The sequence below is a fragment of the Terriglobales bacterium genome, assembly GCA_035567895.1.
Taxonomy (GTDB): domain Bacteria; phylum Acidobacteriota; class Terriglobia; order Terriglobales; family Acidobacteriaceae; genus Gp1-AA112.
The window spans coordinates 57672-115030 of sequence record DATMPC010000049.1 but is presented as its reverse complement, the minus strand read 5'-3'; the positions used below and the strand labels follow the sequence as shown (position 1 = coordinate 115030).

At 56.3% G+C, this 57359-nt stretch carries 60 protein-coding genes (2 of these 60 cut by a window edge); 17 read left to right on the top strand and 43 right to left on the bottom strand.

Features of this window, described 5'->3' with window-relative positions:
* Positions 1–2246: the 3' portion of a TonB-dependent receptor gene (locus VNX88_10540; protein HWY69096.1), read on the top strand. It extends 1693 nt beyond the left edge of the window; the window shows 2246 of its 3939 coding nt (coding positions 1694–3939); the start codon falls outside the window, past its left edge; its stop codon occupies positions 2244–2246.
* A 1-nt stretch (position 2247) separates the two neighbouring features.
* On the opposite strand, the gene VNX88_10535 is transcribed toward VNX88_10540, so the two are convergent.
* Positions 2248–3195 (bottom strand): DMT family transporter, encoded by a 948-nt coding sequence (locus VNX88_10535; protein HWY69095.1) that lies wholly within the window; start codon positions 3193–3195, stop codon positions 2248–2250.
* 33 nt (positions 3196–3228) lie between these two features.
* Between VNX88_10535 and VNX88_10530 the strand changes: the two genes are divergently transcribed.
* Positions 3229–3732: a DUF4112 domain-containing protein gene (locus VNX88_10530; GenBank protein HWY69094.1), complete on the top strand. Its 504-nt coding sequence runs from the start codon at positions 3229–3231 to the stop codon at positions 3730–3732.
* A gap of 310 nt (positions 3733–4042) precedes the next feature.
* Here the strand turns inward: VNX88_10530 and VNX88_10525 are convergent, their stop codons facing one another.
* Positions 4043–4816, bottom strand: a complete 774-nt coding sequence (locus VNX88_10525) for a hypothetical protein (protein ID HWY69093.1) — start codon at positions 4814–4816, stop codon at positions 4043–4045.
* Positions 4817–5087: 271 nt separating this feature from the next.
* Positions 5088–5777, bottom strand: coding sequence for a CoA transferase subunit B (locus VNX88_10520; GenBank protein HWY69092.1), 690 nt, complete (start codon positions 5775–5777; stop codon positions 5088–5090).
* On the opposite strand from VNX88_10520, the gene VNX88_10515 reads away from it, so the two are divergent.
* Positions 5776–6087 carry a hypothetical protein gene (locus VNX88_10515; protein ID HWY69091.1) on the top strand — a complete coding sequence of 104 codons (312 nt, stop codon included), beginning with the start codon at positions 5776–5778 and terminating at the stop codon, positions 6085–6087. The two genes, VNX88_10520 and VNX88_10515, sit on opposite strands and share 2 nt — an antisense overlap.
* Before the next feature lie 113 nt (positions 6088–6200).
* Here the strand turns inward: VNX88_10515 and VNX88_10510 are convergent, their stop codons facing one another.
* The 4 genes from VNX88_10510 to VNX88_10495 all read right to left on the bottom strand — a co-directional run bounded on the left by VNX88_10510 (position 6201) and on the right by VNX88_10495 (position 10234).
* Complete coding sequence (locus VNX88_10510) at positions 6201–6896, bottom strand: CoA transferase subunit A (GenBank protein HWY69090.1); 696 nt, start codon at positions 6894–6896, stop codon at positions 6201–6203.
* 170 nt (positions 6897–7066) lie between these two features.
* The gene (locus tag VNX88_10505; GenBank protein ID HWY69089.1) at positions 7067–7927 is read right to left on the bottom strand and encodes a prephenate dehydrogenase/arogenate dehydrogenase family protein; all 861 of its coding nucleotides are present in this window, start codon (positions 7925–7927) and stop codon (positions 7067–7069) included.
* 13 nt (positions 7928–7940) lie between these two features.
* Positions 7941–9719 carry a hypothetical protein gene (locus tag VNX88_10500; protein ID HWY69088.1) on the bottom strand — a complete coding sequence of 593 codons (1779 nt, stop codon included), beginning with the start codon at positions 9717–9719 and terminating at the stop codon, positions 7941–7943.
* 119 nt (positions 9720–9838) lie between these two features.
* Positions 9839–10234, bottom strand: a complete 396-nt coding sequence (locus VNX88_10495; GenBank protein ID HWY69087.1) for a Rid family hydrolase — start codon at positions 10232–10234, stop codon at positions 9839–9841.
* 106 nt (positions 10235–10340) lie between these two features.
* On the opposite strand from VNX88_10495, the gene VNX88_10490 reads away from it, so the two are divergent.
* On the top strand, positions 10341–12041 hold the full coding sequence (locus tag VNX88_10490) for a hypothetical protein (GenBank protein ID HWY69086.1): 1701 nt from the start codon (positions 10341–10343) through the stop codon (positions 12039–12041).
* Positions 12042–12176: 135 nt separating this feature from the next.
* On the opposite strand, the gene aroF is transcribed toward VNX88_10490, so the two are convergent.
* The 9 genes from aroF to VNX88_10445 all read right to left on the bottom strand — a co-directional run bounded on the left by aroF (position 12177) and on the right by VNX88_10445 (position 19657).
* Complete coding sequence (gene aroF / locus VNX88_10485) at positions 12177–13181, bottom strand: 3-deoxy-7-phosphoheptulonate synthase (GenBank protein HWY69085.1); 1005 nt, start codon at positions 13179–13181, stop codon at positions 12177–12179.
* 71 nt (positions 13182–13252) lie between these two features.
* Entirely contained in the window at positions 13253–13573 is a 321-nt protein-coding gene (locus VNX88_10480; protein HWY69084.1) for a chorismate mutase, read from the bottom strand.
* 4 nt (positions 13574–13577) lie between these two features.
* Positions 13578–14360: a tryptophan synthase subunit alpha gene (gene trpA / locus VNX88_10475; protein HWY69083.1), complete on the bottom strand. Its 783-nt coding sequence runs from the start codon at positions 14358–14360 to the stop codon at positions 13578–13580.
* 2 nt (positions 14361–14362) lie between these two features.
* Positions 14363–15538 carry a tryptophan synthase subunit beta gene (gene trpB / locus VNX88_10470; protein HWY69082.1) on the bottom strand — a complete coding sequence of 392 codons (1176 nt, stop codon included), beginning with the start codon at positions 15536–15538 and terminating at the stop codon, positions 14363–14365.
* Between the two features lie 29 nt (positions 15539–15567).
* A complete protein-coding gene (locus VNX88_10465) occupies positions 15568–16233 on the bottom strand; it encodes a phosphoribosylanthranilate isomerase (GenBank protein ID HWY69081.1) in 666 nt (221 codons plus the stop codon).
* Positions 16230–17054: an indole-3-glycerol phosphate synthase TrpC gene (gene trpC, locus VNX88_10460; GenBank protein HWY69080.1), complete on the bottom strand. Its 825-nt coding sequence runs from the start codon at positions 17052–17054 to the stop codon at positions 16230–16232. The genes VNX88_10465 and trpC overlap by 4 nt, the downstream gene beginning before the upstream one ends.
* Positions 17055–17267: 213 nt before the next feature.
* Positions 17268–17693: a PilZ domain-containing protein gene (locus VNX88_10455; GenBank protein ID HWY69079.1), complete on the bottom strand. Its 426-nt coding sequence runs from the start codon at positions 17691–17693 to the stop codon at positions 17268–17270.
* 40 nt (positions 17694–17733) lie between these two features.
* Positions 17734–18657, bottom strand: coding sequence for an EamA family transporter (locus VNX88_10450; GenBank protein HWY69078.1), 924 nt, complete (start codon positions 18655–18657; stop codon positions 17734–17736).
* Between the two features lie 208 nt (positions 18658–18865).
* Positions 18866–19657 carry a dienelactone hydrolase family protein gene (locus tag VNX88_10445; protein HWY69077.1) on the bottom strand — a complete coding sequence of 264 codons (792 nt, stop codon included), beginning with the start codon at positions 19655–19657 and terminating at the stop codon, positions 18866–18868.
* Between the two features lie 112 nt (positions 19658–19769).
* On the opposite strand from VNX88_10445, the gene VNX88_10440 reads away from it, so the two are divergent.
* The 3 genes from VNX88_10440 (at position 19770) to VNX88_10430 (ending at position 23659) form a co-directional block, all read left to right on the top strand.
* On the top strand, positions 19770–20459 hold the full coding sequence (locus VNX88_10440) for a TetR/AcrR family transcriptional regulator (protein HWY69076.1): 690 nt from the start codon (positions 19770–19772) through the stop codon (positions 20457–20459).
* 108 nt (positions 20460–20567) lie between these two features.
* Complete coding sequence (locus tag VNX88_10435) at positions 20568–20957, top strand: BlaI/MecI/CopY family transcriptional regulator (GenBank protein HWY69075.1); 390 nt, start codon at positions 20568–20570, stop codon at positions 20955–20957.
* Positions 20957–23659, top strand: a complete 2703-nt coding sequence (locus VNX88_10430; GenBank protein HWY69074.1) for a M56 family metallopeptidase — start codon at positions 20957–20959, stop codon at positions 23657–23659. Before VNX88_10435 ends, VNX88_10430 begins: the two co-directional genes overlap by 1 nt.
* A 19-nt stretch (positions 23660–23678) precedes the next feature.
* On the opposite strand, the gene VNX88_10425 is transcribed toward VNX88_10430, so the two are convergent.
* Positions 23679–23993: a hypothetical protein gene (locus tag VNX88_10425; protein HWY69073.1), complete on the bottom strand. Its 315-nt coding sequence runs from the start codon at positions 23991–23993 to the stop codon at positions 23679–23681.
* A gap of 143 nt (positions 23994–24136) precedes the next feature.
* Between VNX88_10425 and VNX88_10420 the strand changes: the two genes are divergently transcribed.
* Positions 24137–24769, top strand: coding sequence for a hypothetical protein (locus tag VNX88_10420; GenBank protein HWY69072.1), 633 nt, complete (start codon positions 24137–24139; stop codon positions 24767–24769).
* Positions 24770–24786: 17 nt separating this feature from the next.
* Here the strand turns inward: VNX88_10420 and VNX88_10415 are convergent, their stop codons facing one another.
* The 8 genes from VNX88_10415 to ffh all read right to left on the bottom strand — a co-directional run bounded on the left by VNX88_10415 (position 24787) and on the right by ffh (position 30650).
* On the bottom strand, positions 24787–25542 hold the full coding sequence (locus tag VNX88_10415) for a ribonuclease HII (protein ID HWY69071.1): 756 nt from the start codon (positions 25540–25542) through the stop codon (positions 24787–24789).
* A 135-nt stretch (positions 25543–25677) separates the two neighbouring features.
* Positions 25678–26130, bottom strand: a complete 453-nt coding sequence (gene rplS, locus VNX88_10410; GenBank protein ID HWY69070.1) for a 50S ribosomal protein L19 — start codon at positions 26128–26130, stop codon at positions 25678–25680.
* Positions 26131–26201: 71 nt separating this feature from the next.
* Positions 26202–27011 carry a tRNA (guanosine(37)-N1)-methyltransferase TrmD gene (gene trmD, locus VNX88_10405; protein ID HWY69069.1) on the bottom strand — a complete coding sequence of 270 codons (810 nt, stop codon included), beginning with the start codon at positions 27009–27011 and terminating at the stop codon, positions 26202–26204.
* Positions 27012–27071: 60 nt separating this feature from the next.
* Entirely contained in the window at positions 27072–27638 is a 567-nt protein-coding gene (rimM, locus tag VNX88_10400; protein ID HWY69068.1) for a ribosome maturation factor RimM, read from the bottom strand.
* Between the two features lie 297 nt (positions 27639–27935).
* Entirely contained in the window at positions 27936–28235 is a 300-nt protein-coding gene (locus VNX88_10395; protein HWY69067.1) for a KH domain-containing protein, read from the bottom strand.
* Between the two features lie 159 nt (positions 28236–28394).
* Positions 28395–28643, bottom strand: coding sequence for a 30S ribosomal protein S16 (gene rpsP, locus VNX88_10390; protein ID HWY69066.1), 249 nt, complete (start codon positions 28641–28643; stop codon positions 28395–28397).
* Positions 28644–28788: 145 nt separating this feature from the next.
* Positions 28789–29193: a hypothetical protein gene (locus tag VNX88_10385; protein HWY69065.1), complete on the bottom strand. Its 405-nt coding sequence runs from the start codon at positions 29191–29193 to the stop codon at positions 28789–28791.
* 98 nt (positions 29194–29291) lie between these two features.
* A complete protein-coding gene (gene ffh, locus VNX88_10380) occupies positions 29292–30650 on the bottom strand; it encodes a signal recognition particle protein (protein HWY69064.1) in 1359 nt (452 codons plus the stop codon).
* 108 nt (positions 30651–30758) lie between these two features.
* Here ffh and VNX88_10375 point away from each other — a divergent pair, with 108 nt between their 5' ends.
* The 3 genes from VNX88_10375 to VNX88_10365 all read left to right on the top strand — a co-directional run bounded on the left by VNX88_10375 (position 30759) and on the right by VNX88_10365 (position 31874).
* Complete coding sequence (locus tag VNX88_10375) at positions 30759–30980, top strand: AbrB/MazE/SpoVT family DNA-binding domain-containing protein (protein ID HWY69063.1); 222 nt, start codon at positions 30759–30761, stop codon at positions 30978–30980.
* The gene (locus VNX88_10370) at positions 30971–31423 is read left to right on the top strand and encodes a PIN domain-containing protein (GenBank protein HWY69062.1); all 453 of its coding nucleotides are present in this window, start codon (positions 30971–30973) and stop codon (positions 31421–31423) included. Before VNX88_10375 ends, VNX88_10370 begins: the two co-directional genes overlap by 10 nt.
* 151 nt (positions 31424–31574) lie before the next feature.
* On the top strand, positions 31575–31874 hold the full coding sequence (locus VNX88_10365) for a hypothetical protein (GenBank protein ID HWY69061.1): 300 nt from the start codon (positions 31575–31577) through the stop codon (positions 31872–31874).
* Between the two features lie 45 nt (positions 31875–31919).
* On the opposite strand, the gene VNX88_10360 is transcribed toward VNX88_10365, so the two are convergent.
* Together VNX88_10360 and VNX88_10355 are read right to left on the bottom strand one after the other, a co-directional pair.
* A complete protein-coding gene (locus VNX88_10360; GenBank protein ID HWY69060.1) occupies positions 31920–32084 on the bottom strand; it encodes a hypothetical protein in 165 nt (54 codons plus the stop codon).
* Between the two features lie 47 nt (positions 32085–32131).
* Complete coding sequence (locus VNX88_10355; protein HWY69059.1) at positions 32132–33133, bottom strand: histone deacetylase; 1002 nt, start codon at positions 33131–33133, stop codon at positions 32132–32134.
* Between the two features lie 328 nt (positions 33134–33461).
* Here VNX88_10355 and priA point away from each other — a divergent pair, with 328 nt between their 5' ends.
* Positions 33462–35954, top strand: coding sequence for a primosomal protein N' (gene priA / locus VNX88_10350; GenBank protein ID HWY69058.1), 2493 nt, complete (start codon positions 33462–33464; stop codon positions 35952–35954).
* A 238-nt stretch (positions 35955–36192) separates the two neighbouring features.
* Here priA and VNX88_10345 read toward each other — a convergent pair whose 3' ends face one another.
* The gene (locus VNX88_10345) at positions 36193–37203 is read right to left on the bottom strand and encodes a site-2 protease family protein (GenBank protein ID HWY69057.1); all 1011 of its coding nucleotides are present in this window, start codon (positions 37201–37203) and stop codon (positions 36193–36195) included.
* Positions 37204–37412: 209 nt separating this feature from the next.
* Positions 37413–37682, bottom strand: a complete 270-nt coding sequence (locus VNX88_10340) for an HU family DNA-binding protein (protein HWY69056.1) — start codon at positions 37680–37682, stop codon at positions 37413–37415.
* A 119-nt stretch (positions 37683–37801) separates the two neighbouring features.
* Here VNX88_10340 and VNX88_10335 point away from each other — a divergent pair, with 119 nt between their 5' ends.
* On the top strand, positions 37802–38866 hold the full coding sequence (locus VNX88_10335) for an L-threonylcarbamoyladenylate synthase (protein ID HWY69055.1): 1065 nt from the start codon (positions 37802–37804) through the stop codon (positions 38864–38866).
* On the opposite strand, the gene VNX88_10330 is transcribed toward VNX88_10335, so the two are convergent.
* The 3 genes from VNX88_10330 to tmk form a co-directional block, all read right to left on the bottom strand.
* On the bottom strand, positions 38867–39271 hold the full coding sequence (locus tag VNX88_10330; protein ID HWY69054.1) for a hypothetical protein: 405 nt from the start codon (positions 39269–39271) through the stop codon (positions 38867–38869). It lies immediately after the preceding gene.
* Between the two features lie 406 nt (positions 39272–39677).
* Positions 39678–40772, bottom strand: a complete 1095-nt coding sequence (locus tag VNX88_10325; GenBank protein ID HWY69053.1) for a hypothetical protein — start codon at positions 40770–40772, stop codon at positions 39678–39680.
* Positions 40773–40780: 8 nt separating this feature from the next.
* A complete protein-coding gene (gene tmk / locus VNX88_10320) occupies positions 40781–41452 on the bottom strand; it encodes a dTMP kinase (protein ID HWY69052.1) in 672 nt (223 codons plus the stop codon).
* Between the two features lie 84 nt (positions 41453–41536).
* On the opposite strand from tmk, the gene VNX88_10315 reads away from it, so the two are divergent.
* Positions 41537–41794, top strand: coding sequence for a hypothetical protein (locus tag VNX88_10315; GenBank protein HWY69051.1), 258 nt, complete (start codon positions 41537–41539; stop codon positions 41792–41794).
* Here the strand turns inward: VNX88_10315 and VNX88_10310 are convergent, their stop codons facing one another.
* From VNX88_10310 to VNX88_10285, 6 genes are all read right to left on the bottom strand, one after another.
* Positions 41795–42571 carry a uracil-DNA glycosylase gene (locus VNX88_10310; protein ID HWY69050.1) on the bottom strand — a complete coding sequence of 259 codons (777 nt, stop codon included), beginning with the start codon at positions 42569–42571 and terminating at the stop codon, positions 41795–41797.
* Positions 42572–42577: 6 nt separating this feature from the next.
* Positions 42578–43798, bottom strand: a complete 1221-nt coding sequence (coaBC, locus tag VNX88_10305; GenBank protein ID HWY69049.1) for a bifunctional phosphopantothenoylcysteine decarboxylase/phosphopantothenate--cysteine ligase CoaBC — start codon at positions 43796–43798, stop codon at positions 42578–42580.
* A 50-nt stretch (positions 43799–43848) separates the two neighbouring features.
* The gene (gene rpoZ / locus VNX88_10300) at positions 43849–44070 is read right to left on the bottom strand and encodes a DNA-directed RNA polymerase subunit omega (GenBank protein HWY69048.1); all 222 of its coding nucleotides are present in this window, start codon (positions 44068–44070) and stop codon (positions 43849–43851) included.
* A 12-nt stretch (positions 44071–44082) separates the two neighbouring features.
* Positions 44083–44772, bottom strand: coding sequence for a guanylate kinase (gene gmk, locus VNX88_10295; protein HWY69047.1), 690 nt, complete (start codon positions 44770–44772; stop codon positions 44083–44085).
* Between the two features lie 160 nt (positions 44773–44932).
* A complete protein-coding gene (locus tag VNX88_10290) occupies positions 44933–45820 on the bottom strand; it encodes a YicC/YloC family endoribonuclease (GenBank protein ID HWY69046.1) in 888 nt (295 codons plus the stop codon).
* A gap of 27 nt (positions 45821–45847) precedes the next feature.
* Positions 45848–47686, bottom strand: a complete 1839-nt coding sequence (locus tag VNX88_10285) for an ABC transporter ATP-binding protein (GenBank protein ID HWY69045.1) — start codon at positions 47684–47686, stop codon at positions 45848–45850.
* Between the two features lie 343 nt (positions 47687–48029).
* Between VNX88_10285 and VNX88_10280 the strand changes: the two genes are divergently transcribed.
* Entirely contained in the window at positions 48030–49316 is a 1287-nt protein-coding gene (locus VNX88_10280; protein ID HWY69044.1) for an MFS transporter, read from the top strand.
* 26 nt (positions 49317–49342) lie between these two features.
* On the top strand, positions 49343–50392 hold the full coding sequence (locus tag VNX88_10275; protein HWY69043.1) for a methyltransferase: 1050 nt from the start codon (positions 49343–49345) through the stop codon (positions 50390–50392).
* Between the two features lie 41 nt (positions 50393–50433).
* Here VNX88_10275 and xylA read toward each other — a convergent pair whose 3' ends face one another.
* From xylA to xylF, 5 genes are read right to left on the bottom strand one after another with little or no spacing between them, the layout of a single operon-like run.
* Positions 50434–51597: a xylose isomerase gene (gene xylA / locus VNX88_10270; protein ID HWY69042.1), complete on the bottom strand. Its 1164-nt coding sequence runs from the start codon at positions 51595–51597 to the stop codon at positions 50434–50436.
* Positions 51598–51616: 19 nt separating this feature from the next.
* Positions 51617–53131 carry a xylulokinase gene (xylB, locus tag VNX88_10265; protein HWY69041.1) on the bottom strand — a complete coding sequence of 505 codons (1515 nt, stop codon included), beginning with the start codon at positions 53129–53131 and terminating at the stop codon, positions 51617–51619.
* A 12-nt stretch (positions 53132–53143) separates the two neighbouring features.
* On the bottom strand, positions 53144–54355 hold the full coding sequence (locus tag VNX88_10260) for a sugar ABC transporter permease (protein HWY69040.1): 1212 nt from the start codon (positions 54353–54355) through the stop codon (positions 53144–53146).
* A 19-nt stretch (positions 54356–54374) separates the two neighbouring features.
* Positions 54375–55955, bottom strand: a complete 1581-nt coding sequence (locus VNX88_10255; GenBank protein HWY69039.1) for a sugar ABC transporter ATP-binding protein — start codon at positions 55953–55955, stop codon at positions 54375–54377.
* Positions 55934–56881 (bottom strand): D-xylose ABC transporter substrate-binding protein, encoded by a 948-nt coding sequence (gene xylF, locus VNX88_10250; GenBank protein ID HWY69038.1) that lies wholly within the window; start codon positions 56879–56881, stop codon positions 55934–55936. The genes VNX88_10255 and xylF overlap by 22 nt, the downstream gene beginning before the upstream one ends.
* A gap of 250 nt (positions 56882–57131) precedes the next feature.
* Here xylF and VNX88_10245 point away from each other — a divergent pair, with 250 nt between their 5' ends.
* Positions 57132–57359: the beginning of a glycoside hydrolase family 3 N-terminal domain-containing protein gene (locus tag VNX88_10245; GenBank protein HWY69037.1), read on the top strand. Its footprint extends 2115 nt past the window's final position; only the first 228 of its 2343 coding nucleotides appear in the window; its start codon is at positions 57132–57134; the stop codon falls past the right edge of the window.

Below are 57359 nucleotides of genomic sequence, written 5' to 3'. Positions count from 1 at the left end.
TGAACAATACTTCTTCACTGCACAAGCACGAGCGACAGACCAATACCGACGCCAATGGAAGCCTCACATGGAGTCGTGGACGCTGGACGCATAAGTTTGGCGGAACGTATCGCGTGCTGCTATCCAACTACATTGACGTGGACAATTCAGTCTCGATCGTCACCTCAGACAGCTTGACGCGACAGCAGGTCACTTCGACCGGAGGCAACGCAGGTTCAACTACGGATCCCACAACGCAGGGCTACAGTATCGCCTCCATAGCACTGGGTGCCGGTAATCTCACCGTGAGTCCGGGCTTCACGCTCCGTCTTGCTCTGGCGCAGAAATACTATGCCCTCTTTTCGCAAAACGACTGGCGCGCGACCGACAAGCTAACGCTAAACCTTGGCCTCCGCTGGGACGTCCAACCCGGTCCAACTGATCGATTTAATCGCTTGAGCACAATCGATCTCAATGCAAAGGATCCGCTGTTCGGAACTCAGGGCGCAATCGTCTTCCCCGGACGCACTACCGACGACCGCCATATGTGGGAGACCGATTACAAAAATTTTGGTCCTCGCGTGGGCGCTGCTTACCAGTTAAATCAGTCAATGGTCGTGCGCGGCGGCTTCGGAATAACTTACATTCCTTCCAACACCGGATTCAACGATGGTCCTGGATTCTATGGCGCACAGCCTTTCACTACCGCGGTGAATGGTCAGCCCTATGGCACGAACGCTCAAGGAGTAGTGGTCGGCAAGTTCTATAACGATCCGAGCAATACTTCGAATCCAAATGCTGTGGTGAATACGGTCGTAGCCGGACCGGGAGGGGATCCCAGCAGTCCTGCGATCTATGGCGGACAACGACGCTTCCCAAGAAACTTCAAGAATGGCTACGTGGAGCAGTGGAATGCGTTTTGGGAAGAGAGCTTCGGCGCGAATTGGGTGGTGTCGGCCGGTTACCTTGGCTCCCGCGGGCGCCATCTCGAAGTAACCTTTGTACCTACGAACAGCATCCAGGCAATTGACCCGACGCAGCTCTCAGCGTGGAGAGACGCCTATATTGCAACGGGCATTAACCCGGGAGTTCAGTCAGTCTGCAATCCTTATCAGAACTTGCAGACCTGCACCAACAACGCCAACGGTACTGTGACCGCCAGCGGACCTCTCATCGCGTACGGCGGAGGTAATATTCGCAACCGCTCGCTCACTCGCGTCGAAACCCTGTTCCCGTATCCGCTGCAGGGCGACAACGTTCATCTTTCTAACGGAACTTCCGACTACAAAGCCCTGCAGGTGGGTGTCACCCACCGATTTGCCGCAGGCTTCCAGATGGGCGCGAACTACACATGGTCGAGACTCATGGCTATCAGCCGGTACAACGCCCAGACCAATCAGGGATACGGCGACTACGGCGCCAACAATGGCACGAACAATTACTATCCCTATGTCCGCCCTGAGCAGTTCCACCTCAATAACCAGATTTCCACGAACGATGTGCCTCATCGCCTCGCGGTGAACTGGGTGTATGATCTGCCGGTCGGTCGCGGCAGACTCTTGAACACAGAAGGAGGCGTGCTCAACACGCTTCTCGGCGGCTGGCGTGTAGCAGGAAACTTCCTTGCCCAGAGTGGATTTGTGGAGCCACTCGCGAATGGAGGTCAGAACGGCGGCACGCTCAGCATCAACAACCCGCTCAACAATCTACCCGACCGAGTGCCGGGAGTGCCGCTCGAAGTGCCCAAGGCACTCCAGCATTGGTACGACGGAAAGACCACTGTGACCTTGCCTGATGGGCGTTCCATTACGCCATGCAACGGCTGCTTCCTCAAGTACAACGTAGATGCTTTCGCGGGAAGGACCGTCACCGCTGCAGGCAAGATCGTTGCGGATAACTTCTGGTACGGAAATGCGCAGCCAAGTTACGACGATTTTCGCAGCGCTTCCCGTTGGAACGTGAATCTAACGCTTGAGAAGAACTTCAAGATCGGCGAGCGATATAACCTCAGTCTGGCCGCCCAGGCGACCAACCTCTTCAATCACACGCAGTTCAGACCGAACATCAATACACAGTTCGGACCGATGTTCCTCGCACCAAGTACATCGGGCGCAAAGGTCGGCCAATATCAGGACACCGCGACAAATACTCTGAACACCTGGGGCTCCTATCAACTGCCACTTAATAACGCCAGCGGCAATAACGCTGGTGGGCAGGCGATTTACGATCCGCGCCAGGTGGAACTCGTGGCACACTTCACATTCTGATCTACACTTTTGATTCCGGTAGAGACGCAGCATGCTGCGTCTCTACTGGTTTTTCTGCCGCGCGGATTGGGGAACTCGAGCCCAGCAACTCCGAAATCAGCACTCCCGTAAGGATGAGACCAGCACCCATCCCCGCTCGAAGACCGAGATGCTCCCCTAGAACTAGATAAGAGGTCATCCACGCAAAGACAGGCTCAAGGGAAAGAATGAGCGCGGTTTGTGTAGGCGACACGAACTGCTGTGCCCATGCCTGAATGGTGAACGCCGCAGCCGTCGCCAGCAAGCTCGTAAGCACAATTGCCCAAACTACGCGCGGCGACCAGATGATGTGGGGCTTCTCCAACAATGGTGCCGTGATTCCCATCAGGACAGCGGCGGTTGCAATCTGGAGGAATCCTATCTGCGCGATCGGATGCCGTTCGCTTGCCCTACCTAGAAAGATGATATGAAAGGCAAAACTGACTGCGCATCCCAGGGTAAGTACGTCTCCGCGATTCACACTCGCCCAGTTGCCGAGTGCGCTTTCGCTTGCAGGAACGCTAAGGAGAAAAAGCCCCGCGAATGCTGCCAGCACGCCAAGTGCTGTCCACATACTGGTTTTGCGTCTCCAGAAAAGCATGAGCAAAAGCGGAACCAGTATCACTGAGATGCCCGTGATGAACGCAGACTTGGAGGCCGTCGTCAGGCGAAGGCCTGTGGTCTGGAACTCATAGCCGAGCCAGAGAAAGAGTCCTGTCAGTGAACCGGCGATGAGCGCAGACCGTGAAATATGTCTCAGCTCTCGACGGAAAAGAATTCCCAGCGCTATCGCTGCCAGCGTCATCCGGACAAAATTGAAGAGTAATGGCGTCGCGTCCTGCTCGACGGCGCTCTTGACGATGACAAATGTCGCTCCCCAGATGAGCGTAATCAGCACCAGCAATGCATGCGCTCTTACTACTTTCGGCATCCAAAGAGAATAGCAATTACCATTGGATCAGCCGTGAATACGTTTCGCATCGAGCCTGAAATCCTTCCTCCTCGACGGGTGCCCGCTAAGGGACTCACCGACGAGCAGCTCGATCACCTCGCCGGGGTCTTGGACGATATCTTTCATATCCCCGGAACCAAGATCCGCTTTGGGCTCGATCCCATTGTGGGACTCGTTCCGGGATTGGGCGACATCATCTCCGGCCTGCTCTCTTTCCTGATTGTGTTTGCTGCGTGGCAGCGCGGACTGCCGAGGGTGACGATCATGCGGATGGTGGCGAACATCGGCATTGATACCCTCACCGGAACCATTCCCGTCGTCGGCGATCTATTCGACATGATGTGGAAGTCGAACCGCATGAATTACAACCTGCTGACGCGCTATCGCGGGGGAACGCGCAAAGGCCTGGTAGCGCGCGACTGGCTGTTCTTTCTTCTGCTCCTTGTCTGCGCCGCCGCCCTTATCGTTCTGCCAATCGTTGTGATCGTCGCTGTACTGCACTGGCTGCGCCAGTAGACAGCCTCGCAATCCGTGAACTTGGCGCGTGGAAGAGCAATCAGAGTTCTGCGTGAGGAGAAACCACATGCAGAACAGCGAGAAAAACAGGGCACATTTTCATTTTGATCTCAAAACCATCGAATTCTGCCCAAATTTTGCGAATTTCGCTCAAAACCAGGGAGTTAACAGCGAGTTCTGTGGATTTCTCCCTAAGCGACAATCCACAAACGAGTTACTACCACTTCCGAGAAGATTCAAGAAATTAACAGGGAACGAGCAGGGATCTCTGCCACCTGGATGAAATGTTTTTCCGCGGCTTGCGAGGTTATTAATTCTGTTCGGAGGCGCGGTCGGCGAGTCGGCGCAGTAGCATCCAGCGCGGATTCAGGTGGCGAGCGACGTCCGGTAGGAACTCGGTCATCAAGTTCCAGGCGGCATCTGAGCCGATGCTGATCGCGATGCGGCCGGCGGCTGCGCCAGGGCCCTTCTCCCACTCCGGATGAAAGGTGCCTTCCACGATAGAAGAAGACGTCGTGCCGAGGACCTCGGCGAAGTTGAACATGCGTTTTCCCGAATCGGAGCGTGTGACGAAAACGTACGCCAGAGCTTTGCCGATACGAGTATGCGTCGGAGCTGCGGGATCGCGGTGATAATGCGGGTCCTGATGAAAGATGCTGGAAATCAGGAAGGTCGAAAACATCTCGCTCGTCGCCTGTCCGGCCATGGATGCGCCAAAGCGCTGACCGAATCCTGCCATTCCGGTTCGCAGCTTGGTGTGACCGTCGGTGGCGGCTCCGAATTCAGAATCGAGAGCAGTAGTGACAATCGCAAACGGATCCGACACATTCGCTACTGCTAACCGGAATTTTCCCGATACTCCGAGCGGCGTGTGCTGCTCAGGTCCCTGAATCCGTTGAAAATTGCCCGCGGCAAAACCGTGTTCGAATTGCTCTTCGAGGTCGGCGAGTCGGTTGCAGTTTTCGCTGGTTGCGACAGCCGAGGTCGGAACTACACCCGGGTCGAAGCTTGTATTCGTCGAGGCAGATACGGACTCGTTTGTGGCCGGTTGTGCCGGAGTCTCCGCCAGCAGGATGCTAGGCACAAGAAGAACCGCCAGGGAGACAAGGAGCGATCTGGCGCGACAGCGAATCATGGTCAATCCTGACCCGGCGAGCTTTAGGGGATCCGCAGCCGATTGCTGATCCTGTTATGGGGTTAGATGCGCCTTCTTACAAGGTGACCGAGGTTACGGTAACGTGGGGTAAAGACTCGTTAAGGTGCGTAAACACTTGAGGACACAGCGAGTTGTGGATAAGTTGAGGTACAGGTAATGCCCTGAAGTACATGTACTTAGGAGTGAATCTTAGGGAGCTTCAGCTGGGCATTTCCCTGAGGTTGGGGCAAACGTGCAGCCTCGCTTCGGTCGCCTTCTGAACGTCCTCAGGCGAGAGTCCAGGAGCAATTTCCTCCAGCACGAGCCCAGTCGGGGTCACCTTCATATAGGCCATCTCCGTAACGATGGTATCCACCACCTTCAGTCCCGTTAGTGGCAAAGTGCATTTTCGCAGGATCTTGGGCACTCCTTCGCGCGTGGTGTGCTCCATTGCGACAACAACGCGACGGGCGCTCGCGACCAGATCCATTGCGCCGCCCATGCCCTTCACCATCTTTCCGGGGATCATCCAGTTGGCGATATTCCCTTCCTGGTCGACCTCCATCGCGCCAAGAACGCTCAAGTCAATATGACCGCCGCGGATCATCGCGAAAGAATCTGCACTGGAGAAATAAGCTGTGCCGGGAACTTCGGTTACAGTTTCTTTGCCGGCATTGATTAGATCCGCATCCTCCTCACCCTCGAGCGGATACGGACCAATGCCCAACATGCCGTTCTCGCTTTGCAGCACTACCTGCATGCCTGCAGGAACGTGGTTCGCGACCAGTGTCGGCATACCGATTCCCAGGTTCACGTAGAACCCGTCGCGCAGTTCGCGGGCGATGCGACGCACGATGCGCTCACGTTTTTCGGCGTCTTTGCTCTTGTCCGATTTCGGAGTTGTGCTCATGTCAGGTAATTATGGCCTCAGTACAATCGATGCAATGCGCAACTCACAAGGGACTACCCTGTTGTTTCTTGCCGTTGCTGTGGTCTTGTTCTTTTTCTCTCTAACGCTGTTGCCTGCCGTGGAACTGTATTGCCGCTTTCAGCGTCCCGCAATCTTGCTTTTAGTTCTCCAATTCGTCCTGCTCGCAATTCGCATTCGCGTCCCACGCACGCTGACAGATCGCGCTTTGTGGATTGCAACATTCGTTTTCACTACCCTCGGCGTAGCCTTCAATGTCGTGCTGCTAGTCACCGTGCGCGGCAAGTGTTGATTCTTCGTGTAGAAACGCACCGTGCTGCAACCTGCCCAACTTAACTCCCGCCAAGACAGCGCCGTTGTCCAAGCACAGTGCCAGTTTAGGCAACCCCGCACAATGCTGCGTCTCTACTTCTTCCGAACCGTTCTGCGCTCGATGCGTTTCTCGTAATCCTTTCCCTCGAAAATGCGCTTCACGTAAATGCTCGGCGTCATCACCTGGTCAGGATCGATTTCGCCCACCTCTACCAACTCTTCCACTTCAACAATCGTCACCTTGGCGGCAGTCGCCATCATGGGAGAAAAGTTACGCGAGGTCTTCCGAAAAAGTAGGTTTCCCCACTTGTCACCCTTCCATGCCTTGATCAGTGCGAAGTCTGCGGTGAGTCCCCGCTCCATTACATAAGTCCGGCCATCGAAGTCGCGTGTCTCCTTCCCTTCTGCAACCACTGTTCCGACTCCGGTTGGAGTGAAGAAAGCCGGAATGCCGGCGCCTCCCGCGCGGATGCGCTCGGCAAACGTTCCCTGCGGCACGAGCTCGAGATCGAGTTTCTTTGTCAGAACCAGGTCTTCCAGAAACTTGTTCTCGCCAACATACGTTCCAATATGTCGCTTGATCTGACCAGCCTCGAGCAGCAGCCCTAATCCCCAGTGATCGACGCCAACGTTATTGCTGATGGTAGTGAGGTTCTTCACCCCGCGGCGCACCATCGCCGCAATCAAATTCTCTGGAATACCACACAATCCGAAGCCGCCAAACATCACGGTGGCTCCGTCCTGGATGTCGAAGATCGCCTCGTCAGCGTTTGCGAAAACTTTGTTCATGGATTCCGCAGAATATCAAAAGCCTTTTCACCACGGAGGCACGGAGGCACGGAGAAAACCGGATTCGTTCGGCCAAAGTGACTTCAAGGATCGTTCTGAGCCCTATAGTTAGCACAAGCGCCGCAAACCGACTTCCGCTTGGTTTTCTCCGTGCCTCCGTGTCTCCGTGGTTAGTCCGGCTTCTTAAATCGTGCTGCGCGCTCGAACTCTGCACGCAGCTCGGGCGTGCGTAGATTTTCTCGGATGTGGGTTAGCCGCTGCTCCAGCTTTAGAAGCGCGTCTTCAATATTTCCAGCGTTGGTCAACGCGATATCGCGCCACATGGAATACGGGCTTGCGGCTATGCGGGTCATCTCGCGCAGGGCGCGCCCACCGACCTCTTGCATCTGCTTTCGTGTGACGTGGGCTTTCTGTTCCAACTCCGCCTCGTCCTGAAGTGTGGCAGCGAAGGCCGTTGAGAGCATCTGCGGCAGGTGACTGGTCCATGCCACCAGGCGATCGTGCTGCTCCGCGGAGAGATGAATGATATGCGTGTTGAGCGACGCAATCAGCGTGATGTACTCGTGAGCCAGATCGCCGACGTTTTCTCCGTCCACTGTAAAGATCCACGTTGAGCCTGAGAACAAAGCGCGATCGGCGTTCTCGATCCCGGAATGCTCCTTGCCCGACATGGGATGGCCACCAAGGAATCGCGAATTCGCGCTGGCACCGAAGACAGATCGCGCACGCTTAACAATCTCGACTTTGGTACTACCCACATCTGTGAGCAGCACATTTCGCGGAAGCATGGGCCCAAGGTTCTCAATTGAATCAATGATCCCGCCCACATTCGCCGCAAGAATTACTATGTCGCTGCCAACGCAGGCTCGCGCAGGATTTTCAACGCCCGTGTCGATGGCTCCCATCTGCTCGGCTTTTGCCAGCACACGCTGCTTGTCGGAGCCGATGACTCGGATGCCCTTATGGCGCAAACACAACCCCAGCGATCCGCCGATGAGACCAGTGCCGACGATTGTGACTTGCTTGATCATTTTGGGAATCGGCTCAGTGCCTCAGCGTCGCCGGCTCAGCTCCCGGCTCGTTTGCTTGTGGTGGCGCGATGCGATTCGCGGTCACGAAGATTGGCTCGATGTCCGTGGGAATATGCGTGAGCCGGTCGAGGGCGCGCTGCACCTCGGGACGAATCACCCCAAGCGTGTCCAGCATCTTCTTTGCGCGTACGTAGTCTCCTGTGGCCTCGATGGTGAGGAACTCCCGATCCAGATCGCTTACGGCCTGCTTGATTTTGCTGAAGTCAACCGCAAACGTTCCGTCCGGATTAGCCCTGAAACCACCTTTGTCCAGCAGATAATTCACCTGAATCGCCATGCCGCGCGCGTGAGCCTCCTTCAGCCCGAACCGTAATGTGCGGAATGATGAAGCGAGAAATGTCGTGTAGAGTTTGCGCTCGGCGTCTTCACCGTGGGAAACGCTGGGGCTGTCGTGGTCCATCAGGAATTGCAGAGCGAACAATCCTGTGATGTCGGCCTTGGCTTCTTCGATCGCGCTGTAGAGTTCCTTCAGCTCGAGCCGCGGATTGGTACTGCGACCGTTGATCGTGATCTGGTGCGGTCCAATCCCGTGGGTAAGCTCGTGCGCAAGAATGTGGGTGAAGAACGACTCGAAGTCGAGATACTGACGATCTGCCTCAGGCAGCACCTCTGCAGCAATCGGCTGCAGAACGCTGCGAAACTTCGCCTCCTGCACGTTCTTCAGCATTACGCGCTTGCTTCCCTTCTGCTGAATCACGCGATCGTCGTTGGGAAGATTGTAGGCTGCGGTCTGCACGCCGTGGTTTCCGTCGCCCGCCGAAAAGACCTGGTTCACGACGCGGATCGGTGACGACGCTCCCAGTTTGGGATTCCGGTATTGCGGGTCTTCAGGAAGGTTGTTCTCGATCTCCTGCAGATTTTCAGAAAACGAAGCCAACTTCGCCGACTCCTGCTCGTCGCGGACATTTACGTATGCCTCGTACGCCGCCTTGTAGCCGAAGATTTCGTCGTTATAGGTTTCGTAAGGACCGACCGTGATGTCGAGGGGAGCATCCAAGTCCATCCATGCCAGGTCGCTCTCGTAATAGTCGTTGGAGAGGAATGCTGCTGCACGCGTCTCAAGGAACTTCTTGAGAGTTGCGTTATCGGTGAGCGCAGCGGCTTCCTTCAGCAGCGCTGCCGCACGTTCCAGATCGGCGCGATATTCCTGGCTGTAAGACACGATCGTGAGTTTGCGCGATGCGTTGCGTCGAATCACAGTAAAGAAGCCTTCCGCCTGCTCGCGCTGATCTGCGGGGAGACCCTTTGTCCAGGACTCGAATTCCGCTTTCGTCATGTCCTCGGGATAGAAGTTCGCACCTGGCAGTTTCTTCGGCGGCACTCCGGGAACGAAAGCAGCGTGTCCATCAATCTCTGACCACGGACTTTTGTTGATCCAGAAATAATGAAGACGCTCGCGTCCCAGCTCCGATTTGTCCTTTTCAAGCTTGGCAAGCTCGGCGTGATTGCCCGACCAGAGCTGCGTAAGGAAGATGTCGTTAATCAGGCGGCTCGCTTGTATCAGCTTCACAAGAGCCTTCTGGTCACCATCGCTCAATCCGCTGACATTCACATCGAGCGGCGTCGGGGCAAAGCGCGCGGCCATCTGCTTGAGTTTCGCGGCATCGGGGAATTTGGTTGCGTTCCCGTTTGTACTCCGCGAAGACTTAGCTGTGCTCGCGGACTCTTTCTGTTGTGCCTGCATGGTGACCCCCAACATGATCGTGCAAACGATGAGGAAGATTCTCGGCATCTTCGAATGCTCCGGAAGAAACCGACTATTATTGCAGCTTTGGACGAAAGCGTCCTTTGCGTTCGCAAGAACGGAGAAACGCACTTCGAAACGCTTCTTCTGGCATCACGTCATCAGCTTTACTTCGATTGCCTGACTGCAGTGCCGATGAACTCGAATCTAGCTCCGAACAACAATGGGCCTGAGCCGATGAAGGCGCGAGCCGGAAGATCTCCGGAAAAGTACTGGCGGTAAACCTGATTGAACGTGTCGAAGAGCGAGACGTCCGAACAGAAGATCTGAACGTATACCAGATCCTTCATCTCTGAACCTGACTCTCTGAGCACAGAACGCACGCCATCGAGCATGTGTCGAGCTTCCTCGGCGGGATCGTCCGGGACTTGAATCGTCCCTGGCTTAAATCCGATGCGTCCTGCGATGTAGATAGTGTCACCGCTAATGACAGCATCGCTGAATGGCAGATTTCCTCGCCGGTTTGGCAGATTGACGTAACGTCTCTCGTCCTTCGTGTTCAAGTTTCCTCCGCAAAAAGAAGCGGGCACGCAACATCCACGCGCATGCCCTCACACTGTTAAAATGCCCAGTCTTCGTAAACTGACGCAAAAATGCGAGGTGCACTAGATGCGAAAGCTGGCTTTAGTCCCAGCAGTTTTGATTTCCCTTCTCGCTTTTGGACAACAATCAAGTCCGCCACGTCAACGGACTGAACGAACACCGCCGCCAAACACGCCGGCCACTCAGACTCCAACTGAACAGCCACCACAGAGTCAGGAGCCACGTACAGCACGGACTCCGCAGGCCGAACAGGCGCCTGCAACTACGCAGTCAACTCCAGCGCGGACTGAGCCGTCCGAGGGAGGGGATGGACAACAGCTTCGTCCCATGCACTTCGACGTAAGCGAAGGGTCGCCCGTCGTGACTCGCCATAGCATTCGCGTCGGTGGACGGGAGCTGCGATACACAGCTACGGCAGGCCGTCTGCCGATCAAGGACGCTGAAGGCAAGATCGAAGCCGCGATGTTTTACGTTGCATACACGCTCGACGGCAGCGATCCAACCACGCGGCCGCTAACATTCTCATTCAACGGCGGACCGGGATCGGCGTCGATCTGGCTGCACATGGGTGCGCTCGGACCACGCAAAGTTGTACTGCAGCCACAAGGATGGATGCCAGCAGCCCCGTACCGTCTCGAAGACAACGCCAACACTCCGCTCGACAAAACCGACATCGTGATGGTTGACGCGATTGGAACAGGTTGGAGCCGTCCGGCCGACACGGCTGCTGCGCGCAAATTCTGGAACATGCGCGGCGACATCGAGGCTTTCGGAGAATTCATTCGTCTTTACTTAACTCGCAACGAACGCTGGTCGTCACCGCTGTATTTATTCGGCGAGAGCTACGGAACTACGCGTTCAGCGGGAATCGCCGGATATCTGGCTAACCGAGGCATCTCGTTCAACGGAATCGTCCTGCTTTCTACGGTACTCAGCTTTGAGACGCTGGAGTTTGCCAAGACCAACGATGTTCCCTACCCACTCATACTTCCCAGCTTCACCTGGATCGCTGGCTATCACAAAAGGCTGCCTGCCGATCTGCAGTCTGACGTGAAAAAAGCCGCGCAGGAGGCGCGCGACTGGGCGCAGGGAGAATACTGGGCCGCGCTAAATAAGGGCGATGCACTCACTCTGCAGGAGCACGCGAATGTTGTCGACAAGCTGGCGCGCTACACCGGTCTTAGCAAAGAGATCATCGAGTGGGCGAACTTGCGGATCGATGTACGCACGTTCACCCATTACCTTCTGTCGGATCAGAAGCTGCACGTTGGCCGTCTTGATGGCCGCTACACTGGTCCGGATCCTGACGGATTCATGGACACGCCGTTTTACGATCCAACCAGTTCCCAAACTGGACCTCCATTTACATCTGTATTCAACGATTACGTTCGCCGTGAATTGAACTACAAGACCGACATGCCTTACTGGACCTCGGCGCAACAATCAGGAAACTTCCGTTGGAGTTGGGCCGGCGTGGAAGGCTTTGGCGGCGGATATCCTGATACGGCTTCGGCTCTGCGTCAGGCTATCGTGAAGAATCCGTTCCTGCGGGTGTTAGTGATGGAAGGCTACTACGATCTCGCTACACCATTCGCCGCCGCCGACTACACCATGGACCATCTCGACCTCACGCCGCAGTACCACAAGAACATCTCGTATGCGCAGTACGAGTCGGGACACATGGTCTATCTCGATTCGCAGTCGCACGGGAAGATGAAGCAGGATTTTGTGAGTTTTATCGATGCGACTACGCAGAAGGGAAAATAACGAAAAACCCGCGAGGCGAACACGAAGGTCACGAAGGCAACGGCAAGGGTCACGGAGTAATAACTTCGTGACCTCTCTTTGTTGCCTTCATGACCGGAGCCTGCCCTGAGCGAAGTCGAATGGGAGTTCGCTCTTCTAGATGGTTCTTCCTACGGCCGGAGCAATCATTCGCAATTCTTCCATGAGCTGCGAGAATTGAGCGGGATAGAGAGATTGCGGGCCATCTGAAAGCGCCTTCTCTGGATCGGGATGGACTTCGATCAGGAGGGCGTCGCAGCCGGCAGCGAGCGCTGCGCGGGCCATCGGTGCAACTTTGTCGCGGCGGCCGGTGCCGTGCGACGGATCGGCGGTCATAGGAAGATGTGAGAGTTTTTTCACAATCGGAATCGCTGAGATGTCCATGGTGTTTCGGGTGTAGGTTTCGAAGGTGCGAATGCCGCGCTCGCACAGGATCACATCGTAGTTTCCGCCCGCCAGGATGTACTCGGCTGAGAGCAGGAGTTCCTCGATAGTCGCTGCGATTCCGCGCTTCACCAGCACCGGCTTGCGAATCTTTCCGAGTTCGCGCAGAAGGTTGAAGTTCTGCATGTTGCGCGCGCCGAGTTGAAACATATCGACATAAGGAAGCATGAGCTCGATCTGTCCGATCTCCATCACTTCGGTGACAACGAGAAGCTTGTAACGGTCTCCGGCTTCTCGCAGCAGTTTCAGTCCTTCGACTCCCATCCCTTGAAAAGAGTAAGGCGAGCTGCGAGGTTTGAAGGCGCCGCCGCGCAGAAACTTCGCTCCCGCCTTTGCGACTTGCTCCGCCGCCGCGAAGAGCTGCTCGCGCGACTCGACAGAACAAGGTCCGGCCATCACTACGACTTCGCTTCCACCGATGTTTACGCCATTAGAAAACTTAACAATGGTGCCGTCAGGACGAAAGGTTCGTCCAACCAGCTTGTATGGAGCGCTGATTCGGTGAACCTGCTGTACAGCCTCGAGCAATTCGATCTCGCGGATATCGAAATCTATCTTGGCGCCCACAGCGCCCAGTACAGTTTGCTGCTCGCCCGTCGAGCGGTGTACCTCAAATCCGCGAGTTACGAGGCGCTCAATCACGTTGTCGATTTGCTGCTCACTGGCGCCCGGTTGCATGGCAATGATCATTGTCTTGAAAACCCCTACGAAACTCTTTCGCTCCGGCGACTCGCCGGCAACTTCTGTGACTACTCGTTCACTTCCAAATCAAACTCAGTCTCGCCCGAAGACGGTGTCTGCTTACGGTGGATCTCCTGCTGCTGCAGCTTGCGCATCACGTCGATAATTCGCTCAAACACGTGCTGAACCTCGCTGTCAGGCAATGGACCTTTATTAGCCCTCTTCACTGCCTCGAGGATTTTCTTTTCGCGCTCCGGTTCGTAAATGGGAAGATTTGTGTTGTTCTTCAGCTTACCGATCTCCCGCGCTGCTGCGGCGCGCTGGTTGATCAGCTCAACAAGCTTGAGGTCCATCTCATCGATTTTCTTACGCCAGTCTTCTATGGTCATATCGTTAACGCTCCGCCTGCGCGACCGACTTCTCGACGCGCAGTCCGCGGATAAAGTTTGCCACGGGCTCCGCGGAATTGCGCCCATGCTTCTCCATAATGGTTACGATTGCGCTGCCAATCACCGCGGCATCGGCAAATTCGCCGACGGCCTGAAACTGTGTCGTATTTGAGATCCCGAATCCGACTGCGACGGGCAACGAGCTGAATCGGCGAACACGCATCACTAATTGCGCGGCATCCGCGGCAATCTGCTGTTGTTCGCCGGTGATGCCGGTTCGCGAGACCGCGTAGACGAAGCCGCGAGACAGCTCTGCGATGGCCTTCAGGCGACCGTCCGTGCTAGTCGGAGCTGCCAGAAATATCGTCGCGAGATCGTGAGCGCGCATCGTCGCTATGTACTCGTCCGCCTCCTCAATTGTGAGGTCGGTGATCAGTGCTCCGTCAATCCTGGCCGAGGCGAGTTGTTGCGCAAACGAGCTGACACCAATGCGCAGGATTGGGTTAAGGTAGGAAAAAATGATCAGTCCCGCTTTGGCACGGGCTTTGCGGAGATCGGCTCCGAGAGCGATGCATTGCGTGAGCGACGTCCCAAAGCGCAACGCTCGTTCGCTCGCCCTTTGAATCACTGGTCCATCGGCGACGGGATCGCTGAACGGTACGCCCAACTCGATGACATCTGCGCCAGCGTCGATGGCTGCTAGCGCCACTGCGCGCGTAGTCGCGAGATCGGGATCGCCACACGTGAGATAGGCGACCAGCCCCGGCTTGTGCTCGAAGGCGATCATCGTCAGAGCTTCAACTCTTTCGTCAGGATTCCCATGTCTTTATCGCCACGCCCGGAGATGTTCACTATGACGATTTCATCTTTGTTTATGGCAGGCGCGCGCCGAATGCACTCGGCTACTGCATGTGCGGATTCGAGCGCGGGCACAATTCCTTCTGTCCGGGCAAGGGTCACACACGCCTCGAGGGCTTCAGCGTCCGAGGCCGCGACGTACTCCGCGCGACCGGAATCGTGCAAAGCGGCGTGCTCCGGGCCAATGGACGGATAGTCGAGGCCAGCCGAGACCGAATGCGTTGTGGCGATCTGTCCGGCATCGTCCTGCAGCACGTACGAGTACGTTCCCTGCAGCACTCCAGGCGAGCCGCCGCGGAAACGCGCGGCGTGTTCTCCCAAATCAGAACCGCGCCCGCCGGCTTCAACTCCGATCAACTTCACCTGCTTGTCGGGAAGGAATTCATAGAAGACCCCCATCGCGTTGGAGCCTCCTCCGACACAAGCAATCACAGCATTCGGGAGCCGGCCTGCCTGCTCCAGTATCTGCTGGCGGGTTTCACGGCCGATGCAGCGATGAAAATCGCGCACCATTACGGGATATGGGTGAGCTCCCAGCACCGATCCAAGCAAGTAGTGCGTAGTGCGAACGTTGGTGACCCAATCTCGCATCGCCTCATTAATGGCATCTTTAAGAGTGCAGGAACCCGAATTGACTGGCCGCACCTCAGCTCCCAGCAAACGCATGCGGAATACGTTCAGCTCCTGGCGCCGCATGTCCTCGCTGCCCATGTAGACCACGCATTCAAATCCGAACAACGCGCAGACGGTGGCGCTGGCAACGCCGTGTTGGCCCGCGCCGGTTTCGGCAATGATGCGACGCTTGCCCATGCGCCGCGCCAGAAGTCCCTGGCCAATGCAGTTGTTAATTTTGTGCGCGCCGGTGTGAAGAAGATCCTCGCGCTTGAGGTAAACGGGGGCGCCGCCTAGTTTCTCGGTTAACCTCGCAGCATAGAACAGCGGCGTGGGGCGCCCGGCGTATTGTCGGAGGAGCCGTTCGAATTCATTTTGAAACTCCTGATCCTGTTTGACGCTCTCATATACGGCTTCGAGTTCTTCGAGGGCGGCCATCAAAGTTTCGGGAACATAGCGCCCGCCGTACGGGCCAAATCGCCCGGCTCGAGCCACTGTACTCAGAGGTTGTATGTGCGCTTCCCTCACCTTCTCTGTCCCTTCTGCGCGATCTTGGCGCCGTTAGCAGCGTCAAACTGGCGCACTGAATCGATAAATTGCGTAACCAGACCGGGATGCTTTCGTCCGGGATAAGACTCGACTCCGCTCACCACATCCACGCCCCAAGGCTGTAGGACTTCCAGCGCTTCTTCTACATTCTCGACGTTGAGGCCGCCGGCGACGATGACCGGCTCTCGGAGTTTCTTGATCATCGGCTGGGCTTCGCGCCAGGCGAATGTCTTACCGGTGCCGCCGCGCTGCGGACCAGGACTGCTATCGATGAGCCAGGCATCCGGCTTTGAATCGCTTGCGCCTTCCAGCCTGTCCACCGTAGTGGCTTTCACGATCTTCACGCCTTCCAATTGCGTTCGGACTTGAGCGATGTAATATGCGTCTTCATCTCCGTGCAATTGCACGCCGGAGAATTTGCAAAAGCGCGCCGTTTGCACAAGGGTCTCGACGCTCTCATTTACGAAGACTCCGATTGTCTCTACACCTTTCGGAACGATGGTTCCAATCGAATACGCTGCGGTGTCCGTAACCTGTCGGGGGCTCTCGGCCATGATGAAGCCCAACGCATTGGCGCCTGCGCGGATCGCGATAACAGCGTCTCGCTCGTTCGTGGTCCCGCAGATCTTGATCCAGGTCACTGCCTTGCCACCTCGTGCTTGCCGGCGAGCTGGGCGGCATCAGCGCGCAGCTTGCGCAACGCATCTCCGGGACTTGGCTGGCGCATGAGTGACTCGCCTATGAGAAATGCCTGATAGCCAATCCCGCGCAGCCGGGCGATATCCGCGCCGCTGTGAATGCCGCTCTCCGCCACACGTAGCGCCTTCAAGGGAATTCTCGCGTTCAAGCGGATACTAGTTTCGAGTGAAACCTGGAACGTCCGCAGATCGCGATTGTTTACGCCAATTGTGTCGAAGCCTGCGGCGAGCGCTCGTTCGAGCTCCTCTTCATCGTGAACTTCGCACAGGATGTCGAGTTGCAAGTCTCTGGCTGCTGCGGAGAGGGTTCGGAGTTCGGCATCACTCAGAGCGGCCACGATCAATAAGGCAGCATCGCCGCCATATGCGCGTGCCTCGAGCAACTGAATTTCGTCGACGATGAAATCCTTGCGCAGACATGGAATCGTCACGTGCTGCGAAGCGATTCGCAGGTTTTCGAGTCCACCTTGAAAGTGCTTTTCTTCGGTCAATACTGAAAGGGCTGCGGCGCCTGCTTTGGCCATTTCCGGCCCGAGCTGGACAACAGAGAAATCGTCGCGAATCAAACCACGCGATGGCGACGCCTTCTTCAGTTCAGCGATCACTGCTGGCCCGTTCGCATCGGCTTCCATCAATGCCCGCCGGAAGCCGCGCGGCTTGTGATTGGCAGCCATCTTCTCCAGTTCGCGACGACGAGAAGGACTCACGCCTTCCGACAACTTCACTCGCGTTTCGGAGACGATTTGCTGAAGAATGGACGCCATGATGAATTCACTGAACTAACGTTGTACGGCAGGTTTGGAGCTTATGCCCGGTAAATCAAGAAGGCGACAGGATCAATATCGCCAGTATCGATAATACGAGACGTAGGAACGCCAGCAGCGGGAAGGCGCGAGTCTCGAGGCGACGGGAAACATTGCATGTAATTATCAGGCAAAGCAGGCTCTTGGGGCAACTTCGCGGTGTCTTTTTTAGGATTACTGCGCCGTGAGTGACAGCGTTCGGCAAGCTCGGGAGAGCTCTTCCGCAGCGTCGTGGTGCACGTTTCTAAGCTCCAGGCCATAGCGGTTTCCCGAACGGCTGCGCACAATGGCCAGCAACCGAAGACACTTTCGCGAAAATGGTGGGATGAATTCGAGATGTACCTGCTGGCCTTCCTCAAATTCGGCCGGGGCATACATCGAGAGGCCTCTTTCGCTCAGATCGTGTGCTCTGCCCTGAAACGTAGAAACTCCTGTCGCAGGTCCGGTGATCACACGTATCGCGAAATCAACTTTGAAGCGTGGCGCTTGCCGCTCGGCTGACTTACCAAATCGGGTTTGCACACTGGGGAGGTCGGGCCTCATCGCGTTGAGTATGAAGAACATCCCCTTGGGAATCAATGCACTTTCGTAACTGGTCAACCGTGGCTTCCCAAATTGGGGATAAGCCCTGTAGATGCAACTACTGCTCGATGATCCTGCGCTGTCGCAACACAGCAGTAACGCCGACCAGCACAAGAATCATGCCTAGAATCACTTGGATAGAGAGCTTTTCCCCACCCAGCAGCCACCCTAGTAACACTGCAATCACAGGATTTACGTATGCATAGCTAGCGACCCGTGTGGGCTCATCGTGCCCCAGCAGCCAGACATACGCGGTAAAAGCGATGATGGAGGCGCCGAGTATCAGGTAAACCATTGAGAAGACGACGCGACCATCGACTGTGCTGAAGGAAAACCGCCGCAGGTCCCCCAATGCTAACGAAACCAGCATCAGCGTTACTCCTCCGAGCAGCATCTGGATGCTCGCTGCCATCGGCTTCGAGGCAGGAAGTGACAATCGCTGCGACCAGATAGTGCCCACGGCCCAGGCAACGGTTCCAAAGAGCAGCGCGGCTAATGGCAGAAGTCCAATTTTTCCCGACGCGTGCCCCGGCGTCAGACTCAACGCAGTAACGCCACCCAGGCCGGAAACTGTACCGATGATCAAAGGCACGGGTGTCCGCGACCGAGATTTCATCCACTCAAATGCCGCAATCCAAACCGGAATTAGCGCCGAAACGATAGCGGCGATGCCTGAGGCGACGCGCTGCTCCGCCCAGAAGAGTGGACCGTAATTGCAGGCAAACATGCCTACTCCGAGCAGGAGAGCGCTGCGCCATTCATACAGTTTTGGCAGTGCAGCTCCACGCATTGCAGCCCAAACGAAGAGAATCAAGCCAGCACAGAAAAAGCGTACGCCGGCAGCCAGCAGCGGTGGCACACTGGCGACTATCACGCGGATCGCGAGGAACGACGCTCCCCACAAGAAGTAAATCGCAGCGTACGCGAGAACGCGAATGAACTTCGATGGAGCGGCGACGGAAGTCGCCGGAATTGAAGACATACACCATGTTAGCGGGCCGGGTGTCTAATAGAAGGGCTGGAGCGTTCCATTCGACTGATTGAAATTCCCGCGGTGGTTCACGGGGCCAGACTTGGAGCACAACCGCTAGAGCGATTGCCGCGCGACCTGTTGCCTCTCAAGCGTGTCGGCTGACATCCGAGACGCGGAAACCGTTCTTGAAACCGGATCGCGCAAACCGCTTGTTCAATTACTTCGCAAGCAATGACTTCCATCGCGCCCAGGCATCATCCCGGGCTTTCTTGTTGCCTTCGCTCGCATCGGGAGCTTCGCCGGCGCGCATAAAGCCGTGCCCTGCTCCGTCATAGGTTACCGGGTCATAAGTCTTGCCCGCGGCAGCCATGTTTTCCTTGGTTTGTGGGATCGTGGCATCGATGCGCGCGTCGTTACCAGCATAAAAGCCGTATACCGGGACATTGATGCGCTTCATCGCATCTTTATCAGGGGGCGGCCCATAAAATACGAAAGCCCCCTTTAGGTCGCTGCGGTTGGTAGCGAAGCGAAAACTCTGACCACCTCCCCAGCAGTAACCGGTTACAAAAAGCGTTCCGTTCGCTGCCGGTAACTTCTTCGCATAATCGGCGACAGCGCTCAGATCGGCGGTGACCTGGTCGGGATTGAGGTGACTCACTGCTTCAGTTACTTTGCTCTGATCTGAAAATGAGTTGGTTCGGCCGCCGTTCGGCCCAGCTCCGGAAAGAAGGTCCGGAGCCACGGCGATGTATCCAGCCTCGGCGAGTTCATCGGCGAGGTTCTGCACCCAGTCCGACATGCCGAAGATTTCGTGAATCACCAGAACCACCGGCCGCTTGTCCTTCGACTCCGGATACACAACAAAGGTCTCCACCGAGCGCCCGTCATGCTTGACCGTCACCCACTCACGATGGCGCGGCGACTTCTCAACCTTCGCGCGCGCCCAGTCCTGCGCAGCGGCAGCTTGAACGCATGCAAACAATGCGACCAGCAGCAAAACTCGTCTCATGTCGTTTGTCACCCTCAGAATATGGTCTGCAGCAATCGAAAACTATACTCGCACAGACCCGGGTTGTGCACCCGTAGCCCGCAACTGACTTACAATGGGAATATTACTTCTCATGCCCCGGCTCACATCATCAGACCGCAGAAAGCAGATATTAGAAGTCGCGACCGAACTCTTCGGGCGCCATGGGTTTGATGGCGTGACCACGCGTCAGATCGCGGATGGAGCGGGCATTACTGAGGCGATGGTCTTCCGGCATTTCGCCACCAAGGACGATCTGTACTGGGAAGTGCTTAGCGCGAAGTGTTCTCCCGACGAAGTTAAAAAGCGTCTCGAAGAGAGACTCCAGCAAGACGTCGAACCGCGAGAGATCTTTACCGCCATCGCGCGTTACGTTCTGAATCGAAATCTGCAGGATCCTGCCAAGAGCCGCCTGCTGCTCTTCAGCGCACTGGAGAACCATCGGCTATCGCAGCGCTTTTTCAAGACACATATGAGCGAGTGGTACGAGCTGTTGGCTGCGTACATTCGCCGGCAAATCGAGGATGGCAAATTCCGGAAAGTGGATCCCGTGCTCGCGGCGCGTGGATTTGTAGGCATGGTCTTTCATCATTATCTGGTTCAGGAACTGTTCGGGGGCGGCAAGTACCAGAGTTACGACGTTGAAGAGGTCGCCCAGACCATGGCGGAATTGTGGTTGAACGGCATTTGCTGCGAAACGGAACAGGACAGTTTGCAGACTACGCTAACCGGTTCGCGCTCCAGGAAAGTTCCCCTCACAATTTCCCCTTCTGAAAAAATCTAGCTTTCCTCCCTCGGCCGCTTGGATGCCCACTCCGCCCGTATTTCTCTCTTGACAATAAGTGCTAATAGGCTAGCATGTGCTAGTACACTAGCATAACGCGGAGCCCTAATGACGAAAAATGCACAGTGGCAACTAGGACGGCGGGAGCGGCAGATCATGGACATCGTATTCAAGCTCGGTCGGGCTTCCGTGACTCAGGTGCAGTCAGAGCTGCCCGATCCTCCGAGCTACTCCGCGGTACGCGCGATGCTCGGATTTCTCGAAGATAAAGGCTATCTCCGGCACGAACAGAACGGTCTTAAATACGTCTATACACCGACCACCGATCGCCAGAAGGCGCGGACTTCCGCGCTCGAGCACTTAGTAAGAACATTTTTCGGCGGCTCTGCCACCGAAGCAGCGGCCGCTCTGATAGAGCTGCCCAATACGGGACTAGCGGAAAAGGAACGGCTGCGCTTGCTCTCGGCCATCCAGAAGGCTAAGCAGGAGGGACGCTAATGATCTCGAACATCACCCAGGCGCTGGCGCATTCTGCACCGTGGTTGTTCGCCATCGTTGTGAAAGGCACGATCCTACTTCTCGTCACTACAGCGGTCGCTCAACTTTTGCGGAATCGCTCCGCTGCGCTGCGCCATTTGTTGCACTCCGCTGCCATGACGAGCCTGCTTCTGCTGCCTGGAGCAGCCTTACTGTTGCCCTCGCTGCGACTGGCCGTGCTTCCCACCACTACAGGCCAAGTGCAAAGCAGTCCGGCAGCTACGCTGCAAATGAATGCTCCACGCGCGCGAAGCATGCGGAAGTCGCCTAACGTCGGCGGTGTAATTGCGCCTTCGCCAGAGGTAACGATTCCTCGTTCCGCAGCCACTGAAGAACCTGTCACATCCGCGCAACGTGCGCCTGAATCTTCTTCCCCATTGGGGCAAGGGATGACACGCCTATCGACGCTGAACTGGAGCGGAGCTCTGGTTGCTGCCTGGATCTTCGGCTCGACACTCTTTCTGCTTCGAATGATTTGGCTCTCTCTGCGCTTACACGCGTTAGTCAGGCGCTCTATGCCTGTAGAGGCGATCACCTTGGGCTCTCGTCTTCGCTGGCTGTGTCGAGATCTGGGCATCCATCGTGAAGTCGTACTCCTCGCCAGCCACGAGCTCGATGTGCCTATCGCCGCCGGCATCTTCAACCCAAAGATCATCCTCTCTCCGCAGAGCGGTGAGTGGAGCGAAACCAGACGCCGGGCGGTGCTTTGTCACGAACTGGCACACGTGAAGCGGCTGGACGCGTTCACGCAACTGATCGCCGGAGTCGCGTCAGCTTTGTATTGGTTTCACCCATTGGTCTGGATCGCCGCTCGCGCGATGCGTGCGGAGCGCGAGCGTGCGTGCGACGACTACGTGCTTGCGTTTGGCACACCTGCCTCTGATTATGCGCACGAGTTAGTAGAGATTGTCTCTACATTACGGCGTCCGCAACCGGCTGCCGCGCTTGCTATGGCACGCCGCTCGCAACTGGAAGGACGAGTATTGGCGCTGCTGAATCCCAGCGTCAGGCACGGTACTCTGACACGGGGCATGGCTGCTGTCGTGAGTCTTGCGCTGTTTGCGTTTGCGCTTCCATTAGCTGCGGCAAGACTGCAAGAGCGTCCTGCCCCTACCGCTCCTGTAAGCCGCACGTCCTCTCCGGCGCCCGCTCCAGAGGCCACGAAGCCCGCAATTGTGGGCAGCAGCCGGCAGGAGCCGGCACCCCCATCTGAACCTTCTTCGCCACCAGAGCCCGCGCTTGCGCCAGCTGAGCCGAACGAACCCATCTCGGCCGCTGGGTCTTCCGTAAGTTTCGAGTACCACAACAATAGCGACCATCAGGACTCAACTTCGAATCCTGCGCCCTTTGTTTGCTTTGGTGGCAAGAATGCACAGCATACCAACATCAGCAGTCACACTGAAGACGATGGTCGTCGTAATTGGTCTGCTTCCTGGTCGGGAGGTCCGTGCACGGTCGACGCGCGCTCTAGTGGCATAGTTCGCTTCAACGCCGAAGCCACGGGAATCGAGAGCATCTCCCCGGGAGGATACTTCGAAGTCAACGAACGGATCGGCGACACTTGGCGGCGTCTGCGCATTGATCCCTCGGCGAATGGACAGCTCGCGTTTGTTTACAAGGTCAATGGCACGCAGCAGGAATTTGATTCTGCCGCTCGCACCTGGTTCGGAAACTTTCTCCGGGAGCTGGAGAGAGTCACGGGCTTCGCTGCAAGCACGCGTGTCCCTGCCCTGCTTGCAGAGGGCGGTCCGCAAGCTGTCTTGACCGAAATCTCGAATCTGAAAGCCGATTATGTTCGCCAGGTGTATTTCAAAACATTGTTCGAGAACGCCACGTTGCCGGCGCCTTTGCTGGTGAAGGCGCTTGATCAGGCTCGAAATGAAATCTCGACTGATTACAGTCTGGCTCAGGTTCTGCTGACGATCGCCGAAAAGTACGATTTGAATGAGGAAGCCCAGCGTGTTGCTTTCCTCAATGGCGCGAGCAAGCTGCGCACAGACTACGAGCACTCTCGCGTACTCATCCAGTTGCTAAAGCGGCCAAAGCTGTCGCCCCAACTTGTGCGCGCTACGCTGGAATCGGCAAAGACGATTCACACTGATTATGAGAAGTCACGCATTCTCACAACTCTCGCGAGCCTGAGTTCGTTCGACGAAAGCGAAATCTCTACTTACCTCGATCTCGCCAGTTCCATAAGCACAGATTACGAACATTCGCGCAGCCTGATGGCCCTGATGGAACATAACAAACTGACTGCGGCAGCAGTAACTCAGATTCTGAAGTCAGCCTCTTCGATCGGGACTGACTACGAGAAGTCTCGCGTCCTTCTGGCCCTAAGTGCGTCGAACAGCTTCGATGAGAAGCAAATCGGGACGTATCTCACTCTTGTAGACTCGATCGGCACAGACTACGAGCGCTCGCGAGACATGCTTGCACTGATGCAGCAACACAAGCTCGGTGCGGAGTCAGTAGCACGGATTATCGCTGAAACGCAGAAGATGGGGACTGATTACGAAAAGGCTCGAGTCCTCACCGAAGCTGCAAAGCGATACGAGTTGAAAGGATCCGTAAGAGAGGCGTACATCAAAGCCGCTAATTCGATCGGGACGGAGTATGAACGCAACCGCACGCTGGCGGCGGCCACGAAACGAGAAATTATCTAACGAAAATTTAGGTGGAAGATCAGGCAGCGCTCTTGTGATCGAGTTCATGCTCATCCACGTCCTTGCCGTGGACGGAAATGATGGGCTTCCGGTGGTGGTCCATATGCCCGTCTTCCTCGATGGCCGAGTATTCGACCGGAAGGCTGGCTGCTACTGCATGATCATCCTGTATGGCTTCGCCGTGCATGTCTGGCTCACTTTCCTCAGGAACTTTACCACTTTCCACCATCATTGCCAGAATATTCCGGCGGGTGGGTACGTATAGATCGAGTGGAGTCGATTCCTCCGCCTCGAACGGTAACAACGGATCCTCAGCTTTGAGCTTACGTGTCATGCGCCCTTCACTGCTTAGATGGGAAACGCATGTAACTGGAAACTGCTGCCCAGAGCTGCGGCTGCATACCTGTCGCTGCATCTTCCCACGCTCAAAGTGACATCTAAGAGTGGGCAGAAGCTGAGACGCTTCTGGTTCACAGCATGCAACCCCACTGGTTCAAAGCCTCGTCGCCCCTTGGCGTCGGAACTGTTCTGATTTTCTTCTCGCTGGCGATCATTCCGCTAGGTGCGCAATCGAACCGTGGCTCCACGCTGCTAGCTGGCGGAGCGTGGCATTTGCACTCTCGCATTCCCTTGGGCTACGACGCCCTCCTGCTGCACCCGGCTCGGCTCGGGGTCCAGATATTGGCATCGGCGGAAGTACCAGAGTTTGAAGGCTGGACTTTGACAGAACGAGGGAACAAAGTCGTACTCCTGGATTCTTCAGCTAGGCCGGTACGGTTACTGCCGAAGTCCATCACATTTCGCGTGACTGTGGGAACGCGCGACAAGTTCGGTGACTCCAATCCGATGCCCACTGATTGCACGAAGACCCTGAACGACTTCTTGCTGGACATGCATTTCCAGCTGCAAGTCTTTCGCGGAATGGAAATGCGACAGCTGGAGCCTGTGAAAACCTGGATGATAGGCGTTCCGGCGGACGAGCCTTCCGATGAACGCGTTTATCGTTCAACCTTCAAGGTTGAAGATGTCCGACCAGATGATCGCATCGTACTGCTGGTGACAGACAGCAGTGGCGCACGACTGACTAAGTTTCATCTGGAATTTCTGTAAGACGATCCTCTACGTATTCAGGACGGTAGCAACACCGAAGCGGAGTCCATCAAGGCCGGGTCTTCAAGCATCGATTCATCCAGAGCTGGCTCTTCCACTTCTTCCTGAATTTCCGCGAACAGATCGGGCGTTTGTTCTGCCTGAGCCATCCACACCGGTGCGAACGATTGTCGATGCAGTGGCGATGGTCCATGCTCGCGCAGGATCGCCTTGTGCTTGGGAGTGCTGTAGCCCTTGTTGGAAGCGAGGCCGTACAGCGGATATTGCCCGTCGAAGTCCCGCATCCAGCGATCACGTTCCACTTTGGCAATGATCGACGCTGCCGCAATCGAACAACTCAGTGCATCGCCATGAATGATTTTCGTCTGCTTTTGCTCTATGTTGATTTTGAGAGCGTCGACGAGGACGTGGTCTGGTACGGGCTGGAGACTCTTCACTGCTAACGCGAGGGCTTCGAGCGAAGCCCAGTAGATGTTGATTTCGTCAATGCGTGCGGCGTCGACCGACGCGATGGAATAACCGATGCAATGCTCGCGAATCCGCTCCGCCAGAACCTCACGCACTTCCGGAAGCAACAACTTGGAATCGCGCAGGCCGCGAATACGGTAATCCGGTTTCAGAATTACTGCGGCCGCAACAACGGGCCCAAAAAGCGCTCCGCGCCCGACCTCGTCTACTCCGGCGACGAGCTGTGCACCATCCGCCCAAGCAAGCTTTTCATACTTCGAAGTGCACTTCAGTTTCTTGAGCAGACGCAGCTTTAACGTGGACATCGAGCGCTGCTCTTCTCCCGGCTTGAGCAGCTTCAGATACTTCCTCGCCCGCTTGGATGGTTTCTTGACCGCCACTGCGGCGATAGTAGCAGTGTTTGATGTGGAGGGAGCGGTGGAAAAGAGGGAAAGAAGCTTCTAGCTCTCAACCTCGCGCAGTCGAGCCGACTTGCCCTTAAGCCCGCGAAGATAAAACAGCTTCGCGCGACGAACGCGGCTGCTGCGAACGTGCTCAATCTTGTCGATGACTTTGGAGTTTAGCGGGAAGATGCGTTCCACACCCTGACCAAAGCTGATCTTGCGAACCGTGAGGCTGGCCTGAGGACCGCCCTTCTTCGCAATGACGACGCCCTCGAAGGCCTGCAGACGCTCTTTGTCGCCTTCCTTAATCCTTACTTGAACGCGAACAGTGTCGCCTGGAGAGACCTGCGGGATGTCCTTACGCTGCAGCTTCTCCGCAACCTTAGCCATGATCGGTGAAATCGACATAATGAGTTCCTTTCGCACATACGTCGCACCGACCGCTGCCGGGCTACGCTCGGAATTTCTACGATTCGCTACGCCTGGCAGGTGAATCTTGGGGCGTTGCATGAGGTCTAAGGGCGCTTAGCACCCTGTAGACAAACATCGATTGTACCGCATCGGGAGCTCTTGAGTCAGCTCTATGGCCGTGCCCGTTGCAAATCCGCGACGATTCGACGATCTTCCTCGGTAAGCAATTCCGATTTCAAAAGCTCAGGGCGGTTTCGCAGCGTTTTCTCCAAGGCCTTGCGTCGACGCCAACGGCGAATCTCGTCGTGATTTCCCGAGGAAAGTACATCGGGAACTAGCCATCCGCTAAAGTCGGCGGGACGTGTGTAATGTGGATAGTCGAGGAGTCCGCCAGAGGCACACGTAGAGTCCGGCAGGCCATCCTGAGACGCGTGCACACTCGAACTAAAGCTCTCCTGGTGCGCCGATGCCTCATTGCCGAGAACCCCGGGAATCAGCCGCGTTATGGTGTCGACGATAATCGCTGCACCCAGTTCGCCCCCACTTAGCACAAAATCACCGACCGAAATCTCCCGGTCGGCAAGGTGCTCGTTCACGCGCTCATCGACTCCTTCATATCGCCCACAGATGAGAACTATGCGATCTAATTTGGCCAGTTCCTCTGCCTCGCGTTGATGAAAGAGTTGTCCCTGGGCCGATAGCAGAATTACCGATTCCCTTACTTCCGCTTGTAACCTCTTCTCCCGCGAATCCACGCGCAATGACTCAACGCACTCGAAAATCGGCTGCGGCTTCAGCACCATGCCCTCGCCCCCTCCGAAAGGACGATCATCGACCGTCTGATGGCGATCGTGAGTGAAGGCGCGGAGATCGTGGATATTCACTTCCACCAGCTTCTGTTCACGCGCCCGCCGCAGCACCCCGTAATCAAGCGGGCCGCGAAAGAAGTCAGGAAAGATGGTGATGATGTCGAAGCGCATCGCAGGAGTGAGTGCCGTTTGATGATTTTCGCAGAAACTCAGGCGACAAAGGCGAATCGCCTACTTCCGCTTCCTCACTTTCTCTGACAAAGGCGCATTCACGTCGAGCAGACCGGCGGGAAGGTTCATCTCGAGAACTTTTCGGGAAGCATCCAAGCGGACGACATACTCCTCGGCAAAGGGAATTTCGTATTCATCGCCCCGCCTGCGCACCACCAGCAACGGTGCAGCCCCGACACCTTGCCGAACATCCTCAATCTGACCGATTTCGCTCTGGCGACCGTCCGAGACGTCTAGCAAAACACTGCCGACCAAATCCCTAACGTAAACCATCCCAGCGTTCAGTTCAGCGCGCTTCTCAATCGGGAGCTGAACCAAGTATCCGGCCAGCAGCTCGGCGTCGGAGATGGAGTCTACGCCAGCAAATTTTAGGACCACGCGGCCCTTGTGAAACCAGTGATTCGCGAGACGGTATTCGCGGCGCTTAGCGTCATTCTCCGGGCCAAGCCAAAGCTCTTTGCGCTCGGCGAACTTCTCCGGAAAATCGGTCAAAATTTCGGCCAGCACCTCACCATGGCGGCCTTGCGGCCTGACGATGCGGGCAATGATGATGAACTCTTCGGACACGGACAGACGGTTTGACTCGAAGGGGTTTCGCCGGCTCCTCAAAGATTAGGAAAGATCCAGCCGAAGGCAACAATAGGGAAAATAACAGGGGATCGCTCGAATTCGATCTTAAAATCCACGAATTCTGCCCAAAAAATGCAAATTTCGTTCAAAACCAGCGAATTAACAGGGAATTCTGTGGATTTCTCCGTAGGCCTTTATCAACAAACCATTTAGCCGCATAAAGCGGAGGATTCAAAAGAACAACAGGAAACGATCACGGAATTTTCGCCCGGCAATGAACCCTTCCCTATCGGCTTAAGCTCCGCTGGCCAGTCCCGGCTGCGCGCTACCCGGGAGACCGTCCTCGATAATCTCGAGGCTATGGCGCTTGTGCAGTTTCATACTCGCCGCACCGATAATGGTTCGCAGGGAGCGTGCCGTGCGCCCCTGCTTGCCAATTACTTTGCCGAGATCACGTTGGGCTACCCGAAGCTCCAGCACAGTGCTTTCCGGGCCCTCGATAGCCTCAACGGTAACCAATTCGGGCTCATCGACCAGAGCCTTCGCAATATCCAACACAAGCGCTCGCACGTCTCCGCCCTGCTCAGTCGGCATAATCGACTCCCATATGGGCGGCCTCGGGCCACCCGACTTTCACCTGGAAGTACAACCCCCCGCACCCGCTAAACTTAGCGAGTCGCAGCATGATTAGGAGTCGGGGGACTAGCCCAGCTTTCTGTTCAACCGAATGACTGCGCGTTACGATTGCGTACCTTAGGCCGCGGTTACCGCCGGAGCGGTGGCCTTCGACATCAGTTTCCCCACTCTTTCAGACACCTGAGCGCCCTTTGAAACCCAGTGATCGATGCGTTCGCGCTTCAAATCCACCGTCGCGGGGCTGGTTCGCGGATTGTACAGACCGACTACTTCCAGCGCGCGTCCGTTGCGAGCGCGTTCTTTGTCGATCACGACTACACGGTAATAGGGCTGCTTGCGCGCACCAACGCGCGCTAGACGAATCATTAACACTGACGTTTATTTCCTTTCCTGCTTAGGCTGCGGGAATGCCTGTCCGTAATTCGGACAGTGGTGCAGCCGGACTATTGATTATGGCGTATCTTCAGGAAAAGTTACAAGTTTAGAGTAACCTGCGGAGCGGTACGTTAAGTCAGGCAGCTTTTGAGCCCGGTGGATTGAGAACTGGGTCCAAAAGCAAGCTTCGGGCCTCGGACGGCGTTACTGGTTCGTCCGCCGAGAAGAACTCCACCCCGTCTCGCCCTGCACGCATAGACAGGATGCCGCCTTCAGGGGCTCCAGCACTGTTGTCGTTCATCCGAACAAATTCATAGCGGATGATGTGGTTCTCGGTGTCGGCTGCGATTCGGACCTCGAGACCTGAATCGGGGCTGCTGACCGCGTATTCGGTCGAGCCCGCCTGGTTAAAAGCGGCCGAGCCTCCCTGGTCACGGTTGAACTTGTCAACGTCCTGCCGAAGCTCGATCCCGAGTAGCTCCCAATGCTTGAGGGCTGCATCGTCGAAGGTTCGCTCGTCGTTGATTGGATCCGCACTCACGATGCTGTTGATGAACTAAAACGCCGACGCAGATGTATCTTGGACGCCTTTGGTTTGGGCCGTTCTCCGTGACTCCGTGTCTCCGTGGTGAAAAGTTCTCATCGGAAGCGCATTCCCGCGAGCCTCCGCGAGAATCCGCCACCTTTGCTCAGACTCTTGAACTGCTTCTTCATCATGGCGTACTGCTTCAGCAATTGATTCACTTCCTGGACCGTGGTGCCAGAGCCGCGGGCAATACGTTTGCGGCGACTGCCGTTGATCGCTTCGTGATGGTCGCGTTCATACGGCGTCATCGAGTTGATGATGGCTTCCACGCGATTCAACTCTTTGTCGTCGACCTTATCGGCCATTCCCTGAATTCCGGCGAAGGGACCAACACTGGGCAGCATCTTGACGATGCTCTGCAGCGAGCCTAGCTTCTTGATCTGCCGCAGCTGCTCGCGAAAATCCTCAAGAGAGAAGCCATCGCCGCTGAGCGCCTTCTTAGCGAACTCTTCGGATTTCTTCGTGTCCAGCTTCTCCTGTGCTTTCTCGACCAGCGACAGAATGTCGCCCATGCCAAGAATGCGGCCAGCAATGCGATCCGGATGGAAGGGCTCGAGCGCGTCGTACTTTTCACCAACACCCAGGAACTTGATCGGCTGTCCGGTGACGTTACGGATCGAGAGCGCCGCGCCACCACGGGCATCGCCATCCATCTTTGTGAGGATTACGCCCGTCAAGCTGAGCTTCTTGTGAAACTCGTTTGCGGAGTTCACCGCGTCTTGTCCGGTCATCGCGTCGGCGACGAACAGGATCTCCTGCGGAGTCAGAAGCTTCTTCAGAAGCTGCATTTCGTTCATCAGTTCATCGTCGATGTGTAGACGACCGGCGGTATCGACAATGAGTACATCGCAGCCTGAGTTCTGCGCCTCGCGACGAGCTTCCTTCGCCAGGCGCTCGACCACAGCGGTGGACGCCTCGCCGTCAACCTTGCCTTCATAGATATTCGCGCCGATCGCGTTAGCGACAACCCTCAACTGCTCACGGGCGGCCGGACGGTACACGTCTACCGACACCAGCATGGGGCGGTGTCCACCCTTTTTGAACCACTGCGCCAGCTTTCCCGAAGAAGTGGTTTTGCCCGAGCCCTGCAAGCCGGCCATGAGGACAACGGTGGGCGGCTGCGATGCAAACTTGATCTTGGCCGTGTCCTTGCCCAGGATCGCGACCAGCTCGTCGTGAACGATCTTGACTACTTGCTCGGTCGGCGAAATCTGCAGCATTACCTCCGACCCGACGGCCTTCTCGCGAATGTGGTCAATCAACTCCTTGACGACTTTGAAGTTAACGTCGGCCTCAAGCAGCGCCAGGCGAATCTCGCGCAGCGCCTCCTCCATGTTCTCATCAGTAAGGCGCCCCTGCCCGCGCAGGTTCTTAAAGGTTCGTTGAAGTTTTTCGGAGAGATTCTCAAACATAGGACAAGACCTAATTCTAAACGCTCTCGAATTTGTCGAACATTTCGCTTGCTAACCGTTTGGCTGCACCGGAGGAGGGCCGCTTTACTTCTTGTTATAATGTAAAGCATGGCGGAAGCGACACTTTCAGCAAAAAATCAGATTGTGATTCCTCGCGAGGCTCGTGAAGCTTTGGGGCTCAAGCCAGGAGACAAAATTCTGGTCGTTGTGCGCAGTGACCGAGTTTTGGTGTTGCGCAAACCTAAGTCGTACCGCAAGGCGATTCGCGGTCTCGGTCGAGGAGTCTACCCGAGCGACTATCTTGAGAAGGAGCGCGACGATTGGGATTAGATCGTCTGCGTTCATTTCTTAATCGCCATCATCGCATAGCACTCGATACCAGCGTATTCATATATCAGTTGGAAGAACACCCGAAATACGTCACGTTCACCGATCAAGCGTTCCTTTGGCTGGAGCAGAGCGGCAATCAAGCTCTTACGTCGACGCTTACGATGACTGAACTGCTGGTTCAGCCTTATCGTGAAGTCGACAAAAAACGCGCGGATGCCTTCTCGAGTTTGTTGTCAACTTATCCGAAGCTGGAATGGATTGCCACGACGCTCGAAGTTGCGGATCTCGCTGCTAGAATTCGAGCTCTTCATCGCCTGAAAACGCCCGACGCAATCCTGGCAGCGGCTGCGGTTCAAAGCAGAGCTACTGGGCTGATTACGAATAACGACGTCTTCCAACGGGTGAAATCCTTCGAGACTCTGGTTCTAAACGAACTACTCTAACGGTTTGCTGATTCCCGGTAGCTCACGAGGAAAGAATCTTAATTCCATATGTTAAGAAAGTTTAAGAGTTGCACCCGCCAGATGAATCTCTCCGAGCGCCACGCATCACATCATGGTCTACACAGCAGATGTTTGAACGCACGGAGGATTCATGACACGGTTGCTTCGTAATGCTAGCTCGCTGCTCTTAGCAGGCGTCCTTATCGCGCCTGTTGCAATGTACGCACGCCCTGACGATCGCGATCACGACAAGGATCATCGGGTTTACGATCCTTATCGCCACGATTACCACAATTGGAACGGTGATGAGGATCGAACATATCGCGATTGGTACTCTCGAACCCACAATGGCCGCGAATATCGTGATTACGGGAAGCTGAAGAAGAAGGAACAACGAACCTATTGGACGTATCGCCATGATCATGATCACGATCATGACGATCATCACTGAGTACTCTGGAGCGCCGGGCGCCTCGCCCGGCGCACTCGTTTTCGGCTACGTGACTATTAACTGCAGAAGCTTTCCCGTTTCAGGAAGGTCGCCTGTTTCTTTGTAGTCGAATAACTTGGCTCCATCGCGGAAGATCTGGAGCTGCCCAGGCGGACCTGAACGCACCTTCACTTCGATTCCTTTTTCGGCTGCTGCTTTGCGCAGGCTCACGGCCGCGCGGCGCAGGTCAAATCAGAACAGGCAGCGTCGTACTTCAATCATGCTTCTTTTCCCCAGATTGCCTTTGCGGCGAGAATTGTATTCACGTGGATTGTGACTGTGTCCTGCACGTTGCGCGCGTATCCTCCAGCGTACGTAACCATCACCGGGATACCCCGGGCCTCAGCCACCTTAAAGACTAACTCATCCCTTTGCTTCAGCCCTTCAATCGTAAGGGCTAGCCCGCCAAGCTGGTCCTCGCGGTACGGATCGGCTCCAGCTACGTAGCAGAGCAGGTCGGGCGAGAACTGACGTAATCCGGAGCTCAACGATTGATCGAGCCAGGCGAGATACTCCGAGTCGCTGGTCCCATCGGGCAGGTTCACATCAATCGAAGAGGGTGGCTTATAGGCCGGGTAGTTGTTCTGCTGATGCAGCGAGATGGTGAAGACCTCGTCTTCGTCCGCCACCGAAGTGGTCGTGCTGACCTGGGCCTTTACTTTGGCCGCAGAAAGGCTGGGCAGCGGCTTCGCCTTCTGAGTTTTTGGCGGAAAGATCGCGGCGGTGCCATTGCCGTGGTGCACATCGCAGTCAACCGTCATGGCACGCCGAATTCGGCCGAGTTTCTGCATTTTGCGGATGGCGACGGCGACGTCATGAATCATGCAAAAGCCCTCGCCGTGATCGGGATACGCATGGTGAAATCCGCCGCCGATGTTTACGCCAACACCTTCGGCAAGAGCCGTCTCAGCCGCGAGAATGGAACCGCCGGCAGCCAGCCAGAACGCCTTTACCAATTGCGGTGAGTACGGCAACTCCATCTGCATCTCTTCGTAGGAACTCAACTCTCCGTGCAGCAGGCGGTCTACATACCCGGCGCCGTGTACCAGGCGAACATCATCGTCAGAGGCAGGAGCCGGCTCGATAAAGTCGCTGTCGTCAGCTTCCCCGGTTTCGAGCAGACGGTCGTGAATCATCCGGTACTTTTGTGCCGGAAAGACGTGGGCACCAATCGGGAGGTAGTAATCCTTGCTGTAGACAAGGCGGAACGGGAGACGCATGAGTGGACTTCCGGAGGCTATTGTAGCTTTCGCATTTCAAGCGCGCGCCTAGAACCAAACGCAACTACTCACGCAGATGAACACAGATTTATGGATTCACGCAGATGGATGAGGGCTGAGCAAAAAGCTCGTTGGTGGATTTCGCTGTTCGCTTCGAGCGACAGTTCAGCACAGGGCACAAGAGTGGGAACATACCGCGCTCCTTTGAAGTAATCCGCAAAAAAAATCTGCGTGAATCCGTCAATCTGCGTTCATCTGCGTGAGTAGTTGCCTTTGCCGTTGTTCTTCGCTCACAACACCAACATAGGTTTACAGTAGCTCTTACCCGATGCCTGATTTTTGCGATGTAGCCTTGCCGGTACCTCTGGAGATGACCTTCACCTATCGCGTGAACGGGCAGACACCTGTGGTCGGCGGCCGTGTGCTGGTTCCCTTCCGTACATCCCGACTGCCGGGCGTCGTGACGGCATTACACGATCAGCCGCCGGGCGTTGAGGCTAAGACGGTTCATTCGGTCCTCGACGCCGAACCACTGATTGATCCTCCGCTCATGCAACTTGCGGAATGGATCTCGAATTACTACATCGCACCGATCGGTGAAGTCCTGCGCGCGATGTTGCCGTTGCAGGCTGAAGTGAAGCGCGACTGGAGATACAGCATCACTGAGGCTGGACGAAATGCGCTCTACGACTCTGCACAAAGCGGTAACTCGGGTCGCTCGAAAAAGCCAATAGCCGATCAGATGGTCGAATACCAGGTACTCGACTACTTGTCACAAATCGACAGCGCGAGGGAGAACGCGTTACGCAGCGCTGCTGGAGCGACTCGCGAGGTCCTACGTGGACTGCAGTCCAAACGCTGGATTGTTCGTGAGGACATAACTTCGACACGCGATGCCCGGCGAACGGTGAAGATCGCGCAACTTGTCCTGCCATCAGCACAGGAAGGTTCAGGACGCAAGCTGAATCCGAATCAGGAAGCGCTGCTAAGTAGGTTGGCAGCATCTGCAGGCACAGTAACGGTCGAAGAGCTGAATGGTCTTGACGTTCCGCGGACAACTCTCGGTACTCTCGTCCGTCGCGGACTGGTCAAGATCGAGGAGAGGCCGGCCGAATTTCGGGTCACGACTTTGCCGGCATCCTCCGCACATTATGCACGCGAGCATCTCAGTCCCGCTCAAACTCGCGCGCTGGACGCGATCGAAGCCAGCGTCGAGGAGCGACGCTTCTCGGTCAGCCTGCTGCATGGAGTCACCGGGTCGGGAAAAACCGCAGTCTACCTGACTGCCATGCAATCCGTCCTTGCCCAGGGACGCTCCGCGATTCTCCTCGTTCCCGAAATAGGACTCACGCCTGCCGCGGCTGCCAACCTGCATCGTATATTCGGAGACCAGGTTGCGATTCTGCATTCTGGCCTTACAAATGACGAGCGGGCGGAACAATGGCACCGCATTCATCGCGGCGATGCCCGCATTGTAGTGGGGACACGTTCGGCGGTCTTCGCCCCGGTAAAAGACCTCGCCCTTGTTGTCGTCGACGAGGAGCATGACTCCTCCTATAAGCAGGAAGAAACGCCCCGCTACAACGGACGCGATGTCGCCATCATGCGCGGCAAACTTTCGGCAGCTGCGGTTGTGCTAGCGTCCGCTACTCCTGCGCTCGAGACCTATCACAATGCGCGGCAAGGACGATACAGGCTCATCGAGTTGCGCGAACGCGTTCAACAACGCCCGCTTCCCGAAGTGGAAGTCCTCGACATGCGCCTTGAGTTCCAACAAATGGGCGAGGAGAAGTTTTTCTCACGAAAGCTAGTCGAAGAAGTTCGCGAGCGGTTGGAGGCCCGCGAGCAGGTCATCATTCTGCTGAACCGGCGTGGATACTCGGCTGTGGTGCTCTGCCGTTCTTGCGGCGAGACGCTCCAGTGCATCAACTGTGCCGTTTCCCTGACTCATCACAAAGGCGTAATATCCCTCGCATTACTTGCGCGGCGAGTGCCTGCGGGGCAGCGACTGGAGTGCCACTACTGCGGCTATCGTGCTGCGGTTCCGAAGATCTGTCCTAAGTGTTCAGCCGAGCACCTTTACTTTCTTGGCGCCGGCTCCGAAAAGATCGAAGAAGCCTTGCAGGAGGCATTCCCGAGCGCTCGGATCGGAAGGCTTGATCGTGACACAGTTCGCACCCGACACGACTTCGAACGCGTCCTGAACCAGCTGCACGCCGGTGAACTCGACCTTCTAGTGGGCACGCAAATGATCGCCAAGGGACACGACATTCATGGCGTCACTCTTGTCGGCGTAGTCGGAGCCGACTTCGCTCTCGGGCTTCCGGACTTCCGCGCCGCTGAGCGGACGTTTCAATTGCTAACGCAAGTAGCTGGCAGGGCCGGACGAGGTGAGAGCCCGGGTAAAGTCGTCCTCCAGACCTACTTCCCCGAGCACTACGCGATTCGTTACGCCGCATTGCACGACTATCTCGGCTTCTACGAGCAGGAGCTTCGCTACCGAAAATGGATGCACTATCCGCCGTTCACTAGCGTGGCTAATGTTTTGCTTCGCAGCGATAAGCTTGATCATGCAATGCGCTATGCAGGCATCGTACATCGCTGGGTAGAGGGCACGCGCATGGAAGGCGTCCGCGTGATGGGCCCGGCCGCTGCTCCACTCTCGCGCCTGAAGCGCGATTATCGCTACCATTTCATCCTGAAGTCTGCCAGCCGCGAGAAGCTCAACGGAACCTTACGCTCACTAATTACGAATGCAATTGCCGAGGACGTGCCGCGAACGAGCATCATCGTCGATGTGGATCCGCAGTCACTGATGTGAGCCTTCGGCTAATTTGACGTCAACCAATCTACCAAACACTGTCATCCCTCGGGCCGCAGCGTCGCCTTCGCAAATGCCCTAAATGCAGATGCGGCCCGGGGATCTGCTTTTTTATCCGTCGGCAACAGCAGATCCCCTGCGCCGCAAATACGAAGAGTGAACGCGGAAATTGGACTCGCTGCGGCGCGAGGGATGACAGTATCAAAGAGGTTTCCGCGAATTATTCGTCGGAGAGAGCTTAATGCAGCATCTGCCACACGCCTGCAGGCTGCACTCCGCGCTCCGGGTCGATTTGGGAAAACGGAGTCGGCAACATAGTTAGCACAAACATCAGGAATGCGAACCAGGCGAGCAGCTTCCGCTTTCGATCCAATGGCGGGTATTCCGGTACAGGTGGATGGCGCATCAGGCTTACGAGCAACAAGAGAGCCCAGATCAACCATCCCGCCCAGCAAAAGATGCCCAGGGGAACTAATGCCACCATCGTTAGCCGCGAGACAAGTTTGTGAGACCGCGGCGACAGCGCGTAGACGATGTGTCCGCCATCGAGCTGTCCGCCGGGCAGCAGGTTCAGAGAAGTGGCAAACATTCCCACCCAAGCCGCGATTGCCACGGGCGAGAGACTAAGTTGCGCTAATTGCAGAGCGCCTTGAGGATGCAGAAGCTTCCATGCGAGATGGAAAACCAGAGGAAAACCCAGCACAAGGCCAGAGTCGCTCAGCTGTGCGGCGGCAGGCCGAGAAGCCATTAATGCTCCGACCAAAACCGGCAATGCCACGACAAATCCGGCGATGGGGCCTGCGATGCCGATGTCGAACAGCGCAGCCCGTGTCCTGATTGGAGAGCGGATGCGAATGAAGGCACCAAGAGTCCCGATCAGTGTGGGCGCTGGAAGGAAAAACGGCAGAGTCGCGTAAACGTTGTTCCGCTGGGCGTAGATAAAGTGCCCCATCTCATGGGCGAGCAGAATTCCCAGCAAAGTCACGCTGAACGGTATGCCTAAAACAAGGTTCCCAGGATTCTGCAGGGCCCAACGTAGAGGAAACAAATCGGCATCGGAATGGAACTGCGGCAAACCTTGAACAAAGTTGTACTGCAGCCGCGCTCCGACGATAAGAGTCGTGAAGATGGTGGCAACAAACAACAGCAGATGCAGCCAATATCTTCGCCGCAAAGGAAGAATGATGTGTACTTCATGCGGCCGAGGCGCTGGCTCGAGGACTTCTATGGGATAACCGGAATCAGACATTCAATAAGACCAAGATTCATTCTCCCATCTTGATCGAGAAAAGCCTACCCAGGCTATGCCACTGGGCTGTGCGTCTTTCGGCCCCCCGGAGCCTGATACGTAGGAAATCGTTGCGGAATGTCACGGTTTGAACGACACACATCCCCGCGCCACAGCCGCGGGCGGCTGTGCCACAAATTCGATAATGTTGGTTTGTTGGAACGGGGTCTTTAGTCGATGGACTGCAGCTCTTTGCCCGGTTTAAAACGCACAGCCTTGCCCGGCGGGATGCTGACCTCGGCTCCTGTGCGCGGGTTGCGGCCGATGCCGGTCTTGCGGGGACGCACGTTGAACACTCCGAAGCCGCGCAGTTCGATGCGATCGCCCTGCGACAAAGCCTTCTTCATGCTCTCGAAGACGGTCTCAACAGCCATTTCAGCTTTCGTTTTGGTGATGCCCGTCTTATTCACGACTTCGTTGATGATGTCGAGTTTGATCACGATCAGCTCCGCAGAGGCTTTGTATCCCAAACAATTGAAGGCAGATGCTAGAGGAGTGGCGCGGCAATGTCAACGCGCAACATTATCAAATCAAGACCTGAGCAAACACTCAGGCTGAATTGTTTATTCTCTTCCGAGTGAAGACTATTCACCTCAAGGTTCCCGCTGAGAACGCCGCAAGCGAAGATGCAGCTATTGCTGAAGCTGCCGCGATCCTCAAGCATGGCGGTCTTGTCGCTATTCCAACGGAGACTGTCTATGGATTGGCGGCCAATGCTCTCGACCCCGCAGCCATCGCGCGCATCTTTGAAGCCAAAGAACGGCCCGCTTGGGATCCGCTCATTGTGCACGTAGCCAATTCCGAAATGATTTCGCAAATAGCTGCTGATTTCCCGGAGAAGGCTAAGACGTTGGCGGATCGCTTCTGGCCCGGACCTCTCACCTTGCTGCTAAGGAGGCACCCGCAACTTCCGCCGGCCGTCACTGCTGGACGCGAAACCGTGGCAGTTCGCATGCCCGCGCATCCAGTTGCGCACGCTGTTATTGCCAGTGCGGGGTTACCCCTCGCTGCGCCCAGCGCGAATCGCTTTGGACGCACCAGCCCAACAACAGCGGAGCATGTGCTTCGTGATCTCGAAGGACGCATTGACGCCGTACTCGACTCCGGCCCAACTCAAATCGGAGTGGAGTCCACGGTACTTGACCCGCTACGAACGCCGCCTCTCCTGCTTCGCCCCGGCGGGATCACCCGTGAGCAGCTTGAAGATTTGCTGGGCCCGATCGAGGTCTATTCGGCTCCCGCGAATGAAGCTCCGCAGGCTCTGGCCTCGCCAGGTCTGGCGGCGCGCCATTACGCACCGCAAGCAAAGTTGATGCTGGTGGAGGGAACGCCAGAGGGGTTCCGCGCAGTCCTCGAGCAACAAGTCTCGAACCTAGGCGACCATGGCGATTACGTGGGCGCAATGGTCCCCGAGGACTGGCTCGACCAACAGTCGCTCTCGCGTGGGGGATTGGTGATCTTCGATTGGGGATCGTGGAGCGATTACGCGCAGCTCGCTCACAATTTATTTGCTGGACTTCGCTACTTGGATAAACCTGGGGTTAGCGTGATTGTGTGCCCATTGCCGTCCGCTGATGGCCTCGGATTAGCGCTGCGTGATCGACTGCTTCGCGCAGCTCGGTGATTATCGCTTTCCGTTGCTGTTCTCGCCCGCCTTAAACATGTAGCGGATGCTTTGCTTGTAGATCAGCACGCCGGGATGGCCGTTGCGATTGATCTTGATGCAATTGCGATCGTACCAATCGATCCAGCCATGCACTTCTTCGCCATCCTTGAGCACCACCACCATCGGCGTACGGCTCGCCATCTGCTTTTGAAAATAGAAAGCCTCAGCATGGGTCTGCTCGATCGCATTCGCGCGCTTCGGCACGCGCTGCTCAGAGCTGGTAAGGGGCCTCTCGCTGCTGGGATCTGAGCGCCGTGGCAGGGACAGGGACGGACGGATCAGTTTGCGGTTTACAAAATCGTCGGCTTCTGGCGCGAGTTCTGGCGCTCGTCCGACTGCCGCGGAATTGCCTGAATCTTTCATACGAGGTGTTTAACCCAACAATATCTGCGTTAGAACCGGCTTGAGTGCCAACATGCGCCGAAGGTCAAGATCGAACAGGCCGATAGCGCGAGAAACTTCCGAAAGGCTGGATTCAAAGCGGTCTGAGTTGCGCTAACCCTATCACAGGCTCTCGCCGCCGCGCAAAGCGGTCAATTCACCACGGAGACACGGAGTCTTCTTCTTGTCATTCCGAACCGCCGGTTTGTGGCGGTGAGGAATCCCTACGGACTTCGTTATTGTCGATTGGTTGAGAACAGCAAATATTGCAGCTTGCGGCTACACGGGCACAGTCTGCAGAAGAGTCGCACGTATTGAAATGCTCGTGCTTATAGGGATTCCTCACCGCCACAAACCGGCGGTTCGGAATGACAAGAAGAGACTAAAGCTAGCGCTCTAAGGAAGTCGCAAACGCATCCAGTGACAGCGAGCGCAGAAGGTTCCTTCTCATGCCTCGTTCTACCTCCGCGAGGCGCTGGGATGCAGTCAGGATCCAATCGAAGTCTACTGACTGCGACAGCCTGCCGAGTTCACCTCGAATATCTGTGTTCCGTACCAGTTCGGGAGTTCCAGACTTCAGCATCAGCAGGTCTTCGAGCAGCGCGTACAACGTACGCAGCAATTGATCGGTCTTATCGCGGCCCTCGGCGCCGGCGCGATAGGTTTCTGTGATCTTGAACAGGTCGGTGTGATCATTTCCCGTAATGGCGCTCCGAAGCATGGTGAGGGCACTGGCTCGGGCCTCGATGTACTCTTCGAGTTTGAAGCTGAGTGCGCGTCCCATAGCGCCGTTCGCCAGCCGCGCCACAAGCTCGCGTTGGGCTGGCTTGAGGTCTTTTCGGGACGTACTGAGCGCCTCGTCCAATTCGCCGACAGGCAACGCTCCCAGCGTGAAGGTTACACAGCGCGAACGGATGGTCGGCAGCAGTTCTCCGGGATTGGTCGTCAGGAGAATTAAAGTCGCATATTCCGGAGGTTCCTCAAGAACTTTCAGCAGTGAATTCGCAGCTTCCTTCATGAACGACGACTCAGTGAAGATGACAACCTTACGGCGGGCCTCGACCGGCTTGTAGAAAATCGAATCAATCACGAGCCGCACCTGGCCCACCTTGACCAGCATCTGCGGTGGATCGGGAGGGACAACGATCACTTCAGGATGCGTCTGGATGAGAATGCGCGCCTCGCGCTTGTCGGCTTCGCGCATTGCCTCACGAGTCTCAACCGCTTCGCCGAACCTTGCTTCAAGATCGTCGGCCTGCCCGATGCGTGTGCAGTTGCTGCAGCGTCCACAAAAATCAGGCAAACCTTCGCTGATTGGCTGTTCGAGGCAGTTCAGCGTCTTCGCGATCATCTGCGCGAGCTTGTACTTCCCCGCTCCTTCGGGTCCGGAGATGATCACAGCATGAGGAAGGCGGTCGCGTCCGAGCATCTCGCGAATGCGGGTAGTGGTTTCGTGGTTGCCGTGAAAATTCTGGAAGGACACGATTGAACTCATTTAACGGCCGCTGCGCGGTTTGCAAGCTGTGGGAAACGGCTCTCCACGGTTCTCAGAATCTCGCCTTCCACGTTCTGGATCGTGCCGGCGGGAATTCTCGATATGCGATTAGCCTCGCGGCGTGCGATCTCATTGAATCCTTGATGAACGCGCCGGAAGAAGGCAGCGTCTTCACTTTCAAAGCGTCCCTCAGACGACTGCGAGCTTTGATTGCGATTGCGCGCGCGGGCAACGCTTGCATCCAGTTCAGACTCGAGTAGCAGTGTCAAATCGGGCCACAAGTCGTGGCAGAGCGTATGGTGCAAATCGAGGACAACCTGCGATCCGAGTCGGCGACCGAAGCCTTGATAGGCTTCCGTGCTGTCGGTGTAGCGGTCGCAAATCACGGTTTTTCCAGCCTTGAGCGCTGGTTCAATCACTTCTTCAACGTGCTGCGCGCGATCCGCGAACATTAACGCCAGCTCGGCGAGCGGGGACAGGCCTGAAGTGCGAGAGTCCAGCAGGATGGAGCGAATACGCTCTCCAATTGCGCTTCCGCCGGGTTCTCGAGTTGCCAGAACGTCGAGGCCGCGCGCGGTAAGTGTCTCGGCGAGGCGCGTAATTTGGGTGCTCTTCCCGGAGCCGTCAAGGCCCTCGAAAGTAATAAAGAGTCCGCGCCTACCGGGCATGGCTAGAGTCTAGCAGTTGCTTGCTATGGCGGGATGTGGCCGTGCTAGTATTCGCGCGATCAATACTCGGCCTGGAGGTCGCTTATGCCAAGGCTCGGTGATGATATCGACGATTATTGCTCGCGTTGTCAGCGCACGACCGATCATTCCGTGGTTGTGATGGCCGGAGACGAAGTCCAGAAAGTCCGCTGCCGCACCTGCAGCTTCGAGCACAAGTACCGCAAGAACAAGGGTGGGCGTAAGGAAATGAGCGCACAGGAAGCGTTTCAGAAAGTGTTGGCTAGCGTCAGCGGCCGGCTGGGCGAAAGTTCGCCCAAGCAGAAGAAACCGAAGACCAAGTAGTTAGCTCATCGCGGTCTGAGGTATCGGCATGCCCAGATACTTCATTACCATCTGCAGGTCCTTCCAAGCTTCTTTCTTCTGGCGCGGATCGCGCAGCAGATACGCCGGATGGTAGGTTACGGCGAGCTTGGTGTTCTTGAAGTCGTAGATTCGCCCCCGCATATTCACCATAGCATCGTTGACTCCGAGAAGCGTCTTGGCAGCGACCGCTCCAAGGGCGACGACGATCTTCGGCTTCACCGCCGCAATTTGCCTCATTAGAAATGGAGAGCACGTGTCGCACTCTTCGCGTTCCGGAGTGCGATTTCCGGGCGGCCGGCACTTGACGACGTTGGCGATGTAGACATCCTCGCGACGAATCCCCATCGCAGTGATCATGTTGTTTAGCAGCTGACCGGCGCGGCCAACAAACGGCTCGCCTTGCTGATCTTCGTCCGCTCCCGGCCCCTCGCCCACAAACATGATGTCGGCCCGCGCATTCCCCACGCCGAACACAATCTGTTTGCGTCCTTGCTTGTGCAGGACGCAGCGAGTGCAATCGCCGAGGTCTTCGCGGATTAACCGCAGAGCTTTTTCAGGAGTCATTTGTTCTTCAGTTCTCGTGTCGAATGGCGATGCCGAACTCGCGCTGGATGGTGAAGAAGCAGCTTGCTGCGTCTCTAGTGTGTGTGATGCGACGCCTGCTGATTGTCGGCGATAGAAATCGTAAATGCCTAGCTCGCGATAGAAACGCACACGTTCTGCGAACTGTTTTTGGAGCTCCGCACCGTTTGTCATGAAAGTCTAGCGAGCAGGCACAGGCTTGCCCGAGCGCGTCTTCAGTTTTAGCACGGCATCGAGGATGCGATGAGCTATTTTCGACTTTTCTGCCCGCGGGATTGCGATCTCTTCGTTGGCGGTAAGGATTGTGACTTCGTTGCGCTCTGAATCAAATCCAATTTCCGGGTCCGATACGTCGTTAACCACGATGGCATCGATTCCCTTCTTGCGGAGCTTGGCGCGTCCATTCTCGATCGCGTTTTGTGTCTCAGCAGCGAAACCGATGAGCACCTGATTCGGATGACGACGGGCGGCAGCCTCGGCGAGTATGTCGGGCGTGGGCTCCAGGTCGAGCGACATTGGGCCATTGCGCCTGATTTTTTGTTCTGACGCTTTGCGCAAACGGAAATCAGCCACAGCCGCAGCCGCGATAATTATTTTGGCCTCGGATGCTCGTGAAAGCACCGCGTTGCGCATTTCTTCAGCCGTCTGCACTTGCACGACGTCCGCGCCCACTGGCGGTTCCAATGCAACTGGTCCTGAAACCAGAATCACCTTTGCTCCACGACGAAGAGCTGCTTCGGCCAGCGCATATCCCATTTTCCCGCTGGAACGATTGCCCAGAAAGCGCACTGGATCCACTGGCTCTCGCGTCGGACCTGCAGTGATAAGCACCGTCTCGCCTGCAAGGTCGCGCACGACTCCGAGCGTCGCCAGCACCGCGGCAACAATCTCCTCCGGCTCGGCAAGGCGTCCTGCACCAACCATGCCGCAAGCGAGGTATCCACTGCCCGGCTCGACGATGTGCAGGCCACGTTTGCGCAGAGTTTCCAAATTCGCTTGCGTTGCCGGATGATTCAGCATTTCGACGTTCATTGTGGGCGCAATGATCACCGGAGCAGGCGTGGCAAGGTAAAGAGTCGAAAGAAAGTCGTCCGCCTGTCCGTGCGCGAATTTGGCGGCAGTATCTGCTGTGCAGGGCGCGACAACTAGCGCGTCAATTGATTGAGCGACGCTGATGTGTTCTACGGCTGAGTCCAGATTCGGCTGCTCGCCGCCAGACTGCCACAGACCAGTGATAACTTTCTCTCCAGAAAGCGCGGCGAAGGTGAGTGGACGCACGAACTCCTGGGCGGCAGCAGTCATGACCACCTGCACGCGGATGCCTGCGTCCTGAAGTAAGCGGACTACTTCGCACGCCTTATATGCGGCGATACCGCCGCACACACCAAACGCAACCTTCATACGACTATTGTAGTCGGAAGGCGCCATCGTTCAGGTTGGAAGTAAGGAATCTAGTCTTCCTTTGGTTCGGGAGGGGCGGCTTGCACTGGCGCTACAGGATCGGGCACGACGTAGCCTACTTTGCCAGCCTGAATCTCGTCCTGAGCGATCCGACAGGCCTTGCGCGAGTCGGTTTCGACGAGCGCACTGGCGCCTCCCTGGAGTTGGCGCGCTCGCCGGGCCGCGACGAGGATGTACCGATACTTGCTATCGAACTCTTTCGTGGGTTCCATTCCTGATGTACCTCAGAGGTTGGTCCTGAACGATTGCAGAACGGGCTGAACTTTCTCGTGACTTCTGGCCAGCAAACATCCCTCAGCGATGCGAGCCAGTTCCTGATCTTCCGAGGTGAGCACCTTTCCTGAGCGACGCGTTCGCTCGGAAAGGACAATGGCCTTCAACTCGTCCACTGCTCTTTCCAGGATCTTGTTGACGAGAATATAGCCGTATTTCTTGTAATTCACAATCTCCTTCTCCGCGTTTTCAAGTCTTCGCTCTATTACTTTAGGGTCCATCTTTTCTGTCTGGCTGCGCCGACGCAGGCGACGCTCGAGAATCTCCCGATTTGGCGGCATTACGAAAATGCTGACCGCGTCGGGGACCTTCTTACGCACCTGCTCTGCGCCTTGCACGTCAATGTCGAGTAACAAATCCTTGCCGCTGGCCTTTGCGTCCTCAAGAAAGCGGCGAGCCGTCCCGTAGTAGTGCCCGAAGACTTCGGCATGCTCCAGAAACTGGTCTTCGGCAATCATGCGCTCAAACTCCGGCCGCGAGACGAAGTAATACTCGCGCCCATTCTGCTCGCTTCCGCGCGGAGGTCGCGTTGTGTAAGAGATCGAAAAATCCAGATTTGGGACAATCGAACGCAGCTCATTCACTAGCGTGGATTTGCCCGATCCGGAGGGTGCGGAAATGATGTAGAGGATGCCTGCCATGCAACTTGCGATTAACGGGACATTTGTTGAATCGGGTGATCGGGTCATCGGATAATCGGCTGAAGTGAAAACCCAAAGCCGAGATCAATAAAGGGTAGGATGTGGCGGAAGTTGAAATCTCTAACACTTCACCCGATCACCCGATCACCCGATTTCTTTCTCACTCCACGTTCTGCACTTGCTCCCTTGCTTTCTCAATCTCTGACTTCATTAGCAGTCCCAATTCCGTAATGCGCAGGCCTTCGCCAGCCACTCCGGCTGTCTTTGAAAGAAGAGTGTTGGCCTCGCGATTCAGTTCCTGCAGGAGGAAGTCCAGCTTCTTGCCGGCTTCGCCGCCGGAGTCAAGCAGCGAGTAGAAGTGTTTGATGTGGTTCTCGAGCCGGACAACTTCCTCCTGGATGTCGCTACGCTCTGCAAGCATTGCGGCTTCCTGCAGTACACGATCCGGATCGATATGGCCCGCGATCAGCTCGTTCATGCGCGATTGCACTTTTTCCAAATAAGCGCGTGAGACCAACGCTCGCAACTTCCCAATCTCGCTGACCGCGTGTGATAAGCCTTCCATGCGCTCGCGCAGTTCCCGGTCGACTCCGCGCCCTTCCTCTTCGCGCATGTGATTCAGACGTTCGATTAACTTTTGCAATTGCTCCAGAATGACTTGTTCAGTTGCTTCATCGAGAGTGGTTGAATCTCCAGAGAGTGCTCCCGGGGTGCGAAGAATAACGTTGAGATCCGGTTGCGCCACAATACCCAACCGCTCTGCTGCTTCCTGAAAAGCCCGCACATAGCCCTCGACTAAAGCATGGTTCAACTGAAAACCACCGGCATCTCCCTGCTGCAGGGAGAGTGCTACTTCAATGTGTCCGCGCGCGATTTTTTCTTTGAGAATGCGGCGCATCTTCAGTTCCAGCGGCGTCGTTTCGACCGGAATGCGAAAATGCAGGTCAAGAAAGCGGTGGTTCACCGATTTCAGGCTCAAAGAAAACGACGTCCGGTCGTTCACCTGATGGGTAAGCTGAGCGTATCCGGTCATTGATCGGACAGGCATTCCTGGCAGAGCTCCTCGCGAGCGAAGTTACTTCACAACCGCGACGTTATCGATTTCAACGAATTGAAGATTGTACAAGCGCTGATAAGTTCCGAAGCGTTGCAGCAGTTCATGATGCGATCCAATGTCGGTGATGGCGCCACTCTCCATCACGATAATCCTGTCTGCGCTGCGCACCGTGGAGAGACGATGAGCGATGACGAATGCCGTTCGATTCTGCATCAAGTTCTGGAGCGCAGTCTGAACCAGGGCTTCTGATTCAGCATCGAGCGCGGAGGTCGCCTCGTCAAGAATCAGGATCGGAGAGTTCTTGAGAATTGCCCGCGCAATTGAAATTCGTTGTTGTTCGCCCCCGGAGAGCCGCATTCCGCGCTCGCCAATCACCGTGTCGTATCCGGCAGGCATACGCATAATGAAGTCGTGAGCCAAAGCAGCCTTCGCCGCCGCTTGCACTTGCTCTTGAGGAATATTCGGACGTCCGTAGGCGATATTGTTGCGCACCGTATCGTTGAACAGTACCGTCTCCTGCGTAACCATCCCGATCTGGCTGCGCAGTGAGCGGACAGTTACGTCACGAACGTCGTGCCCATCGATGAGAATCTTTCCAGCGTTTACGTCGAAAAATCGAGGCAGCAGACGCACGATGGTCGACTTTCCAGCTCCGCTGGGCCCGACGATGGCCACAATCTCTCCGGCTTTGACGTCGAGATTGATGTTGCGCAGAACCTGATGCGATCCCTCCTCGTCGTCATACGAGAAATCTACATCCTGAAAACGAATACTCTCCTTGAACGCGGGCAGATTGATGGCGTTCGGCTTGTCTTTAACATCGTCTTCCACTTCCATGAAGTCGAAGATCGCCGATGAGGCTCCCAGCGCCTGCTGGAAATTGTTATAGAACTGCGCAAACTTGCGCACGGGATCGTAAAGCTTAAACACTGCGACGATGAAAGTAAGGAAAGCGCCTTGGGTGAACGCCTGATGACGAATCTGGTCTCGGCCGAGCAATAGCAGGAGGGCGATCGCGACAGCCCCAATCACGTCCATGAGCGGCGAGCTGATCGCCTGCGCGCTCACCGATCGCAGATTGGCACGGAAGAGCCGGCGAGAGGCACCGCGAAATCGCATCGTCTCCCAAAGCTCCATATTGAAGGCTTTTACGATTCGATTTCCCGCGATGGTCTCGTGCAGCAGGTGTTGAATCTCGGCAAGCTTGTCCTGACCTCTTCTAGTAGTGTGTCGTACGTTGCGCCCGATGCGGCGCGCTGATGTGATGACAACTGGCACAAATAACAACAACACCCAAGCGAGCTTTCCGCCAAACACGATGACGACGCCAACTGTAAATATGAGGGTAAAAAACTGCTGCAGAAACTCGGCCAATACAGAGGACATCGCGTACTGCACGCGCTCCACGTCGTTAATGATGGTGGATAGCAGAGTCCCAGTTGAGTGCTTGGAGAAAAACCTCACCGAGCGCCGCAGGATCGAATCGTAAAGCTCATTGCGCAGGTCGGTAATCATGCCAAACCCGGCATAGCTCACCAGGTATGTGCCCGCGTAGTCGCAGAGTGCCTTAATGATCGTGGCACCTACCAGCGCGACAGCCACCATCGTCCAGGCATTGTGGAATTGGGAGGGAAGGAACTGATGTAGATAGATTGGCCCATGCCCTGGAAGCTGGAACAGCAGGACATCTCGGCCCACAGAATCAGGATTCAGCACGCGATCAAAGATCGGCCGAATCAGCATCACGCGAAAGGCGTCGAGCAAGCCGACGGCCGCAAGCAGAACGACAGATGCAAGAATCGCTAGCCAATATGGACGCACGTAATGAAGCAGTCGCAGAAGGCGACGCCCATGCATCACGGGTTTCAAAGGGTCGTAAGTCAAATGGCCAGGCGGTCGTGAATCCTTATTGTAATAGTGCTCGAGTCGCGGTGGGTCTGGCGCCTAGCATGGCTTAAAAGAAGGTCTTCCGCAATGCTTAATGGTGCGGGAGTGTTTCGCATTACACTCCTGCGCTTCCCTGAACCGGATGGTGTCGTGATCGGGAGGTGCGACAGTCCGCGACACGATAGCAACCAATAGGCCAGAAAGACTGCCGCATATACAGATCTCCACGCGGGTTTCGTTTTGTCTTCCAAGTAACTAGGCGTTGCAGTATGCTTTTCGACCCTAAGTAAGCATCTTCGCTCAGGATTCTCGTATGAGTAGGTACCGGCGGCCGATCTTCTATGGATGGTGGCTGGCAATCGCAGCGGCTATCGGCCTTTGCCTTGGCGGTCCGCCGATTCTTGTCTTTTCTTTTCCAGTATTCCTAAAGGCGCTGACTGAAGACTTTCATACGAGTCGTTCTGCGATTTCGCTCGCATTTACGCTGCATAATCTCGTATCTGCTTTTTCATGCCCGCTCATGGGACGCCTCGTGGATCGCGTAGGTGCGCGAAAAGTAATCCTGCCGGCGACTGTAGTTTTCGCAGCCCTGATGATTGGCAATCGCTTTCTAACTAGCAGCGTTCGTGGCGTCTATGTCTTCAATATCTTGGGCGCTTTCATCGGCATCGGCTGTGGGCCGATAGCGTATTCGAGCGTGATCACGCGCTGGTTCGATCGACGTCGGGGCTCAGCTCTAGCGGTGATGATGCTAGGAGTAGGCGTCGGTGCGACGGCAATGCCATCTGTGATACAGCGTGCGATCGCAGCATTCGGCTGGCGCGCCGCATATGCACTCTATGGCGTTGCAATGCTTGTGATCGCTCTGCCCGTGGTCGCCCCTCTGCTGAAAGATGATCCCGCCGAAATGGGACTTCTGCCCGATGGCGTTCCGTCTACTCCGACATTGACCAAAAAGGCCGTCGTAGATGGTCTGAGCTGGCGTGAGGCCCGCGCAACCGGAACGTTTTGGTTAATGGTAACTGCGTACTTCCTCCTCGGCGCAAGCGTACACGCATGTGTGATTCATCTTTCGGCCATGCTTACCGATCGGGGGATTACGGCTCAGACCGCGGCACTGGCAAGCTCTGTTGCGGGCGCAGGTCTGCTGCTTGGTCGAGGAGGTTCCGGTTTCCTTTTGGATCGCTATTTCGGTCCGCGGCTTGCGGTCGCTTTTTCGAGCGGATCCGCAATTGGGATTCTCCTGCTCCTGTTTGGACACGGGATCTCCACTTTTGTCGGCGCATTCCTGGTTGGTCTCGGAATGGGAGCTGAAGGAGACATCATCGCTTACCTCACCAGCCGCTACTTCGGCCTTAAGTCCTTTGGTGAAATCTATGGCTATGCATTCGGCGCCTTCGTCCTCGCCGGGGGTTGCGGCGCACTAATCATGGGCATTGGCTTCGACCGAACCGGGTCCTACACGCTGCCGTTGCAAGGTTTCCTAGTGGCGATTTGTGTCGCTATCATTTTGTTCAGTCGCCTTGGCCCATACCGGTATGCCGTGCGGGAGCCAAGTGATACAGATATTGCCAGGAGGCTGTCCGCAGCGGCATCGTAGGATCAAGGTCACGGTGAGAGGATTGGATGGCGACGAAAACACAACCCGCCTCAGGACAAAGTAGCCCCTCGCCACATTCCGGCCCGCTGCTTCGGATTATGCTGGAGAGCTTAGCCCTCCACCAATGTGTGTTTGCGGTAGCAGAACTCGGAGTCGCCGATCTGCTGGTCTCGGGACCACAGTCAACTCCGGACATAGCCAAGAAACTCAGACTCGACGAGGACGCGCTCTTTCGCGTCCTGCGCCTGCTGGCCAGCCAGGGAATCTTCACCGAAACGGCGCCCCGCACATTCGCAAACACTGAGGTGTCGAACTGTCTTCGCTCAGATGTGCCAGGTTCGCTGCGTTCGATGGGAAGATTTCGAGGGACGGATTTCGTTTATCGATCCTTCGGAGAAATTCTGCACAGCGTCCGTACCGGAGAGCCTGGGAGAGCGAAGGTGCTCGGAATGGATGGATGGGAGTACCTAGAGCGAAATCCAGGAACCGCGCGCATTTTTGACGATGCCATGACGGATATTTCGGCAATCGTTGCCCCTACGATCGCGAGTGCTTACGACTTCTCAAAATGGGAACGCCTGATGGATGTCGGCGGCGGAAATGGAGTGCTGCTTGCCGCAATTCTCCGCGCTCATCGATCTCTACGAGGTGTGCTCGCCGATCAGCAGCATGTGTTGAAGCGTGCGCGCGAACGTGGCTTCCTCTCCGGCGCACTGGAGAAGCGAAGCACCATGGAACCATGCGATCTGTTCCGAAATATTCCCAAGGGCTGCCGAGCGTATTTGATGAAGAGCGTCATCCATGACTGGAACGACGAGGATGCACATCGCATCCTGAGCCAGTGCCGGCGCGCAGTTCCCAAGAACGGAGCCCTGCTGCTGGTCGAGTTCAATTTGCCGGAGGACAGTTCGCCATCGCGAAGCAAGTTCACAGACGTCACAATGATGGTTCTGACAGGTGGCAAAGAGAGAACGATTCCCGAGTACAGCGCGTTACTGTCGAGCGCAGGCTTTCGCCTGAATGACGTGGCGAGAACGGCGAGCGACTTCAACGTAATGGAGGCCTTGCCAGTGTAGGTAGCCGACCTTCGGCAAGTTGCATTCAGAGTATCGCCTTCCTAACGCACCCCCAAGAGAACATCGATCGTAAGCTGATCAAGTCGCTCGTATTGCAGACCTTTCTTAGATAGTGCTGCGCGATCGAAAGATTTGCTCAGCAAAGATTTCGCGTTCTGGCTGGAATATTTCCCGACATGACCGGAGGGAGATCCGTTCACCTCGGCTAGAATCTCGCGAATTTCCTTGTCCGCGTTCCAGTGCTTGGCTTTTTCCTTCAGGATGAGGTAGGTACGCATGCAACCGCGCGCGAAGTCCTTCACTCCGGCGATATCTTCAGTGCGATAAGCGTGGGCATCAAAGTGCCGTGGGCCATCGTAGCCCACGTCCTCGAGAAACTTGACTAGCCAAAACATTGCTTTCGGTGTTGCCGACGCGAAGCGCAGGTCCTGGTCGTAGCGTCCGGGATATTGGTCGTTGAGATCGATGTGAAACAACTTTCCTGCCTCCCATGCCTGCGCTACGGCATGCACAAAATTAAGTCCAGCCATGTGCTCGTGCGCAACCTCAGGATTTACGCCAACCATTTCGGGATGATCGAGAGTGGCTATGAACCCGAGGTATGCCCCTGTTGTGGGCATGTAAATGTCGCCGCGCGGCTCGTTGGGCTTGGCTTCGAGTGCAAACTTGAATCCATATTTCTTGTCGATACTGTATTCACAAAGATAATTGACGGATTCGCGCAGGTTCTTCACCGCCTGATCGGGACGGCGGCAAGCGTCAGTCTCGGTTCCTTCGCGTCCGCCCCAGAGCACAAAGATCTTGGCTCCGAGCTCAGCGCCGAGGTCCATCGCGCGCATGGTTTTTTGCACCGCGTAAGCCCGCACGTCAGGATCGTTAGCCGTAAACGCACCATCGCGGAATACGGGATCGTAAAAAAGGCTCACAGTGGCCATGGGCACCACGATGCCGTGGCGCTCACATGCCGATTTGAATTCGCGCACAATGCGATCGCGCTCGCTGCTCGTTGCATCGATCGGGACGAGATCGTTGTCATGAAGATTCACGCCCCACGCTCCAACCTCGGCCAGCAGAGCAACGATATCGTTCGGCGGAATCGTCGGCCGGACCGCCTCGCCAAAAGGGTCGCGCCCACGGTTTCCGATGGTCCACAATCCAAAGGAGAACTTGTGTTCGGGCTTTGGCTGGTAATCACTGCTGGGCATGAAGTCTCCTTAGAGATTGTTAGGCATTTTGACTGGAGTACGCATCGCGGATTCGGCGCAGCGCCGGATACAAAAGACGATAAGCGGAATACTGCCTCTGCATGATCTTAGCTGACTCCCGATTTGGTTCAACCCTCGCCTTGACGCGAACGACGTTGCGGCAGGCTTCGTCAACGGTGCTCCATATCTTGGCTCCAACACCTGCCAGGAGCGCAGCGCCGTAAGCGGCTCCCTCTTCAGCTTCCACAATCTCGACGCTGCGATCATAGACATCCGCTTGAATCTGCTGCCACAAAGGCGAACGCGCTCCTCCGCCTCCCAGGCGGACGTTCGTAACAGGCATTTGCAATGCTTCAAATATTGAGAATGAATCTCGCAGACTGAAGGCGACCCCTTCCATGATCGCTCGCACGACGTGAGCGCGGCGATGACTTGCCGCAAGGCCTATCAGTGCAGCACGCGCTTCCGGATCAAGGTACGGTGTCCGTTCGCCCATCAAATACGGCGCCCAAAGAACTCCATCGGAGCCTGGATTCACCGATGCGGCTTCTTCTGCGAGCACGTCGTACGGATCGCGGCCACCGGACGAGTTAGCACCGAATTGATCGCGGAACCAACGCAGCGAGAGTCCCGCGGACTGCGTTACTCCCATGACGTGCCAGCGATTTGTCACGGCATGGCAGAAGGTGTGCAAACGCCCGTGAGGATCCATTTTGGGACTGGACGTCGAGGCAAAGACAACGCCGGAAGTCCCAATGGTTGCGTGCACCGCGCCTGGGGCGACGACTCCGAGTCCTACCGCACCAGCCGCCTGGTCCCCTGCGCCTGTGACCACGGGAGTACCGGCAGCAAGTCCAGTCTGCTCGGCTCCGGCTTTCGATATCGCGCCGCACACATCCGACGATTCGAAAAGCTTCGGCAGTGCGGTCAAGCTGATCCCGGTGGCGGTCGCCATCTCCGAGGACCAGCGACGATTCGCCACGTCCAGCAGCAGAGTGCCCGAAGCATCTGCCATATCCATGGCGTATTCACCAGTCAGTCGCAAACGCACGTAGTCCTTGGGAAGCTGCAGCATGCGGAACTTATCGAATATTTGTGGTTCATGCTTGCGTACCCAAAGAAGTTTCGTGAGGGTGAAGTTGGTGAGCGCAGGGTTGCAAGTTAGCTGAATGAGCCGTTCGGCGCCGATACGCTGCGTGAGTTCTGCAGCTTCCGCCGCGGTGCGTTGATCGCACCATATCAAAGAAGGACGCAAAGGATTGCCGCTTTCATCGAGCAAAACCGCGCCATGCATCTGCCCTGAGAATCCCACGGCCGAGATTTTCGAAGCAGCGATTCCCGATTCGGAAAGAAGCTGACGAACAGCCTGGCAGCACGCCCGCCACCAGTCCTGCGGTTCCTGCTCAGCCCAACCCGTCTGCGGAGAGGCAAAGGGACGATGGTCGGCCGTGCTGGAGGCAAGCACGCGCCCGCTCTCGTCGATGAGTAGAGCGCGAGTACCACCGGTGCCGACATCAATTCCCAGAAGGTTCACAGATCGTAGTCCCTATGTAGTGCGCTTGCGTCCGAGCATGTCGAGGGCGACGGCAATCACAAGAATTCCGCCTTTCACGATGTCTTGAATGTAATCGGCAACGTTCTTGAGCGACATTCCATTGTCGAGACTTGCCATCAGTAACGCACCGATGCATGCGCCAAAAATCGCACCACGACCGCCCATGAGGCTGGCCCCGCCGATCACACAGGCAGCAATTGCGTCGAGCTCCAGAAGCAAACCCGCGTCCGGCGAAGCGCTACCAACACGGGCGGTATAGATGATGCCGGCCAGTGCAGCCAGAAGCCCCATGGACCCAAAGACCCCGACAGTCCAGAGCCGCGTATTGATTCCCGATAGACGTGCCGCCTCGCGATTGCCACCGATGGCATACAAGTATCGTCCAAACGTTGTGTTACTCATGACGAAGGCCCCCAGTAGCGCGATTAACACAAACACGAGGACCGGAATAGGAATGCCCTGATAAGAATTGACGGCAGCGACGACTGCTATCAGCACGACGGACAAACCCACTGCTCGCACAATTGTCTTCATCACACTTATGGTTGGAAGACCAAGCCGAGCACGGGCTGCGCGACTGCGCCACTCTCTGACAATGATCACCAGCACTGCCACTGCCGCAAGAACGATACCGAAGCCCTTATCGAGATACGACTGCCCGATAGAGTTGAAGCTGTCGAGTCCGATGGGAATGGTCACCCCGCCGCTCGCTCCTTTCGTGACGCCCCGCCACGCAAGCAGTCCTCCCAGCGTGACAATGAACGACGGAACGCGCGCATGAGCTGTGGTCAAACCTTGGACGAGTCCGATCAGAATCCCGACGACGCAGGCGATAAGCAGTGTTGGCGCTGGTCCCAGGTGGTAGTTCGCCTGTGCGAGTGCGGCGATCATACCGGTGAGTCCGACCAAGGAGCCGACCGAGAGATCGATTTCTCCGGCAACGATCACCATCAACATACCGACCGCGAGAATGCCGGTGACGGCCGTCTGCCGCATCAGATTAGAAAAATTACGTGGCCGGAGAAACACGCCGCCGGTTGCATAGTCGAAGGCCAGCCAAATCACAACCAGCGCAGCCACCATTGCATAAGCGCGAAGAGCTTGCTTCAACGACGCCTGTGGGTTTCCGCGCTCACGGGCAGGGACGTCTGCAGGCACATTGCTTCCGACATCCTTGACCTGCGCGCTGCTGCTGGCCTTCACTGCGAGACTCTCTCCTTGATCAAGCCACACCAACCGTTCCCGTAGCACATGCCATAATGCGCTCGGAAGTCGCATCGTCACGGTTGAAACGTCCAGTAATGCGGCCCTCGTGCATGACGAGAATCCGATCGCACAGGCCGAGGAGTTCTTCCATTTCGGAAGAGACTACGATCAGGGCCAGACCTCGACTGGCCAGTTCATCGATGTACCGGTAAATCTCCTGTTTCGCAGCAACGTCGATGCCCCGGGTGGGCTCATCGAGCAGCAGGATTCGTGGTTTTGTGAGCAGCCATCGCGCTAGAACGACCTTCTGCTGATTTCCTCCGGAGAGCGTTCCCACAATGGTCTCGGGAGAAGACGCCTTGATGCGAAGGTCTTTCATTGAGCGTTCGACAACTGCTACCTCTTCGTGGCGGCGCAATACGGGTCCGGAAGCCAATTCTGGCAGGGCTGCCAGCGTTGTGTTTTCCAGCACCGAGGCAATTAACGACAGCCCGAACCGTTTCCGATCTTCCGTAACGAAGGCAATGCGCTCGCGAATGGCATCTCCCGGGCCACGCAGGTTGACAGTGGCGCCAGCCACTCGAATCTCGCCTTCCGTTCTCTCCGGAAATGATCCAAAGAGGACGTTCAGCAGCGCTGTGCGTCCCGATCCCATCAGCCCCGCGAGCCCGAGCACTTCGCCGGCCCGCACCTCGAAGCTGATGCCCGAGAGCACGTATCGTCCGGGAATGACGGGATGCTTCACTCGCAGATTCGTGACCTCAAGTACCGGAGCGCCTGGAGCACGATTCCGATCTGGGAATACCTGGCTGATCTCGCGCCCAACCATCAGCGAGACGAGTTGATGGCGGTCGATCGAACCGCGTGAGCGGGTTGCGATGCTGCGGCCATCCCGAAGCACTGTAATGCGATCAGCCAGATACAGCACTTCTTCCAAACGGTGGGAAATGTAGATGAGCCCCATTCCGGCGCTGCGGAGGTTCTCAAGAATCCGAAAAAGCGCCTTCGCTTCCACATTGTTTAACGCAGCGGTTGGCTCATCAAGGACGAGAACGCGCGCATCATGCGAGAGCGCCTTGGCGATCTCGACCAGTTGTTGTTGCGCGATGCCGAGTGTAGCGACGAGAGCTTCCGTCGGTATATCCACGCCAAGACGCTTCAGCAGCGCGCTCGCCTTCTGGTGCGCGGTCATCCAATCCACAAGGCCAGCGCGAGAAGGCAAACGCCCGAGAAAAATGTTCTCGGCAACCGAAAGTTGAGGCACTAATGACAATTCCTGAAACACAATGGCGATGCCCGCGAGCTCGGCCTCGCGCACACCGGCAAAGCGTTGCTCCACGCCGTCGATGACAATCTTTCCGTCGTAATCTCCTGCTGGATACACTCCGCCAAGAACCTTCATCAGCGTCGATTTTCCGGCGCCGTTCTCTCCTACCAAGGCGTGAAGCTCTCCGGCAAATAGATCGAATGAAACTCCGTCGAGGGCTCGAACTCCAGGAAACGATTTGCCGACAGCCTGCATTTGCAGCAAGGGTGTACTGCGCGAGGAGTGAGACTTGGTGGAATCAGGCTCGATCATGATCCAGGTTTCGGCCATTTCGCGCGCGGCAGGTCGCGATACACGTCTTCCATCTTGAGGAAGCCGTCTTTGATCACGGTTGAGGCGAGATTGCTCTGGTCCACCACGATCGGCTGCAGCAAGATCGCAGGCACATTCTTTTTGCCATTGTTCACTGTCTCATTCGTCTCGACGTGTTCGCCTTTCGCTAAAGCCACAGCAGCTTCAGCTGCACGTGTCGCCAGCGGAACGATAGGCTTATACACCGTCATTGACTGCGTGCCATCGGCAATACGCTGTGCGGCTGCCAGATCCGCGTCCTGGCCCGAGACAAAGACTTTTCCTGCCAGTTTCTGTTCCGCGAGCGCCTGAATCGCGCCGCCGGCAGTGCTGTCGTTCGAGGTAACGACGGCAACCACATTGTTGTTCGCCTGCGTTAAAGCGTTCTCAGTGTGTCGAAGCGCTTCACTGGGAAGCCAGTCTTTGGCCCATTGATCGGCGACAATCTTGATGTTGCCAGTGTCGACCGCAGGCTTGAGCACCTGCATCTGCCCATCACGGACCATGTGGGCGTTGTTGTCCGTAGGCGATCCCCCGATCAGGATGTAGTTCCCCTTGGGCGCGTGATCGAGCAAGTACTTGGCCTGCAGCTCGCCAACGCGCTTATTGTCGAACGAAATGTAGAGATCAACATCCGAGTTGCGCACCAGGCGGTCGTAGCTCAGCACGGGAATGCCTTGGGACTTAGCCGAATTCACGGCTGAAGCCATCACTTCGCCGTTGTGCGGGACGATCACGAGGACATCGACTCCGCTCGTGAGCAGGTTTTCGCACTGACGCACTTGCACGGAATCCTGCCCGTCGGCCGATTGCACCGATACCTCGGCGCCCAATTCCTTAGCCCTGGCGACAAAAGCGTCGCGGTCGTGCTGCCAGCGCTCGAGCTGCAGAGAATCGAAGGACATGCCGATCCTCACCGGCCCGCCAGAGCGTGCTCGCCCACTCCCTTCTGTGCCCTTGTGGCATGAAGTCAGCAACGTGGCGACTACAAGTGCTACGAAGACAATTTGAGCAGAGCGCATCTTTGAAGCCCTGGGACGGAGCCCGGCAATTATTACCAGAACACCAGGCAAAAGAAAAGTGCAATTCGTGTACGTTAACGGTATAACTATTCCGCTTCACGGTTCTCGAGGATCTGTTGAGGAGGGGAGCGGAATGAAACGTCCGGGAACTTGGTGCTTGGCCATTTTTGTCTGCTTGCTTTTGCTGTCCACACTCGGTGCTCAACAACCAACGCCAGCCTACAAAAATCCGGCGCTGTCGGTCGACGCACGAGTCATCGACTTGCTGAGCCGCATGACACTGGAGGAGAAGGTCGCGCAACTGGAATCGACCTGGCAGAACCATTCGCAAGGTCAGCTTCCGGAAGAGTTCTTCGTCGAC

Bases quoted from the DNA above. Each gene is read 5' to 3' on its own strand.
- VNX88_10280 (HWY69044.1), top strand. From the start codon at position 48,030: ATGAGTAGGTACCGGCGGCCGATCTTCTATGGATGGTGGCTGGCAATC.
- VNX88_10435 (HWY69075.1), top strand. From the start codon at position 20,568: ATGACGAAAAATGCACAGTGGCAACTAGGACGGCGGGAGCGGCAGATC.
- rplS (HWY69070.1), bottom strand. From the start codon at position 26,130: ATGCAACGCCCCAAGATTCACCTGCCAGGCGTAGCGAATCGTAGAAAT.
- VNX88_10310 (HWY69050.1), bottom strand. From the start codon at position 42,571: ATGACAAACGGTGCGGAGCTCCAAAAACAGTTCGCAGAACGTGTGCGT.
- VNX88_10355 (HWY69059.1), bottom strand. From the start codon at position 33,133: ATGCGTCTCCCGTTCCGCCTTGTCTACAGCAAGGATTACTACCTCCCG.
- VNX88_10535 (HWY69095.1), bottom strand. From the start codon at position 3,195: ATGCCGAAAGTAGTAAGAGCGCATGCATTGCTGGTGCTGATTACGCTC.
- VNX88_10290 (HWY69046.1), bottom strand. From the start codon at position 45,820: ATGCCTGTCCGATCAATGACCGGATACGCTCAGCTTACCCATCAGGTG.
- coaBC (HWY69049.1), bottom strand. From the start codon at position 43,798: ATGAAGGTTGCGTTTGGTGTGTGCGGCGGTATCGCCGCATATAAGGCG.
- aroF (HWY69085.1), bottom strand. From the start codon at position 13,181: ATGCAACCGGGCGCCAGTGAGCAGCAAATCGACAACGTGATTGAGCGC.
- VNX88_10285 (HWY69045.1), bottom strand. From the start codon at position 47,686: ATGCATGGGCGTCGCCTTCTGCGACTGCTTCATTACGTGCGTCCATAT.
- VNX88_10375 (HWY69063.1), top strand. From the start codon at position 30,759: ATGGCGGAAGCGACACTTTCAGCAAAAAATCAGATTGTGATTCCTCGC.
- VNX88_10365 (HWY69061.1), top strand. From the start codon at position 31,575: ATGACACGGTTGCTTCGTAATGCTAGCTCGCTGCTCTTAGCAGGCGTC.
- VNX88_10520 (HWY69092.1), bottom strand. From the start codon at position 5,777: ATGAGCACAACTCCGAAATCGGACAAGAGCAAAGACGCCGAAAAACGT.
- VNX88_10330 (HWY69054.1), bottom strand. From the start codon at position 39,271: ATGAAAGATTCAGGCAATTCCGCGGCAGTCGGACGAGCGCCAGAACTC.
- VNX88_10500 (HWY69088.1), bottom strand. From the start codon at position 9,719: ATGCCGAGAATCTTCCTCATCGTTTGCACGATCATGTTGGGGGTCACC.
- VNX88_10450 (HWY69078.1), bottom strand. From the start codon at position 18,657: ATGTCTTCAATTCCGGCGACTTCCGTCGCCGCTCCATCGAAGTTCATT.
- VNX88_10445 (HWY69077.1), bottom strand. From the start codon at position 19,657: ATGAGACGAGTTTTGCTGCTGGTCGCATTGTTTGCATGCGTTCAAGCT.
- trpC (HWY69080.1), bottom strand. From the start codon at position 17,054: ATGGCGTCCATTCTTCAGCAAATCGTCTCCGAAACGCGAGTGAAGTTG.
- VNX88_10480 (HWY69084.1), bottom strand. From the start codon at position 13,573: ATGACCATAGAAGACTGGCGTAAGAAAATCGATGAGATGGACCTCAAG.
- VNX88_10395 (HWY69067.1), bottom strand. From the start codon at position 28,235: ATGCCGACTGAGCAGGGCGGAGACGTGCGAGCGCTTGTGTTGGATATT.
- VNX88_10425 (HWY69073.1), bottom strand. From the start codon at position 23,993: ATGACACGTAAGCTCAAAGCTGAGGATCCGTTGTTACCGTTCGAGGCG.
- rpoZ (HWY69048.1), bottom strand. From the start codon at position 44,070: ATGGAACCCACGAAAGAGTTCGATAGCAAGTATCGGTACATCCTCGTC.
- tmk (HWY69052.1), bottom strand. From the start codon at position 41,452: ATGCCCGGTAGGCGCGGACTCTTTATTACTTTCGAGGGCCTTGACGGC.
- xylA (HWY69042.1), bottom strand. From the start codon at position 51,597: ATGCCCAGCAGTGATTACCAGCCAAAGCCCGAACACAAGTTCTCCTTT.
- VNX88_10420 (HWY69072.1), top strand. From the start codon at position 24,137: ATGCAACCCCACTGGTTCAAAGCCTCGTCGCCCCTTGGCGTCGGAACT.
- trmD (HWY69069.1), bottom strand. From the start codon at position 27,011: ATGCGCTTCGACATCATCACCATCTTTCCTGACTTCTTTCGCGGCCCG.
- VNX88_10315 (HWY69051.1), top strand. From the start codon at position 41,537: ATGCCAAGGCTCGGTGATGATATCGACGATTATTGCTCGCGTTGTCAG.
- VNX88_10430 (HWY69074.1), top strand. From the start codon at position 20,957: ATGATCTCGAACATCACCCAGGCGCTGGCGCATTCTGCACCGTGGTTG.
- priA (HWY69058.1), top strand. From the start codon at position 33,462: ATGCCTGATTTTTGCGATGTAGCCTTGCCGGTACCTCTGGAGATGACC.
- VNX88_10505 (HWY69089.1), bottom strand. From the start codon at position 7,927: ATGATCAAGCAAGTCACAATCGTCGGCACTGGTCTCATCGGCGGATCG.
- xylF (HWY69038.1), bottom strand. From the start codon at position 56,881: ATGTCCTTCGATTCTCTGCAGCTCGAGCGCTGGCAGCACGACCGCGAC.
- VNX88_10275 (HWY69043.1), top strand. From the start codon at position 49,343: ATGGCGACGAAAACACAACCCGCCTCAGGACAAAGTAGCCCCTCGCCA.
- rpsP (HWY69066.1), bottom strand. From the start codon at position 28,643: ATGATTCGTCTAGCGCGCGTTGGTGCGCGCAAGCAGCCCTATTACCGT.
- VNX88_10490 (HWY69086.1), top strand. From the start codon at position 10,341: ATGCGAAAGCTGGCTTTAGTCCCAGCAGTTTTGATTTCCCTTCTCGCT.
- VNX88_10510 (HWY69090.1), bottom strand. From the start codon at position 6,896: ATGAACAAAGTTTTCGCAAACGCTGACGAGGCGATCTTCGACATCCAG.
- gmk (HWY69047.1), bottom strand. From the start codon at position 44,772: ATGGCAGGCATCCTCTACATCATTTCCGCACCCTCCGGATCGGGCAAA.
- trpA (HWY69083.1), bottom strand. From the start codon at position 14,360: ATGATCGCCTTCGAGCACAAGCCGGGGCTGGTCGCCTATCTCACGTGT.
- VNX88_10415 (HWY69071.1), bottom strand. From the start codon at position 25,542: ATGTCCACGTTAAAGCTGCGTCTGCTCAAGAAACTGAAGTGCACTTCG.
- VNX88_10440 (HWY69076.1), top strand. From the start codon at position 19,770: ATGCCCCGGCTCACATCATCAGACCGCAGAAAGCAGATATTAGAAGTC.
- ffh (HWY69064.1), bottom strand. From the start codon at position 30,650: ATGTTTGAGAATCTCTCCGAAAAACTTCAACGAACCTTTAAGAACCTG.
- VNX88_10255 (HWY69039.1), bottom strand. From the start codon at position 55,955: ATGGCCGAAACCTGGATCATGATCGAGCCTGATTCCACCAAGTCTCAC.
- VNX88_10515 (HWY69091.1), top strand. From the start codon at position 5,776: ATGTCAGGTAATTATGGCCTCAGTACAATCGATGCAATGCGCAACTCA.
- VNX88_10345 (HWY69057.1), bottom strand. From the start codon at position 37,203: ATGTCTGATTCCGGTTATCCCATAGAAGTCCTCGAGCCAGCGCCTCGG.